Annotated in this window: 45 protein-coding genes (2 of these 45 cut by a window edge); 31 read left to right on the top strand and 14 right to left on the bottom strand. The window is 72.3% G+C overall.

Annotated elements, in window-relative coordinates; translation table 11 throughout:
- The 8 genes from ACFVZH_RS08585 to ACFVZH_RS08550 all read left to right on the top strand — a co-directional run.
- Window positions 1-1,152, top strand: the final stretch of a protein-coding gene (locus tag ACFVZH_RS08585; protein ID WP_384894641.1) for a tetratricopeptide repeat protein. Its footprint begins 1,875 nt before the window's first position; only the last 1,152 of its 3,027 coding nucleotides appear in the window; its start codon lies off the left edge, out of view; the stop codon is at window positions 1,150-1,152.
- A gap of 249 nt (window positions 1,153-1,401) precedes the next feature.
- Complete coding sequence (locus tag ACFVZH_RS08580; protein WP_384894883.1) at window positions 1,402-1,776, top strand: VOC family protein; 375 nt, start codon at window positions 1,402-1,404, stop codon at window positions 1,774-1,776.
- A gap of 93 nt (window positions 1,777-1,869) precedes the next feature.
- The gene (locus ACFVZH_RS08575; RefSeq protein ID WP_384894639.1) at window positions 1,870-2,826 is read left to right on the top strand and encodes a GlxA family transcriptional regulator; all 957 of its coding nucleotides are present in this window, start codon (window positions 1,870-1,872) and stop codon (window positions 2,824-2,826) included.
- Between the two features lie 187 nt (window positions 2,827-3,013).
- Entirely contained in the window at window positions 3,014-4,012 is a 999-nt protein-coding gene (gene gap / locus ACFVZH_RS08570; RefSeq protein WP_384894637.1) for a type I glyceraldehyde-3-phosphate dehydrogenase, read from the top strand.
- Between the two features lie 510 nt (window positions 4,013-4,522).
- Window positions 4,523-5,938: an extracellular solute-binding protein gene (locus tag ACFVZH_RS08565; protein ID WP_384894635.1), complete on the top strand. Its 1,416-nt coding sequence runs from the start codon at window positions 4,523-4,525 to the stop codon at window positions 5,936-5,938.
- An 86-nt stretch (window positions 5,939-6,024) separates the two neighbouring features.
- Window positions 6,025-6,984: a carbohydrate ABC transporter permease gene (locus tag ACFVZH_RS08560; RefSeq protein ID WP_384894633.1), complete on the top strand. Its 960-nt coding sequence runs from the start codon at window positions 6,025-6,027 to the stop codon at window positions 6,982-6,984.
- A gap of 17 nt (window positions 6,985-7,001) precedes the next feature.
- Window positions 7,002-7,877, top strand: a complete 876-nt coding sequence (locus ACFVZH_RS08555; RefSeq protein ID WP_384894631.1) for a carbohydrate ABC transporter permease — start codon at window positions 7,002-7,004, stop codon at window positions 7,875-7,877.
- 165 nt (window positions 7,878-8,042) lie between these two features.
- Complete coding sequence (locus ACFVZH_RS08550) at window positions 8,043-9,647, top strand: alpha-amylase family glycosyl hydrolase (RefSeq protein WP_384894630.1); 1,605 nt, start codon at window positions 8,043-8,045, stop codon at window positions 9,645-9,647.
- A gap of 116 nt (window positions 9,648-9,763) precedes the next feature.
- On the opposite strand, the gene ACFVZH_RS08545 is transcribed toward ACFVZH_RS08550, so the two are convergent.
- Window positions 9,764-10,669, bottom strand: a complete 906-nt coding sequence (locus ACFVZH_RS08545) for a substrate-binding domain-containing protein (RefSeq protein ID WP_384894628.1) — start codon at window positions 10,667-10,669, stop codon at window positions 9,764-9,766.
- Between the two features lie 240 nt (window positions 10,670-10,909).
- On the opposite strand from ACFVZH_RS08545, the gene ACFVZH_RS08540 reads away from it, so the two are divergent.
- From ACFVZH_RS08540 to ACFVZH_RS08510, 7 genes are all read left to right on the top strand, one after another.
- A complete protein-coding gene (locus ACFVZH_RS08540; RefSeq protein WP_384894626.1) occupies window positions 10,910-13,045 on the top strand; it encodes a discoidin domain-containing protein in 2,136 nt (711 codons plus the stop codon).
- A 184-nt stretch (window positions 13,046-13,229) separates the two neighbouring features.
- Window positions 13,230-14,315, top strand: a complete 1,086-nt coding sequence (locus tag ACFVZH_RS08535; RefSeq protein WP_384894624.1) for a DUF1996 domain-containing protein — start codon at window positions 13,230-13,232, stop codon at window positions 14,313-14,315.
- A 93-nt stretch (window positions 14,316-14,408) separates the two neighbouring features.
- Window positions 14,409-16,889: a beta-glucosidase gene (locus ACFVZH_RS08530; RefSeq protein ID WP_384894622.1), complete on the top strand. Its 2,481-nt coding sequence runs from the start codon at window positions 14,409-14,411 to the stop codon at window positions 16,887-16,889.
- Between the two features lie 122 nt (window positions 16,890-17,011).
- The gene (locus tag ACFVZH_RS08525; RefSeq protein WP_384894620.1) at window positions 17,012-17,497 is read left to right on the top strand and encodes a DUF2975 domain-containing protein; all 486 of its coding nucleotides are present in this window, start codon (window positions 17,012-17,014) and stop codon (window positions 17,495-17,497) included.
- Window positions 17,497-17,718, top strand: coding sequence for a helix-turn-helix domain-containing protein (locus tag ACFVZH_RS08520; protein ID WP_384894618.1), 222 nt, complete (start codon window positions 17,497-17,499; stop codon window positions 17,716-17,718). The genes ACFVZH_RS08525 and ACFVZH_RS08520 overlap by 1 nt, the downstream gene beginning before the upstream one ends.
- Window positions 17,719-17,973: 255 nt before the next feature.
- Complete coding sequence (locus ACFVZH_RS08515; RefSeq protein WP_384894616.1) at window positions 17,974-19,011, top strand: LacI family DNA-binding transcriptional regulator; 1,038 nt, start codon at window positions 17,974-17,976, stop codon at window positions 19,009-19,011.
- Window positions 19,012-19,170: 159 nt separating this feature from the next.
- Complete coding sequence (locus tag ACFVZH_RS08510) at window positions 19,171-20,538, top strand: ABC transporter ATP-binding protein (RefSeq protein ID WP_384894614.1); 1,368 nt, start codon at window positions 19,171-19,173, stop codon at window positions 20,536-20,538.
- An 81-nt stretch (window positions 20,539-20,619) separates the two neighbouring features.
- Here the strand turns inward: ACFVZH_RS08510 and ACFVZH_RS08505 are convergent, their stop codons facing one another.
- Window positions 20,620-21,930 carry an ROK family protein gene (locus ACFVZH_RS08505; RefSeq protein WP_384894612.1) on the bottom strand — a complete coding sequence of 437 codons (1,311 nt, stop codon included), beginning with the start codon at window positions 21,928-21,930 and terminating at the stop codon, window positions 20,620-20,622.
- Between the two features lie 183 nt (window positions 21,931-22,113).
- Here ACFVZH_RS08505 and ACFVZH_RS08500 point away from each other — a divergent pair, with 183 nt between their 5' ends.
- The 9 genes from ACFVZH_RS08500 to ACFVZH_RS08460 all read left to right on the top strand — a co-directional run bounded on the left by ACFVZH_RS08500 (window position 22,114) and on the right by ACFVZH_RS08460 (window position 38,049).
- Complete coding sequence (locus ACFVZH_RS08500) at window positions 22,114-23,427, top strand: ABC transporter substrate-binding protein (RefSeq protein ID WP_384894610.1); 1,314 nt, start codon at window positions 22,114-22,116, stop codon at window positions 23,425-23,427.
- Window positions 23,428-23,441: 14 nt separating this feature from the next.
- A complete protein-coding gene (locus ACFVZH_RS08495; protein WP_384894608.1) occupies window positions 23,442-24,437 on the top strand; it encodes a carbohydrate ABC transporter permease in 996 nt (331 codons plus the stop codon).
- 58 nt (window positions 24,438-24,495) lie between these two features.
- A complete protein-coding gene (locus ACFVZH_RS08490) occupies window positions 24,496-25,335 on the top strand; it encodes a carbohydrate ABC transporter permease (protein ID WP_384894881.1) in 840 nt (279 codons plus the stop codon).
- Between the two features lie 38 nt (window positions 25,336-25,373).
- Complete coding sequence (locus ACFVZH_RS08485) at window positions 25,374-26,732, top strand: GH1 family beta-glucosidase (RefSeq protein ID WP_384894606.1); 1,359 nt, start codon at window positions 25,374-25,376, stop codon at window positions 26,730-26,732.
- Window positions 26,733-26,913: 181 nt separating this feature from the next.
- Complete coding sequence (locus tag ACFVZH_RS08480; protein ID WP_384894604.1) at window positions 26,914-27,924, top strand: LacI family DNA-binding transcriptional regulator; 1,011 nt, start codon at window positions 26,914-26,916, stop codon at window positions 27,922-27,924.
- Between the two features lie 295 nt (window positions 27,925-28,219).
- Entirely contained in the window at window positions 28,220-31,594 is a 3,375-nt protein-coding gene (locus ACFVZH_RS08475; protein ID WP_384894602.1) for a CARDB domain-containing protein, read from the top strand.
- A 78-nt stretch (window positions 31,595-31,672) separates the two neighbouring features.
- Window positions 31,673-35,959, top strand: coding sequence for a discoidin domain-containing protein (locus ACFVZH_RS08470; RefSeq protein WP_384894600.1), 4,287 nt, complete (start codon window positions 31,673-31,675; stop codon window positions 35,957-35,959).
- Between the two features lie 258 nt (window positions 35,960-36,217).
- On the top strand, window positions 36,218-36,985 hold the full coding sequence (locus ACFVZH_RS08465; RefSeq protein WP_384894598.1) for an IclR family transcriptional regulator: 768 nt from the start codon (window positions 36,218-36,220) through the stop codon (window positions 36,983-36,985).
- A 44-nt stretch (window positions 36,986-37,029) separates the two neighbouring features.
- Window positions 37,030-38,049: a phosphotransferase family protein gene (locus ACFVZH_RS08460; RefSeq protein WP_384894596.1), complete on the top strand. Its 1,020-nt coding sequence runs from the start codon at window positions 37,030-37,032 to the stop codon at window positions 38,047-38,049.
- An 11-nt stretch (window positions 38,050-38,060) separates the two neighbouring features.
- Here the strand turns inward: ACFVZH_RS08460 and ACFVZH_RS08455 are convergent, their stop codons facing one another.
- Entirely contained in the window at window positions 38,061-38,639 is a 579-nt protein-coding gene (locus ACFVZH_RS08455; protein WP_384894594.1) for a GNAT family N-acetyltransferase, read from the bottom strand.
- A gap of 60 nt (window positions 38,640-38,699) precedes the next feature.
- Here ACFVZH_RS08455 and ACFVZH_RS08450 point away from each other — a divergent pair, with 60 nt between their 5' ends.
- Both ACFVZH_RS08450 and ACFVZH_RS08445 read left to right on the top strand, forming a co-directional pair.
- Window positions 38,700-39,101: a hypothetical protein gene (locus ACFVZH_RS08450; protein WP_384894592.1), complete on the top strand. Its 402-nt coding sequence runs from the start codon at window positions 38,700-38,702 to the stop codon at window positions 39,099-39,101.
- A gap of 156 nt (window positions 39,102-39,257) precedes the next feature.
- Window positions 39,258-41,297 carry a calcium-binding protein gene (locus ACFVZH_RS08445; protein WP_384894590.1) on the top strand — a complete coding sequence of 680 codons (2,040 nt, stop codon included), beginning with the start codon at window positions 39,258-39,260 and terminating at the stop codon, window positions 41,295-41,297.
- 59 nt (window positions 41,298-41,356) lie between these two features.
- Here the strand turns inward: ACFVZH_RS08445 and sigJ are convergent, their stop codons facing one another.
- Window positions 41,357-42,334: an RNA polymerase sigma factor SigJ gene (gene sigJ / locus ACFVZH_RS08440; protein ID WP_384894588.1), complete on the bottom strand. Its 978-nt coding sequence runs from the start codon at window positions 42,332-42,334 to the stop codon at window positions 41,357-41,359.
- 169 nt (window positions 42,335-42,503) lie between these two features.
- On the opposite strand from sigJ, the gene ACFVZH_RS08435 reads away from it, so the two are divergent.
- Window positions 42,504-42,908, top strand: a complete 405-nt coding sequence (locus tag ACFVZH_RS08435; protein WP_384894586.1) for a hypothetical protein — start codon at window positions 42,504-42,506, stop codon at window positions 42,906-42,908.
- Between the two features lie 157 nt (window positions 42,909-43,065).
- The gene (locus tag ACFVZH_RS08430; protein ID WP_384894584.1) at window positions 43,066-43,365 is read left to right on the top strand and encodes a hypothetical protein; all 300 of its coding nucleotides are present in this window, start codon (window positions 43,066-43,068) and stop codon (window positions 43,363-43,365) included.
- Between the two features lie 157 nt (window positions 43,366-43,522).
- Here ACFVZH_RS08430 and ACFVZH_RS08425 read toward each other — a convergent pair whose 3' ends face one another.
- Genes ACFVZH_RS08425 through ACFVZH_RS08405 form a run of 5 tightly spaced genes read right to left on the bottom strand, consistent with a single transcriptional unit; the run spans window position 43,523 to window position 49,605 of the window.
- Complete coding sequence (locus ACFVZH_RS08425) at window positions 43,523-44,953, bottom strand: cellulose binding domain-containing protein (protein ID WP_384894582.1); 1,431 nt, start codon at window positions 44,951-44,953, stop codon at window positions 43,523-43,525.
- Between the two features lie 46 nt (window positions 44,954-44,999).
- Entirely contained in the window at window positions 45,000-46,484 is a 1,485-nt protein-coding gene (locus tag ACFVZH_RS08420; protein WP_384894580.1) for a beta-N-acetylhexosaminidase, read from the bottom strand.
- 9 nt (window positions 46,485-46,493) lie between these two features.
- The gene (locus ACFVZH_RS08415) at window positions 46,494-47,327 is read right to left on the bottom strand and encodes a carbohydrate ABC transporter permease (protein ID WP_384894578.1); all 834 of its coding nucleotides are present in this window, start codon (window positions 47,325-47,327) and stop codon (window positions 46,494-46,496) included.
- Window positions 47,324-48,328 carry a carbohydrate ABC transporter permease gene (locus ACFVZH_RS08410; RefSeq protein ID WP_384894576.1) on the bottom strand — a complete coding sequence of 335 codons (1,005 nt, stop codon included), beginning with the start codon at window positions 48,326-48,328 and terminating at the stop codon, window positions 47,324-47,326. The genes ACFVZH_RS08415 and ACFVZH_RS08410 overlap by 4 nt, the downstream gene beginning before the upstream one ends.
- A gap of 17 nt (window positions 48,329-48,345) precedes the next feature.
- Window positions 48,346-49,605 carry an extracellular solute-binding protein gene (locus tag ACFVZH_RS08405; RefSeq protein WP_384894574.1) on the bottom strand — a complete coding sequence of 420 codons (1,260 nt, stop codon included), beginning with the start codon at window positions 49,603-49,605 and terminating at the stop codon, window positions 48,346-48,348.
- Between the two features lie 174 nt (window positions 49,606-49,779).
- On the opposite strand from ACFVZH_RS08405, the gene ACFVZH_RS08400 reads away from it, so the two are divergent.
- The 3 genes from ACFVZH_RS08400 to ACFVZH_RS08390 all read left to right on the top strand — a co-directional run bounded on the left by ACFVZH_RS08400 (window position 49,780) and on the right by ACFVZH_RS08390 (window position 52,017).
- Window positions 49,780-50,547: a GntR family transcriptional regulator gene (locus ACFVZH_RS08400; protein WP_384894572.1), complete on the top strand. Its 768-nt coding sequence runs from the start codon at window positions 49,780-49,782 to the stop codon at window positions 50,545-50,547.
- Between the two features lie 35 nt (window positions 50,548-50,582).
- A complete protein-coding gene (locus tag ACFVZH_RS08395; protein WP_384894570.1) occupies window positions 50,583-51,347 on the top strand; it encodes a GntR family transcriptional regulator in 765 nt (254 codons plus the stop codon).
- A 97-nt stretch (window positions 51,348-51,444) separates the two neighbouring features.
- Complete coding sequence (locus tag ACFVZH_RS08390) at window positions 51,445-52,017, top strand: hypothetical protein (protein WP_384894568.1); 573 nt, start codon at window positions 51,445-51,447, stop codon at window positions 52,015-52,017.
- Window positions 52,018-52,148: 131 nt separating this feature from the next.
- Here ACFVZH_RS08390 and ACFVZH_RS08385 read toward each other — a convergent pair whose 3' ends face one another.
- The 5 genes in view from ACFVZH_RS08385 to ACFVZH_RS08365 are tightly spaced (at most 13 nt apart) and all read right to left on the bottom strand, a layout consistent with a single transcriptional unit that may run on beyond the window.
- Window positions 52,149-53,573, bottom strand: coding sequence for an NADase-type glycan-binding domain-containing protein (locus ACFVZH_RS08385; RefSeq protein ID WP_384894566.1), 1,425 nt, complete (start codon window positions 53,571-53,573; stop codon window positions 52,149-52,151).
- Between the two features lie 5 nt (window positions 53,574-53,578).
- Window positions 53,579-54,148: a phage tail protein gene (locus ACFVZH_RS08380; protein WP_384894564.1), complete on the bottom strand. Its 570-nt coding sequence runs from the start codon at window positions 54,146-54,148 to the stop codon at window positions 53,579-53,581.
- Window positions 54,145-56,130: a putative baseplate assembly protein gene (locus ACFVZH_RS08375; protein WP_384894562.1), complete on the bottom strand. Its 1,986-nt coding sequence runs from the start codon at window positions 56,128-56,130 to the stop codon at window positions 54,145-54,147. The genes ACFVZH_RS08380 and ACFVZH_RS08375 overlap by 4 nt, the downstream gene beginning before the upstream one ends.
- A gap of 10 nt (window positions 56,131-56,140) precedes the next feature.
- On the bottom strand, window positions 56,141-56,539 hold the full coding sequence (locus ACFVZH_RS08370; RefSeq protein WP_367826899.1) for a GPW/gp25 family protein: 399 nt from the start codon (window positions 56,537-56,539) through the stop codon (window positions 56,141-56,143).
- A gap of 13 nt (window positions 56,540-56,552) precedes the next feature.
- A protein-coding gene (locus ACFVZH_RS08365; protein WP_384894560.1) for a VgrG-related protein crosses the window boundary here: on the bottom strand, window positions 56,553-57,671 show its 3' portion. The gene runs 696 nt beyond the window's last position; the window shows 1,119 of its 1,815 coding nt (coding positions 697-1,815); its start codon lies beyond the right edge, outside the window; it ends in the stop codon at window positions 56,553-56,555.

Below are 57,671 nucleotides of genomic sequence, written 5' to 3'. Positions count from 1 at the left end.
GCGGGGCGCCTGCTCGCCGCCGGGCAGCCCTGGGACGCGGTGGAACCGCTGGCCCTGCGGGCGAGCGTCCTCGCCGCGCGAGGCGACCTCGACGCCGCCGAGTCCGCCGCCCGGACCGCGCTCGGCCACGCCGCCGAACTCACCGACGGCAGCGAGCAGGCGGGCGTACGGCTGACCCTCGCGGACATCCTCCTGCGCCGGGGCGGCGAAGCCGCCCAGGAGGCGGCGCTGCACGCCCTCGACGCGACGCACTGGCTCGACCAGGCCGGACTCGCGGCGACGGCGGGCGCCAGGGCGAGGCTCCTCCTCTCCCGGGCGTACGCGTCGGCCGGGCGGACCGCCGAGGCGGCCGAGGTCCTCCAGTCGGCGCTGCCGGACCTCCTGGAGCACGGCGAGGGGGAGGCCGTGCAGGCCAGGGAACTGCTCGGCGGATTCCTGCGCGAGCTCCACGACCCGCGGGCGGCGGCCGAGCAGTACCTGCTGGCCGCCGAGACCGCCAAGGGCTGGGACGAGCCCGCGTTCGAGGCCGGCCTCGCCCACTCGGCGGGGGAGGCCCTCGCGGCCGGGCGGCTCACCGGCGAGGCCGCAGCCGCCTACGAGCGCGCGCTGGAGCTGTGGCGGAAGGCCGGCGGCAACCCGGCGGCGGAGGCGCGGCTGCTGCGGTCGCTGGCCTGGCTGGCAGCGGAGGACGAGACGGCCGAGGGCGGCAGGGCCCGCGCGCGTGCCCTGATGGAACAGGCCATGTCCGTCGTCGACGGTTCCGACGAGCCCGCCCGCCGGTACGAGCAGGCGCAGACCTGGCAGCAGCTCGCCCGGCTCCTCCAGGACGACCTGGACGAACTGGACGGGGACGGGGACGGGGACGGGGACGGGAGCGAAGGGGAGCCCTCGAGGCGGGCCCGGACCATCCGGGCGGAGATGGTCACCTTCCTGGACCGGGCGGCCGGGCTCTACGCCGGGTTCGGCGGTGACGCGCTCGGCGAACGCTTCCAGTGCCTGGCCTACGCGGCATGGGCGGAGCAGGAACTGGACCGGCCAGCGGACGGCATCGCCCGCATGGCCGCGTTCGTCACCGAGCTCGGCTCCCTCGAAGGACCGGAGGCGGCCGAGATCCGGACGCGCGCGGAGCGTGTGCTCGACGCGCTGAAGTGACGTACGGGGTACGGCTACTGGGGCGGCGGGCGACCCGCCGGCCGCCCTTGCCGTACGCGGATCCGATCAAGTAGCGTCATCCGTATGAACACCGGACCGGCGACTCGCCATACACAGACGGGCTATCCGGTGGAGGGCTGATCGCCCCCGGGGTGCACACCAGGCACCCCCTCGGTTCGGCACGCGGACCCCCCAGTGCTCCGGCACTTCGAGTCCTTTTCCGTGTCGAACCACAGCGAGGCCACCCGTATGACCGTCACGTTCAACCACACCATCATCGCCGCCAAGGACCGCCACGCATCGGCGCGGTTCTTCCGCGACCTCCTGGAACTGCCCGAGGCACCGTCCTGGGGACCGTTCGTCAACGTCCAGCTCACCGACGGCGTCCTGATCCAGTTCGCCGAGCCGCCGGTGGACATCCAGATGCAGCACTACGCGTTCCTGCTCGACGACGAGCTCTTCGACCGGGCGTACCGGCGCCTGTGCGACGACGGCGTCGAGCACTGGGCCGACCCTCAGATGCAGCGGCCCGGCGAGACCAACACCGAGCACGGCGGCCGGGGCGTCTACTTCAAGGACCCGGCCGGCCACGCGATCGAACTGATCACCCGCCCCTACCTGTAGACCGGCCGGTCAGCCGCTCCTGCCGGGGTGCCGTGACCTCCATGGCACCGCGGCAGGGCCGTGCCCCGGGGGCGGGTGCGTAGTCTTCTGTCCGTGGCTGCCTCTCGTCTGCTCCGTGTCGCCGTTCTCGTACTGGAGGGCGCGAAGCCGCTTGACGTGGGGATTCCCGCGCAGGTGTTCACGACGCGCGCGAGCATGCCGTGCGAGGTGCGGGTGTGCGGCGCGGAACCCGGCCTGGTGGCCGGGGGAGACGGCCTGGCGTACCAGGTCGCGCACGGACTGGACGCGCTCGCGTGGGCCGACATCGTCTTCGTCCCGGGATACCGGTTCCCCGACCGGGAGGACCCGCCGGCGGCCGTCGTCGAGGCGCTGATCGCCGCCCACGAGCGCGGGGCGCGGCTCGCCGCCATCTCGACGGGCGCCTTCGCGCTGGCCGCCACGGGTCTGCTCGACGGCAAGCGCGCCACGACCCACTGGCATTACACGCGGGCGCTCGCGGCGCAGCGCCCGCTGGTCCGGGTCGACGAGAACGTCCTCTTCGTCGACGAAGGCAGCGTCCTGACGTCCGCCGGCGCGGCCTCGGGCATCGACCTGTGTCTGCACATCCTGCGCGCGGAGTTCGGCGTGGCCGCGTCGAACCACGCGGCCCGCCGGCTCGTCGCGGCCCCCTACCGCAGCGGTGGACAGGCCCAGTACGTGCCGCGGAGCGTCCCCGAGCCGCTGGGCGAGAGGTTCGCCGCGACCCGGGAATGGGCGCTGCACCGGCTCGGTGAGCCGCTGACGCTGGAGATCCTGGCCCGGCACGCGGCGGTTTCGGCGCGGACGTTCTCCCGCCGGTTCGCCGAGGACACCGGGTACACGCCCATGCAGTGGGTCATGCGGGCCCGTATCGACATGGCTCGTGAGCTGCTGGAGCGTTCCGAGCGGGGCGTCGAGCAGATCGCCGCCGACACGGGGCTCGGCACCGGGGCGAACCTGCGGCTCCACTTCCAGCGGATCCTCGGCACGACGCCGAGCGAGTACCGGCGGACCTTCGCCAGGGGCGAGTAGCGGGGCGGGTAGCGCGGCGAGCAGCGGGGCGCGTGGCGGGGCGAGTACCGGTGGAACGGCGAGGCGGGCGGGATCCTTCGGCACCCCTTGGCGCGATACTTGCGGACCATGGCGATCACGCCGCTGTCCGCGCGGTCCGTACGGGACGAACATGGTGGCGAACGCGAAGGACCGAAGGGACATTGTCATGACTCGCATCGCCATCAACGGATTCGGCCGCATCGGACGCAACGTGCTGCGTGCGCTCCTCGAGCGCGAGAGCGACCTCGAAGTCGTCGCCGTGAACGACCTCACCGAGCCCGCCGCCCTCGCGCGACTCCTCGCCTTCGACACGACCTCGGGTCGCCTCGGTCGTCCGGTGAGCGTCGACGGGGACACCCTGGTCGTCGACGGCCGCCGCATCAAGGTGCTGGCCGAGCGCGAGCCGGCGGACCTTCCCTGGGCCGAGCTCGGCGTCGAGATCGTCCTGGAGGCGACCGGCCGCTTCACCTCCGCCAAGGCCGCCGGCGCGCACATCGAGGCGGGCGCCAAGCGCGTGCTCGTCAGCGCGCCCGCGGACGGTGCCGACGTCACCCTCGCCTACGGTGTCAACACCGACGCGTACGACCCGGCCGTCCACACCATCGTCTCGAACGCGTCGTGCACGACCAACGCGCTCGCGCCGCTGGCCGCGGTCCTCGACGACCTCGCCGGTATCGAGCACGGTTTCATGACGACCGTCCACGCGTACACGCAGGAGCAGAACCTCCTGGACGGTCCGCACCGCGACCCGCGACGCGCCCGCGCCGCCGGCGTCAACATCGTGCCGACCACGACGGGCGCGGCCAAGGCCATCGGCCTCGTGCTCCCGAACCTCGACGGCAAGCTGTCGGGCGACTCGATCCGCGTGCCGGTCCCGGTCGGCTCGATCGTCGAGCTCAACACCACCGTCGCCCGCGACGTGACCCGCGACGAGGTCCTGGAGGCGTACCGCGCCGCCGCCGAGGGCCCCCTCGCCGGTGTCCTGGAGTACTCGGACGACCCGCTCGTCTCCGCCGACATCACCGGCAACCCGGCCTCGTCGATCTTCGACTCCGCGCTCACCCGCGTCGAAGGCCGGCACATCAAGGTGGTCGCCTGGTACGACAACGAGTGGGGCTTTTCCAACCGCGTCATCGACACCCTGCAGCTCCTCGCCTCCCGTTGAGCCCTGACGCCACACCCCCCGAGTGCCGCCGCTGACCCCCGGCGCCGCACTCCACGAGCGCTCCGTTCGGCCCTCCCCCGGCCGAACGGAGCGCTTCCGTGCGTTCGGGGAGGGTGCGGAGCGGGTCGCTCGCCCGGTGGCGTACGTGCAGCTCCGGGAGTGATTCTTGCAAATTACTGATTGATCAACGCAAACAATCGAAAGAGCTGCTGTCGTCGAGGTGGGTGCCCGGAAGGGGTGCCCACCTTTTGCCGTGCGCGCGCACGTCGGGCGGAAGGGTGCCTGCTGGGGCAAGAGAAGCCCGCCGTAGGGGCGTTGGAGGGCGGTTCCGGCGCCCGGGTCGCCCCCTCCGTGGCGGGGTCTCGACTCTCCCGTGCTCTCGACTGTCAGGCAATTACGAAATCAGCGCGATATCTTGCGTTCACTTGTTGAGGGTGGTTGAGTGTGCCGCGCCCCACAACGCACCGGCGGTGGGGCCACCTCCACGTACTTGCCCGAAGGGGACCACCCATGAGAAGTGCCCGGTTCCGCCGTACCCGTCGCGCCAGCGCGGTCGCTCTCGTCTCCGCGCTCACGCTGACCGCGCTCGCCGCCTGCGGCACGAGCAGCAGCGACAACGGCGGCGGCGGTTCCGAGGGAGGCGGCTCCTCCGACCCCGCCGCCCCGCTGGACCCGAAGACCAAGGTGACGCTCACCATCGACTGCATGCCGCCGGCCGCGAAGGCCGCCGAGCTGAAGGAGTGGAAGGAGGACGTCGCCGAGTTCAACAAGACGTACCCGAACGTCACCATCGAGGGCCGCTCCACCCCGGGCCAGTGTCTGGAGCCGCCGCGTTTCACCGCGATGCTCAAGGCCAAGTCGCAGCCCGACGTCTTCTACACGTACTTCACGGACCGGCCCCAGGTGCTCGACAACGACGGGGCCGCGGACATCAGCGCCTACGTCAGCGACAAGACCGTCCCGCTCCTGAAGGACATCGACCCGAACGTCCTCGGCTCGCTCAAGCAGGACGGCAAGCTGTACGGCCTGCCCACCAGCAACTACACCATGGGCCTCCTCGTCAACCGCAAGCTCTTCAAGGACGCCGGTCTCGACCCCGACGCCCCGCCGCGCACCTGGGACGAGGTCCGCGCCGCCGCCAGGAAGATCGCCGGCCTCGGCAACGGCATCGCGGGCTTCGGCGAGTACAGCGCGGGCAACACCGGCGGCTGGCACTTCACCGCCCAGATGTACAGCGTCGGCGGCGAGGTCGTCGACGCGAGCGGGAAGAAGGCGGCGTTCAACAACGACCTCGGCAAGCAGGTGGCGAAGAACCTCCACGCCATGCGCTGGGAGGACGACAGCATGGGCAAGACCCAGCTCCTCCAGTGGGGCGACCTGCAGAAGCAGATAGCCACCGACAAGCTCGGCATGTTCCTCGCCGCCCCCGACGACATCGCGTACATGGTGCAGCAACTCGGCGCGAAGTACGAGAACTTCGGCATGGGCCCGATCCCCGGTGCGAAGAACACCCTTGCCGGCGGCAACAACTACATGGTCAAGAAGGGCATCTCCGGCGACAAGGTGAAGGCCGCGATCGCCTGGCTCAACTTCAAGAACCTCACTGTCGGCAAGGGCCAGTTCGACTGGGCCCGCACCAAGTCCGACAGCCTCCCCGTCGGTGTCCCGCAGCCCAACTTCTGGCTGGGCGACTCCAAGACCAAGGACGACGCCGCCCGCGTGACGAACGCGACCATGCCCGTCGCCAACTTCAAGACCTTCATGGACAACCCGGTCGCCGGCAAGGCCGAGCCGCCGAAGGCGCAGGAGGTCTACAAGGTCCTGGACAACGTGATGTCCGGCATCCTCACCAACAAGGACGCCGACATCGACAAGCTGCTCGCCACCGCCGAGACGCAGGTCAACCAGGTCCTCGCCAACCAGTGACCCCCTCCTGGCGGGGGCGGGGCCGGACAGCCGCCCCGCCCCTGCCGGGGCACCGCATTCCGGCAGACCAGCACCAAGGAGCGACGATGTCGGCGCCCAGCCTGACCCAGAGCACGACGGGAACCCCCCGTCACTCCCCGCCACGCGCGGCGGGACCCGTACCACCCGGTGGCCGGTTCACCAGGAGCCTGAAGCGCAATCTGACGGCCCACGGCTTCCTCATCGGCGCCGTCCTCTGCTTCGCCGTGTTCTCCTGGTACCCGATGGTCCGGGAGTTCCTCCTGGCCTTCCAGAAGACCGAGAGCGGACAGACCACCTGGGTCGGACTGGACAACCTCACCACCGTCCTCAACGACCCGGCCTTCTGGCAGGCGTGGCGCAACACCCTCCTCTTCACCGTCCTCGCCCTGGTCCTCGGATTCGCCGTCCCGTTCGCCGTGGCCGTCGTCATCAACGAGTTCCACCACGCACAGGGATACCTCCGGCTGCTCGTCTACCTGCCCGTGATGCTGCCGCCGGTCGCCTCGGTCCTCCTCTTCAAGTACCTGTACGACCCCGGCTACGGTCTCCTCAACGAGCTGCTGCGCTTCCTCCACCTGCCCGAACAGCAGTGGCTCCAGGACCCCGACCTCTCCATGCTCTCCGTCGTCATCGCCTCGACCTGGATGAACATGGGCGGCGCGACCCTCATCTACCTCGCCGCGCTCCAGGGCATCCCCGGCGAGCTGTACGAGGCGGCCGAGCTCGACGGCGCCGGACTGTTCCGCAAGATCTGGCACGTCACCATCCCGCAGACGCGCCTCATCCTCTCGCTGATGATGCTCATGCAGGTCATCGCGACCATGCAGGTCTTCGTCGAACCCTTCCTGCTCACCGGCGGCGCCGGCCCCGAGGGATCGACCACCACGGTCGTCCACCTCATCTACCAGTACGCCTTCAACTTCAACAACTACGGTGCCGCGGCGGCGCTCGGCCTGCTCCTGCTCGTACTCCTCGCCGGATTCTCGGCCGTGTACGTGAAGCTCAGCCGCGCCGAGGACGAGTAGGACAGGGGAGGACCAGCATGTCCACACGCACACTCATCTCGCCCACGCAGCTCGCCAGGCCCCGCGCCAAGGCCCTCTACCGGACGACCTTCGCCCTCGTCGTCGGCGGCTTCACCCTGATCTTCCTCGGACCCCTCTACTGGATGGTGTCCAGCGGGTTCAAGGACACCCAGGAGGTCGTCCGTACACCGCCGACCCTGGTGCCCGAATCCTTCGCCCCCGAGAACTACACCCGCGCGTGGGAGGTCATGGACCTCTCCACCCTCCTCTTCAACACCCTCTACTACGCCTTCGGCGCCCTCGCCTTCCAGCTGGTCCTGGACGTCGCCGCGGCCTACTCGCTCTCCAGGCTGCGCCCGGTCCTCGGCAAGGCCATCCTCGGCGGGATGCTCGTCACGCTGATGATCCCGGCCACCGTCCTGGTCGTCCCGCAGTACCTGACCGTGCTCGACGTGCCGGTCGTGGAGCGGAACCTGCTGAACACGCCCTGGGCGATCTGGCTGCCCGCGGTCACCAACGCCTTCAACATCTTCCTGCTCAAGCGGTTCTTCGACTCGATTCCGAAGGAACTGCTCGACGCCGCGGCGATGGACGGCGCGAGCCCGCTGCGCGTCCTGCGGTCCATCGTGCTGCCGATCTCCCGGCCCATCCTGGGCGTGGTCTCGATCTTCGCGGTCGTCGGCGTGTGGAAGGACTTCCTCTGGCCGATGCTGACCCTGCCCGACCCCTCCAAGCAGACGCTGAACGTGGGGATCTACTCGCTCTCCAACGGCGTCCCGGTGAACGTGCTCATCGCCGCCCTCACCATCGCCTCCGTGCCGACCCTGCTCATCTTCCTGGTGTTCCAGCGCAACATCATGAGCGGGCTCACCGCGGGCGGCCTCAAGGGCTGAGCCGGCGGGCCCCGGCCCCCGCTCCGTACTCCTCGGGGGGTGCCTTGCCGACCGAGAAGACACCCCCTCGGCCCTCACCACCAAGCCTTCGCCGCCGGCCCGTCCGACGCCCCGCAGCTACCGGGCCGGCGGCGAAGACCCCGACCTGCCCGAAAGGACCGTCACGTGGCAGCTCCTCACTCGCCCCGCACCGACGACTGGTGGCGCGACGCCGTCATCTACCAGGTGTATCCCCGCAGCTTCGCCGACGGCGACGGCGACGGCACCGGGGACCTCGCGGGTGTCCGGGCGAGACTGCGCCACCTCGCCGAACTCGGTGTCGACGCCGTCTGGTTCACCCCCTGGTACCTCTCCCCGCTGGTGGACGGCGGCTACGACGTCGCCGACTACCGCGCCATCGACCCGTCCTTCGGCACCCTCGCCGAGGCCGAGAAGCTGATCGCGGAAGCCGCGGAACTCGGCCTCCGCGTCATCGTCGACATCGTCCCCAACCACGTCTCCGACCAGCACGCCTGGTTCCGCGCCGCCCTCGACGCCGGCCCCGGCAGCCCCGAACGCGCACTGTTCCACTTCCGCCCCGGCCGCGGCGAGAACGGCGAACTCCCGCCCAACACCTGGCCCTCCCAGTTCTCCGGACAGACCTGGACCCGCGTCGCGGACGGCGAGTGGTACCTCCACCTCTTCACCCCCGAGCAGCCGGACCTCAACTGGGCCCACCCCGCGGTACGCAAGGAGCACGAGGACATCCTCCGCTTCTGGTTCGAACGAGGAGTGGCGGGCGTACGGATCGACTCGGCCGCCCTCCTCGCCAAGGACCCCGCGCTCGCCGACTTCGTCGAGGGCGTCGACCCCCACCCGTACATCGACCAGGACGAACTGCACGACATCTACCGCTCCTGGCGCGCGATAGCCGACGAGTACGGCGCCGTCTTCGTCGGCGAGGTCTGGCTGCCGGACTCCGAGCGCTTCGCCCGCTACCTGCGCCCCGACGAACTCCACACCGCCTTCAACTTCAACTTCCTGGCCTGCCCCTGGGACCCGGAACGGCTGCGCCGCACCATCGACGACACCCTCGCCGAGCACGCTCCCGTCGGCGCCCCGGCGACCTGGGTCCTCTGCAACCACGACGTCACCCGCACGGTGACCCGGTACGGGCGCACCGACACCGCCTTCGACTTCGCGACGAAGACCTTCGACACCCCCACCGATCTCGTGCTCGGCACCCGGCGTGCCCGCGCCGCCGCCCTGCTCACCCTCGCCCTGCCCGGCTCCGTCTACCTCTACCAGGGCGAGGAACTGGGGCTCCCCGAGGCCGACATCCCGCGCGACCGCATCCAGGACCCCATGCACTTCCGCTCCGGCGGCACGGACCCGGGCCGCGACGGCTGCCGGGTCCCCCTGCCCTGGACCGCCGACGCCCCCCACGCGGGCTTCGGCGCGGCGGCCGAGCCCTGGCTGCCCCAGCCCGACGGCTGGTCCGACTACGCGGTCGACCGGCAGGGCACCGACCCGGAGTCGATGCTCGCGCTCTACCGGGAAGCCCTCCTGCTGCGCGGCGCCGAGGCCGGCTTCGGCGACGGTCCGCTGACCTGGCTGCCGGCCGAGGAGGGTGTCCTCGCCTTCGCGCGACCGGACGGCCTGGTCTGCGTCGTCAGCCTCGCCGACGGACCCACGGCCCTGCCCCCGTACGAGCGACTGCTCCTCGCGAGCGGCCCGCTCACCGCGGACGGTCTGCTTCCGCCGGACACGGCGGTGTGGCTGCGGGCCTGACCGCGAGGCCGGCTCCGGCCGTTCGGCCCTGTGCCCGCCGCCCCTCCTCCCAGGGCGGCGGGCACAGGGCTTCGTCGTGCCCGGCCGCCCTCGTGGGACGCGAGGGCACGGGCCGGTCAGCGGCGATCCGGCGCAGTCCGGGGCCTTCCGGTCGAGCCGCGCACGATGAGTTCCGGGTCGAGCAGGGTCTCGTCCGCCGAGGCCGCCGGGGTGTCCATCTGGGCGCAGAGCAGATCCACGGCGGCCGCCGCCATCGCCTCGACCGGCTGCCGGATCGTCGTGAGCGGCGGGCTGGTGCACGGCATCAGGGCGGAGTCGTCGTAGCCCACGACCGACACGTCACCGGGCACGTCGAGACCGCGCCGCCGGGCGGCCCTGATGACGCCGAGCGCCAGCGGGTCACTCGCGCACAGCAGTCCGGTGACCCCGGCCCGCAGCAGCGCTCCCGCCACGGCCTGGCCGGCCTCCAGGGAGAAGGACGTACGGACGACGAGGGCGGGGTCCACCCCGAGTTCGCGGGCGCGGGCGGCCTTCCGCTCGGACGGCAGATGGCTGTGCGGGCCGAGGACGAGTCCGATCCGCGTGTGGCCGAGGGACGCGAGGTGCCGCCAGCCCAGATCGGTGGCCGCCGCGTCGTCGCAGACCACGCGCGGGAAGGGGAGATGGGCGACGCCGGCGTTGAAGAGGGTCACCGGCACGCTCAGCCGGGCCAGTTGCCGGTAGTGGTCGTGCGGCGCGTCCGCGAAGGCGTAGTGCCCGCCGGCGAACACGATTCCCGAGAACCGCTGCCGGAGGAGGAACTCGACGAAGGACGGCTCGGAGCCGCCGCCCCGCGACTGGGTGCACAGGACGGGGGTGAAGCCGCGCCGCGTCAGCTCGGAACCGACGGCCTCGGTGATCGCGGGAAAGATGGCGTTCTGCAGATCGGGGGTGACGAGCCCTATCAGGCGGGGGCTCATCGGCCGGGAACGGGTCAGCGCGCTCGCGCGCAGCGGCCGGAGGCGTGGGGAGGGCAGGGGCATGGGTCCTGAGGGTAGTACGGAAGTTGCGTGATGCTGGCGAATATGTGACGTCATTCGATGCGGCAGTTGCGGAATCGGTGAACGGAGTCGGCGGCCGTACGGCCTCGCATCGCGAACTCAAGCTCTTAAGTCAAGCCAAAAGAAAAGTCGGTTGCGGTTATTGACGGCACTCGGAGAGCGCGGGCAAGGTGCGGGAGAGCGCTCTCCCGAACTCCCCCCGCCGCACAAGGAGAATCCCCCATGCCCTCAGTCGGCATACCCGTGGCCACCGTGGTGGCCTCGATGCTGCTGGCCGTCCTGCCGGCCCAACAGGCGCAGGCCGCCCCCACCTTGCTCTCCCAGGGCAAGCCGGTCACCGCCTCCAGCCAGGAGCACTACGGCACCCCCGCCGCCGACGCCGTGGACGGCAACACCGGGACCCGCTGGTCGAGCGTCGCCTCCGACGACCAGTGGCTGCGGGTGGACCTCGGCGCGCCCGTCGCGCTCAGCCAGGTCGTGCTGCGCTGGGAGTCCGCGTACGCCAAGGCGTACCGCATCGAGGTGTCCACCGACGGCACCACCTGGACCACCGCGTACAGCACGGCGAGCGGCGCCGGCGGCACGGAGACCGTCGCCGTCTCCGGCACCGCCCGCTACGTCCGGATGCACGGCGTGACGCGCGCCACCGGATACGGCTACTCGCTCTGGGAGTTCCAGGTGTACGGGGAGCCCGGAGGCACCACCCCGCCGCCCCCGAGCGGCGCCGTCCGCGTCACCGGGACCCAGGGCGACTGGCAGCTGACCGTGGGCGGCCATCCGTACACCGTCAAGGGCCTGACCTGGGGCCCCTCGATCGCGGACGCCCCGAAGTACCTGCCCGACGTCAGGTCCATGGGCGTCAACACCGTCCGCACCTGGGGCACCGACGGCTCCACCAAGCCGTTCCTCGACGCCGCCGCGGCCCAGGGCGTCAAGGTCGTCAACGGCTTCTGGCTCCAGCCCGGCGGCGGGCCCGGCGCCGGCGGCTGCGTCGACTACGTCACCGACACCGCCTACAAGTCCACGATGCTCGACGAGTTCGCCAGGTGGGTGGAGGCGTACAAGAGCCACCCCGCGACCCTCATGTGGAACGTCGGCAACGAATCGGTCCTCGGGCTCCAGAACTGCTACAGCGGAACCGCGCTCGAGAACCAGCGCAACGCCTACACCGGCTTCGTCAACGACGTGGCCCGCAGGATCCACACCATCGACCCCGACCACCCCGTGACCTCGACCGACGCCTGGACCGGAGCCTGGCCCTACTACAAGCGCAACGCGCCCGACCTCGACCTCTACTCCATGAACTCCTACGGCAACCTCTGCAAGGTGCGCCAGGACTGGATCGACGGCGGCTACACCAAGCCCTACCTCATCACCGAGACGGGCCCCGCCGGCGAATGGGAGGTCCCGGACGACGCCAACGGAGTCCCCGACGAGCCGACCGACGAGCAGAAGGCCGCGGGCTACACCGCCGCCTGGAACTGCGTCACCGGCCACCGCGGTGTCGCCCTCGGCGCCACCATGTTCCACTACGGCACCGAACACGACTTCGGCGGCGTCTGGTTCAACCTGCTGCCCGACGGTCTGAAGCGACTCTCGTACTACGCCGTGAAGAAGGCGTACAGCGGCTCCGTGGCGGGCGACAACACCCCGCCGGTGATCAGCGGCATGACCGTCTCACCGGCCACCGCCGCCCCGGCCGGGCGCGAGTTCACCGTCCGCGCCGACATCCGCGACCCCGACGGTGACCCGGTCACGCCCAGGATCTTCCTGAGCGGGAACTACGCCAACGGGGACAAGCGGCTCGTCGAGGCACGGTGGCGCGCCAACGGCGACGGCACCTTCGCGGTCACCGCCCCCGAGAAGCTCGGCGTGTGGAAGGTGTACGTCCAGGCCGAGGACGGCCACGGCAACGCCGGTATCGAGACCAAGTCCGTCCGCGTCGTGGCGCCTCCGGTCGCCGGTACCAACCTCGCCCTCGACCGGCCCGCCACCGCCTCCTCCTACCAGACCGGCTACGGCGACTGCCCCTGCCCGCCGGCCCGCGCCACCGACGGCCGTGTCGACACCCGCTGGGCCAGCGACTGGAGCGACCCCCAGTGGATCCAGGTCGACCTCGGAGCCGTGAAGAGCATCCGCACCGTGCAGCTGGTCTGGGACCCGGCGTACGCCAGGTCCTACGAGGTCCAGGTCTCCGACGACGGGTCCACCTGGCGCACCGTCCACACCACGGCCACCGGTGACGGGGACGTCGACACCATCGCGCTCGCCACCACCGGCCGCCACGTGCGACTCCAGCTGACGGCCCGGGGCACCGGATGGGGCTACTCGCTCCACGAGTTCGGTGTCTACAGCTGACCGCGACCGACCACCACCGACCGCACCACGCGGCACCGCACCCCGCACCACCGGCCGCACCGCACCATGCCCCACCCCACCCCACCGCACCACGCACCGCGCCACGCCCCACCGCATCACGCACCGCACCGCACGACCGCACCTCACCACATCACCGACCCCCCCCCACGGGCAGGAGATCCCCATGAGAGCGAGTCCCAAGAGGCTCCCCGCACTGCTCCTCGGCACCGCGCTCGTCGCCACCCTCCTCGGCGTCGGCACCCTCGCCTCCGCCACGGACCCCGCGGCGGACGCCCCGCCGCCCGCCGCCGCGGCGCACGCCGGGCACCGGATGGCCGCGTCGCTCCAGGCGTCGGGCGACGACGCGGACGGCGACGGCTACATCCCCGCGGTACCGCAGGTCACCGGCGTGACACCGTCGACGGCGACCCCGCCGCCGCGGTACTTCCACGAGTTCCAGGCCAACTGCGCCGTCACGCACACGGCCCCCGACGACCCCATCGTCTATCCCGGCCAGCCGGGCCGGTCGCACGACCACACGTTCATGGGCAACACCTCCACGAACGCGCACAGCGTCACCGACACCCTCTACGGCGGCGCCACCGCCTGCAAGGCGCCCGCCGACGCGTCCGCCTACTGGATGCCCTCGCTGTTCGACGGGGACCGGAAGATCCTTCCCGTCGGCCCCCAGGTCATCTACTACAAGACCGGTGTCACCGACTACACGAGCGTGCGGCCCTTCCCGAAGGGCCTCCGGTTCGTCGTCGGCAACCCGATGCAGTCCGCCCAGCAGTTCCGCGAGCACAAGGGCTTCGTCGAGGGCTGGGAATGCGGTGACAGCTTCTTCAACGTCGACTTCCCGACGAGCTGCCCGAGCCGACCCGACGTACAGCTCAACCTGCGCATGCAGGCGCCCAGCTGCTGGAACGGCCTGTACCTGGACACGCCCGACCACCAGAGCCACATGGCGTATCCGGTCGTCAAGCCCGGCACCAACGACAACATGTGCCCGGCCTCCCACCCGGTCGCCCTGCCGATGATCGAGTTCAAGATGGCCTTCCCGGTCAACGGCGACATGAGCCAGGTCCGCCTGGCCAGCGGCCGCGGCTACTCCTTCCACTACGACTTCTTCAACGCGTGGGAGGAACGCACCCTCAAGGCCATGGTCGACCACTGCATCGTGGGCGGCCTCCAGTGCAACGCCCGGGGCTACGACGAGACCCACCCCGAGCGCGGCGCGGCCCTGAACGCGCAGTACCGCCTGCCCTGACCGACCCGCACCCCGTGACGGCACCGGACGCCCCGCTCACCCCGGGGCGTCCGGTGCCCCCGGTGACCCGACGAGAGAACCGACAAGGGAGAGATGACCGACGAACGGGGCACCCTGCCCGACGACCTGCCCGACGACCCGCTCGACCCGCTGGTCGAGAAGCTCGACCTGGAACGGAAGGTCCGGCTCCTCACCGGCGCCACGACCTGGCGGACGGCCGCCGACGCGGCGATCGGACTGCGGGAGATCGTCTGCTCCGACGGACCCGCGGGGATACGGGGAGAGACCTGGGACGAGCGCCGCACCTCCTCCCTGCTGCCGTCGGCCTCCGCCCTCGGCGCGACCTGGGACGAACCGCTGCTGCGCCGGCTCGGCGGCCTGCTCGCCGCCGAGGCGCTCCGCAAGGGCGTCGACGTCGTCCTGGCACCGACCCTCAACCTGCACCGCACCCCCCTCGGCGGCCGGCACTTCGAGTGCTTCTCCGAGGACCCCGAGCTGACCGCCCGCACCGGAGCGGCGCTGATCCGCGGCATCCAGGAACACGGCGTCGCCGCGACCGCCAAGCACTTCGTCGCCAACGACTCCGAGACCGACCGCCTCCGCGTCGACGTAAGGATCTCCGAACGGACGCTCCGCGAGGTGTATCTGGCCCCCTTCGAAGCCGCCGTCGACGCCGGGGTGTGGGTGGTCATGGCCGGCTACAACAGCGTCGGCGGCACGACGATGACCGCCCATCCGCTCCTCGCCGAACCCCTGAAGGGGGAGTGGGGCTTCGACGGCGTCGCGGTCTCCGACTGGGCCGCCGTGCGCACCGCCGAGGAACCCGCCCGCGCGGCGCTCGACCTCGCGATGCCCGGCCCGGCGAGCCCCTGGGCGACGGACCTGGCCGAGGCGGTGCGCGACGGCCGCGTGCCCGAGAGCGCCGTCGACGAGAAGGTCCGGCGGCTGCTCCGCCTCGCCGCCCGGGTCGGCGCGCTCGGCGACGCCCCTCGCCGCCGCCCGCCGCTCCCGGGCGAGGGGGCCCGACGGCTGCTGCGTGAGGCGGTCGCCGCCGGAGCGGTACTGCTCCGCAACGACGGCGTCCTGCCCCTCGACCCCGCAGGCGTGGGCACGGTCGCCGTCATCGGCGAGCACGCCGCCTCGCCCCGCGTCCAGGGCGGCGGAAGCGCCGGCGTCTTCCCGTCCGCGGTCGTCACGCCGCTCGCCGGCATCCGCGCCTGCCTGCGCGGCCGCGGCCGCGTGACGTACACCGCGGGTCCGTCGACGGACGCCCCGCCGGAGCCGCTCGACACCCGCCGGTCCACCGAGCCGCGTTCCGGCGAGCCGGGGGTCCTGCTCCGCTGCCTGGACGCCGAAGGAAACGAACTGCGCGCCGAGCGGCGCCTGTCGGGGCGCCTCCTCGAACCGGACCTCGCGCCGGGCACGCACACCGTGGAGATCCGGGCCCTGCTCCGGCCCGAGACGACCGGCGCGTGGACCTTCGGGGTCGGCGGATTCGGCCGGATGACGATCGAGGTCGACGGACGGGTGATCCTGGACGGCACCCATCCGTGCGAGACCGACGACCCGGCGATCGTGCACGTGACCCCGCCCCTGCACACCGCACAGGCCCATGTGGAGCGCGGGCGCCACGTCCATCTCGTCGCCCGCCGCGAGCTGGTGCCCGGTGCGGGCAGGGCGACGATCGTCGCCGCCGCGCCCCCTCGGCGCGACCCGGACCAGGCGCTCGCCGAGGCCGTGGCGGCGGCCCGCGCGGCGGACGCGGTGATCGTCGTCGTCGGCACGACCGAGCACGACGAGACGGAGGGATACGACCGTACGGAGCTGTCCCTGGACGACGCGCAGAACGACCTGGTCCGCGCGGTCGCCGCCGCCAACCCCCGTACCGTCGCCGTCGTCAACAGCGGCGGACCGGTCGAGCTGCCCTGGCGCGACGAGGTCGCGGCGGTGCTCCTGGGCTGGTTCCCCGGCCAGGAGGCCGGTGCGGGCCTCGCCGACGTGCTCTTCGGCCGTCGCGAGCCGGGCGGCAGACTCCCCACGACCTGGGCCGCCAGGCTCGCCGAGGCGCCCGTCACCCGCACGCGTCCCGTGGACGGCCGGCTCGACTACGAGGAGGGGCCGCACATCGGCCACCGCGCCTGGCTGCGCGCGGGGACGCGGCCGGCGTACTGGTTCGGCCACGGCCTCGGCTACACGACCTGGGAGTACGGGGAGGCGGCCGCGCCCGCGCGGATCGACGCGGGCTCCGCCTTCACCGTACGCGTGCCGGTACGCAACACCGGGACGCGCCCGGGACGCGAGGTCGTCCAGGTCTACCTCGCGCGGCCCGACTCCGCGGTGGAGCGCCCCGTGCGCTGGTACGCCGGTCACACCGCGGTCCACGCCGAGGCGGGCGGGAGCGCGGTCGCCGAGGTCGTCGTCGGGCCGCGGGCGCTGCGGCACTGGTCGCCCGAGGACGGCGCGTGGCGGGTCGAACCGGGGACGTACCGGCTGCTGGTGGGCCGCTCCGCGGGCGCGGTGGAGCACGAGACGGACGTGACGGTGGGGCCGGTTCCGGAGGGCCGGGATGCGTGAGGACCGTCAGGACCGTGAGGCGCGGGCGGCCAGGGCCGCGGCGCCCGCACTGCGTCTCGGCTCTTGCCTCGTCTATCGAAAATCGATAGATTCCCATCGTCAATCGATGGAAGGATTACGTCATGGGGAAGCTGGCAGTGCGTGCCTTGCGCGCCGTCCTCGCCGTGGTGCTCGTCGGCACCGTGTTCATCCAGGTGTCGATGGTGTGGGCGTTGGCCACCGACCCGGAGGACGGGTCGCTCCCGCTGACCCCGCTGCGCGTGATCACCATGCTCGGCATGGTGTCGGCCCAGGTCGCCCTGGTGTCCGTCTGGCGGCTCGTCACGATGGTGCGACGCGGCACCGTGTTCTCCCACACCGCCTTCCGGTACGTGGACTTCGTGATCGGCTCGATCGTGGCGGCCGCCCTGCTGTGGTTCGCGGTCACGGCCGTCAACGCGCCGGGCCAGCGGGAGGACCCGGGCGTCACCGTCATCATGGGCGGGATCGGCCTGGCCATCCTGGGGGTCGCGCTCATCGTGCTCGTGCTGCGGATGCTGCTCGCCCAGGCCGTCGCGCGCGACGTCGAGGCCACGCAGATGCAGGCCGAGCTGGACGAGGTCATCTGATGCCGATCGCCGTCGACATCGACGTGATGCTGGCCCGGCGGAAGATGTCCGTGGGCGAGCTCGCCGACCGCGTCGGGATCACGCCCGCCAACCTGGCGGTGCTCAAGAACGGCCGGGCCAAGGCGGTGCGCTTCGCGACGCTCGCCGCGCTCTGCGAGGTGCTCCAGTGCCAGCCGGGCGACCTGCTGCGCTGGGAGGCGGAGGACACCGCGGGCGCCTGACCCGGCCCCGCGTCGCGCGACTTCGGCGAATCCCTGATCGGACGACGCGTACCGCATTCCGGTCGACCGGAGGAAATGGCCCGACCGCTTGCCGCCCTCCGTATACCGAATTCACCGCTCCCGTGCCCGGAGAATTCCGTGCGCGGGAACGGAGAAATCCCTTCCGTGAATACCGGGCCGGGGCCCGGGCGGCCCGACGGCAGTTCCCGTGGCCCGCCCACCGGGTCCCGGAAAACGGCACGTTAGAGTACGGGAGTGATCAGGCGGGGACCGACGCTGGAGGACGTGGCGCGGGAGGCGGGCGTCTCCAGGGCGACGGTCTCGCGTGTCGTCAACGGGGTGCGCAACGTCGACCCGGCGATCCAGGACGTGGTGCGGCAGGCCATCGAGCGCACCGGATACACCCCGAACAGCGCCGCCAGGACCCTGGTCACCGGCCGCGGTCCGCAGCCCGACGCGCGCACCGAGACGGTGGCGCTCGTCATCTCCGGCGCGGGGGACGCGTTCGCCGCCAGGGTCTTCGCCGACCCCTTCTTCGGGCGTGTGGTCAGCGGAGCCGTGACGTACCTGCGGGGGCGCGCGGCGCATCCCGTGCTGATGTTCGCGGAGTCCGGGGCGGCCAGGCGGCAGGTGGTGGACCACCTGCGCCGGGGCAGCGCGGACGGGGCCCTCGTCGTGTCCATCCAGGCCGACGACCCGCTGCCCGGACTGCTCTGCGCCGCCGGCATCCCGCTCGTACTGTTCGCACGGCCGCCGGAGGGACCGGCGGTGAGCTACGTGGACATGGACCACCGCGAGGGCGGCCGGCTGGCCGCCGCGCACCTGCTGGCCAGGGGATGCCGTCACCTCGCGACGATCCGCGCCCCCCGGGACCTCCCGGCCGGCGAGGACCGCCTCGCCGGGTTCCGCGACGCCCTGGCGGCCGCCGGCCGGACCCCGCCGCCGGTGGTGGAGGGCGGCTTCACGGTCGACAGCGGCGCGGCGGCGATGCGCCGGATCCTGGCGGAGCACCCGGGGGTGGACGGCGTCTTCGCGGCCAACGACCTGATGGCGCAGGGGGCGTGCGAGGTGCTGAGCGAGCGGGGCCTGAGCGTGCCCGGGGACGTGGCGGTGGTCGGCTTCGACGACTCCAGCGTCGCCGTGACCTGCCGGCCGCCGCTGACCACCGTGCGCCAGCCCGTCGAGAGGATGGCCGCAGCGATGGCGGAGCTGCTCGTGGGGCAGGTCCAGGGATTGCCGGGCCCGACGCGCCTGGTGTTCGACCCCGAACTCGTCGTCCGGGAATCGGCCTGACCGGACCGCGCGACGACCGTCGGGGCGCCGCGCCGACGGAGTTCGCCCGCCGGTGAATTCCTCTTTTTCCATACGTACGAAACTGTTCCGCAGCGCTTCGCAATGGGCTACTTTCGGCCACACACCCCCCTGTGATCCTTCTACTCCGGGCGGATTTCCATGAGTCGCGCCATCGTGCTGCGAGATGTGAGCAAGAAATACGGCGGTTCCCACGTGGTGCGGAGGGTCTCCCTCACCGTCGAACCGGGCGAGTTCCTGGTGCTGCTCGGCCCCTCCGGATGCGGCAAGTCCACGGTCCTGCGGATGATCGCCGGCCTGGAGGACATCACCGACGGCGACCTGTTCCTCGACGGGGAGCACGCGAACGACGTGCCGCCCCGCGAGCGGGACATCGCCATGGTGTTCCAGAACTTCGCCCTCTACCCGTCCATGACCTCGCGGGAGAACATCGGCTTCCCCCTGAAGCTGAGGGAGCCGTCGGCGGACCACGACCCGCAGGTCGAGGCGACCGCGCGGATGCTCGCCATCGAGGACCTGCTCGACCGGCTGCCCGGGCAGCTGTCCGGCGGCGAGCGCCAGCGGGTGGCGATGGGCCGGGCGATCTCCCGCCGCCCGTCGGTCTTCCTCCTCGACGAGCCGCTGTCCAGCCTCGACGCCAAGCTGCGCGGCCATCTGCGGGCCGAGATCGCCCGGCTCACCGAAGAACTGGGCGTCACCACCGTCTATGTGACGCATGATCAGTCCGAGGCGATGTCGCTGGGCGACCGGGTCGCGGTCATGCGCGACGGTGTCCTGCAACAGGTCAGTCCACCCCAGGAGTTGTACGCACGGCCCGCCAACGTCTTCGTCGCCGCGTTCGTCGGCACACCGCGCATCAACCTCCTCGACGCGGTCGTCCACGCCCCGCTGGACGGACCGATGAGTCTGGAGCTCGGACGTCAACGCCTGGTGTTGCCGCTGCCGTTGAGCGTCGACCACCAGCTCCTGCGGATCCAGCAGGGGCGCCCGATCATCGTCGGACTGCGCTCCGAGGCGGTACGGATCGCGCCGCCGAGCCAGGCGCGGCCCGGCGAGGCGTCGCTGGTCGGGATCGTCGAGCACGTCGAGTACCAGGGCCACGAGGTGCTCGTGCACCTCGACACCGGTTCGCGGCCCGCCGTCGTGGCCGAGCTGGAGGCGTCGCGGCCCCGGTCCGCGGGCCGGCGTGCGGGCGGACGGCGCAAGCGGGGCATCGGCCGGCTCCGGGCGCGCGCGGCGGCCTTCGGCAGGGGCCGGCCGGCGATGGCCGGGGGCCCGAGGGCGGCGGTCCCCGGCGCCGACCCGGTCCCGTCCGGCGACCCGTACGCCGCCCACGAACGCCGCACGGCGGCCCGCAGCGACCTCGTCCTGCGGACCGGGCCCCACGTCCGCGTCCGGGCCGGCGCGCAGGTCCCGCTCCTCGTCGACCTCGCGCAGCTCTACGTCTTCGACCACCAGGGCGCCAGGATCTGCCCGGCCCCGGACGCCCTGCCCGGACTCGACCAGTAGGCCGCGGGGAGGGGTGCGCACCGCTCAGCCCCCTTCACGGGCCGGGCCGTCGCGCGCTGCCGCCGAGTCCCGGACATGTCGCTAGTGCGCGGCCCGCTCGCGGAGCGTCTCCTGCCAGGCCGGTGCCGCTTCCTCGGTCTCCGGCGGCGCGAGGCGGCCGCCGCGCGCGAAGAAGTCCGCGAGGGGGAGGATCGCGGCGCCGACGGTGACGGCGTCCGGGCCGAGGGTGCCGAGGGCGATGCGGACGCGGGAGGCGGGGAAGGTCAGGGCGTACTCCTGCGCGTAGCCCTTGACCGTCTCCAGGAAGCGGGCGCCGAGCTGGAGGCCGGCCCAGCCGCCGACGAGGATGCGTTCGGGCTGGAAGAGGTTGATGAGGTCGGCGAAGCCGGCGCCGAGGTACTCGGCGGTCTCCTCCAGGACGGCGAGCGCCGTGGCGTCCGGGTCGCTGTCCGGATCGGCGGGGTAGGCCGCGGCGAGCATGGAGGTCAGGGCCGTCTCCTCGTCCGCGCCGGCCGGGGGCCGCCCGCCGGCCTCGCGCCAGCGTTCGAGGAGTGCCTCGGCGCCCGCGTACGCCTCCAGGCAGCCCCGGGCGCCGCAGCGGCACCGCCGGCCGCGGACCCGTACCGTCAGATGGCCCCACTCCACCGCCCGGCCGGGCCGCAGGTCGTCCGAGACGACCGAGGCGCCGACGCCCGAGCCGAAGAGCACGACCACGGCGTTGCGCACGCCCCGGCCCGCGCCGAACCACATCTCCGCCTGGCCGAGGGTCTTGGCGCCGTTGTCGATGACGTACGGCACGGATTCGGGCAGGGGGACGGCGGCGCGCAGCAGCTGCTCCAGCGGGACGGCGTCCCAGCCGATGGTCTGGCCGTGCACGACGGCGGTGCCCTCGGGGCCGCGCACGACGATGCCGGGGACGCCGACGCCCACGCCGAGCAGGCGCTCGGGGTCGATGCCGGCCTGCCGGACGACCTCCTCGACGCCGTCGCGGACGTGGCCGACGACGACACCGACCTCGTACCGGTCGACGCGGCGGGGCCCCTCGGGGTCCAGCGGCCGCTCCACGCGCGCGAGTTCGGTGAGCGCCATGTCGAAGAGCTCGACGCGGACGCGGGTCTCGCCGACGTCCACCCCGATCATGTAGGCGCTCGCCTGGCGGACACGGAGGAGGGTGCGCGGGCGGCCGCCGGCCGAGTCGACGCTGCCGGCCTCCTCCACCAGGCCGTCCGCGACGAGTTCGGCGACGACGTTGCTGATCGAGCCCGAGCTCAGTCCGGTCGCGGGGCCCAGCGAGAAGCGGCTCATCGGCCCGTCGAAATACAACCGTTGCAGTACCGCGGAGCGGTTCTCCCGCCGCAGGTCACGCACGGTCCGGCCGCTGCGTACGCTCACCGAGCACCCCATTCCCTTGGTTCGGATTCGAAACATACCCCTGGCGGACCTCTTGACGCCACCTTCGCTTGAGGTTTAACTCACATCCTAAATTAAGTCGGGAGAGGGCTTCGGAGGTTGAACGCGGGGCGTTGCGCTCCCTCCTCCCCGACTTCCACGACCCCACGAAAGGCCCCTGGGATCATGCGCAGAATCAGAGCCGCCGCCGTCGGTGCCGTCACCCTCTCCCTCGTCCTCTCGGCGGCCGCCTGCGGAGGCGGCTCCACGGACGGGGCCTCCAACTCCCAGCCCAAGATCCTCACCTACTGGGCCTCCAACCAGGGCGCCAGCCTGGAGGTCGACAAGAAGGTCCTCCAGCCCGAACTCGACAAGTTCGAGAAGGAGACCGGCATCAAGGTGAAGCTGGAGGTCGTCCCCTGGTCGGACCTCCTCAACCGCATCCTCACCGCCACCACCTCCGGTCAGGGCCCCGACGTCCTCAACATCGGCAACACCTGGAGCGCCTCCCTCCAGTCCAGCGGCGCCCTGCTGCCCTGGGACGCGAAGCACTTCGACCAGATCGGCGGAAAGGACCGCTTCGTCGCCTCCGCCCTCGGCTCCACCGGTGTCCAGGGCCAGGACCCGGCGGCCGTGCCGCTGTACTCCATGGCGTACGCGCTCTACTACAACAAGAAGATGTTCAAGGACGCCGGCGTCGAGAAGCCCCCGGCCACCTGGGACGAGCTGATCGCCACCGGCAAGAAGATCACCAAGGACGGCACGTCCGGCATAGGCGTCGAGGGCTCCAACCTCTCGAACAACATCCACCAGGTCTTCGTCCTCGGCAAGCAGCACGGCGCCGACTTCTTCACCCCCGACGGCAAGGCCGACTTCACCTCGGACGGAGCCGTCGCCGCCGTCAAGCAGTACGTCGACCTCATGGCCGCCGCCAAGATCGTCGCCCCCGGCAACGCCGAGTACGCCCAGAACCAGTCGCTCAGCGACTTCGCCAAGAACAAGACCGCCATGGTCCTCTGGCAGACCGCCTCCGCCACGTTCAAGGCCCAGGGCATGAACGACGACGAGTGGGGTGTCGCCCCCGCGCCCGTCCCGTCCGGCGCTCCGGGCCAGGGCAAGGCCACCAACTCCATGGTCGCCGGCATCAACATGGCCGTCTTCAAGAACACCAAGAACATCGACGGCGCCATGAAGTTCGTGAACTTCATGACCGGCGACGAGGAGCAGAAGATCCTCAACACCGCCTACGGCTCCATCCCGCCCGTGAAGAGCGCCCAGCAGGACCCCGCGTTCAACAGCCCCGCCCTCGCCGTCCTGCGCGACACGCTCGCCACCAGCGCCGCCGCCCTCCCACAGGTCCCGGAGGAGTCGCAGTTCGAGACCGTCGTCGGCACCGCGGTCAAGGAGCTGTTCGCCGACGCCGCCGCCGGCCGCGCCGTCACCACGGATTCCGTCCGGGCCAAGCTCGAAAAGGCCCAGCAGCAGATGCCCAAGAAGTGAGTCCGGACGCCACCATGACCACCACCGCCATCGAGAAGACCGGCGGACGGAGCGAACAGCGGAACACCCCCGGGACGGCGCCGCGCAGGCGCCGCCCCGGGCGGCTCCGGGCCCTGAGCCTGCCGTACCTCCTGCTCCTGCCGGCCCTGATCCTCGAACTCCTGGTCCACCTCGTGCCGATGTTCATCGGCATCGTGATCAGCTTCCGGGAACTCACCCAGTTCTTCATCCGGGACTGGACCAGCGCGCCCTGGGCCGGGCTGGACAACTACGCCGTCTCGGTCGACTTCGACGCCCCCGTCGGCGAGGCCCTGCTCGCCTCGTTCCTCACCACCTGCCTCTTCACCCTCTGCTCGGTCGGCCTGTGCTGGCTGCTCGGCACCGCGACCGCGATCTTCATGCAGGAGACCTTCCGGGGCCGGGGCTTCCTGCGCGCGCTCTTCCTCGTCCCGTACGCCCTGCCGGTCTACGCGGCGGTCATCACCTGGGCGTTCATGTTCCAGCGGGACAACGGCCTCGTGAACCACGTCCTGCACGACCAGCTCGGCATCGGCGACAGCCCCGCGTTCTGGCTCATCGGCGACAACGCCTTCGTGACCCTGCTCGTCGTCTCCGTCTGGAAGGGCTGGCCCTTCGCCTTCCTCATCATGATGGCCGGGCTCCAGAACATCCCCAAGGAGATCTACGAGGCCGCGGCCCTCGACGGAGCGGGCATCTGGCAGCAGATCCGCCGCATCACCCTCCCGTCCCTGCGCCCGGTCAACCAGGTCCTGGTCCTCGTCCTCTTCCTCTGGACGTTCAACGACTTCAACACCCCCTTCGTCCTCTTCGGCAAGGCGGCCCCCGAGTCCGCGGACCTGATCTCCCTGCACATCTACCAGTCCTCGTTCCAGACCTGGAACTTCGGCACCGGCTCGGCGATGTCCGTGCTGCTCCTGCTCTTCCTCCTGGTCGTCACCGGCGGCTACCTGCTGCTCACCTCCCGGGGAAGGAAGGCCACCGATGCCTAGCAGCCGCACCGCGCCCCCGCGCACCCCGACGGCCCGCCGCGGCCGGCCCCGCTCGCCGATGGCCGCGCCCCGCTCCTTCCTCTGGAGCCGCCGGATCTTCCTCACCCTGATCACCGGCTTCGTCCTGCTGCCGGTGTACGTGATGGTGTCCAGCTCGCTCAAACCGCTCGAGGACGTCTCGGGCAAGTTCCAGTGGATCCCCTCCGGGCTCACCCTGCGCCCGTACGCCGACATCTGGGAGACCGTCCCGCTCGCCGACTACTTCGTGAACTCGGTGGTCGTGGCCGGAGTCGCGACGGTCTGCTCCGTCACCATCGCGATCTTCGCCGCCTACGCCGTCAGCCGGTACGACTTCCGCGGCAAACGCGTCTTCACGGTCACCGTCCTGTCCACGCAGATGTTCCCCGGCATCCTCTTCCTGCTGCCGCTGTTCCTCATCTACGTCAACATCGGCAACGCCACCGGCATCGCCCTCTTCGGCTCGCGCGGCGGTCTGATCCTCACGTATCTGACCTTCTCGCTGCCGTTCTCCGTCTGGATGCTCATCGGCTACTTCGACGCGGTCCCGCGCGACCTCGACGAAGCCGCCAAGGTCGACGGCTGCGGACCCCTCGGAGCCCTCTTCCGGGTCATCGTCCCCGCCGCGATCCCCGGCATCGTCGCCGTCGCCGTCTACGCCTTCATGACCGCCTGGGGCGAGGTCCTCTTCGCCTCCGTCATGACCAGCGACACCACCCGCACCCTCGCCGTCGGCCTCCAGGGATACGCCACCCAGAACGACGTCTACTGGAACCAGGTGATGGCCGCGTCCCTCGTGGTCAGCGTCCCCGTCGTCGCCGGCTTCCTCCTCCTCCAGCGCTACCTCGTCACCGGCCTCACCGCGGGCGCGGTCAAGTGACGCCCCCCACCGGCGCCACCGCCCCTGAAAGGACTCCCGTGTCTGAACCGCTCGACCTCGCCGCCTTCCCGCCCTCCTTCGTCTGGGGCACGGCCACGTCCGCGTACCAGATCGAGGGCGCCGTCGCCGAGGACGGCCGCGCCCCCTCCATCTGGGACACCTTCTCCCGTACGCCGGGCGCCGTCGACAACGGCGACCACGGCGACACGGCCTGCGACCACTACCACCGCTGGCCCGAGGACGTCGCCCTGATGAAGGAGCTCGGGACCGACGCCTACCGGCTGTCCGTCGCCTGGCCCCGCGTGGTCCCCGGCGGCGACGGCCCCGTCAACGCGGCCGGACTCGACTTCTACGACCGGCTCGTCGACGGACTCCTCGACGCTGGCATCACGCCCTCCGTCACCCTCTACCACTGGGACCTGCCGCAGGCCCTCCAGGACCGCGGCGGCTGGACCGTCCGCGAGACGGCCGAACACCTCGCGGCCTATGCCACCGTCGTCGCCGAACGCCTCGGCGACCGCGTCACCCAGTGGGCCACCCTCAACGAACCCCTCTGCTCCGGCTGGATCGGCCACCTTGAGGGCCGCATGGCCCCGGGTCTCACCGACCTGACGGCCGCGGTCCGCGCCTCGTACCACCTCCTGCTCGCCCACGGCCTCACCACACAGGCCGTCCGCGCCGCCGCCCCCGGCGCGCAGATCGGCCTCGTCACCAACCACTCCACCATCGCGCCCGCCTCCACCCGGCCCGAGGACATCGCCGCCGCGGCCCGCATGGACGGCCACACCAACCGCTGGTGGCTCGACCCGGTATACGGCCGCGGCTTCCCCGCCGACATGCGCGAGCTGTACGGGGTCGAACTCCCCGAGCGCCCGGGGGACCTGGAGACCATCGCCACCCCGCTCGACTGGCACGGCCTCAACTACTACTTCCCCGCCACCGTCGCCGACGACCCCGCCGGCCCCGTCCCGTACGCCACCGAGGTCCGGCTGCCCGACGTGCCGCGCACCGGCATGGACTGGCAGATCGACGCGGGCGGCCTGGAGGCGTTCCTGCTGCGGCTCACCGAGGACTACGGCGTACGGAAGCTGTACGTGACCGAGAACGGCTCGGCCTTCCCCGACACGGTCGGCCCCGACGGCCAGGTCCACGACCCCGAGCGCGCCCGCTACCTGGAACAGCACCTCGCCGCCTGCGCCGCCGCCGTGCGCAAGGGAGCCCCGCTCGCCGGCTACTACGCATGGTCCCTGCTCGACAACTTCGAATGGGCCTACGGCTACGACAAGCGCTTCGGCCTCGTCCACGTCGACTACGCGACGCAGCGGCGCACCGTGAAGACGAGCGGGCGCCGCTACGCGGACATCGTCCGGGCCCACCGGGAGGCGACCTCCGGCTGACCGCGGAGCCGCCCGACCACCTGAGAGCCGCCCCCGAACGCAGTCGGGGGCGGCCTTCGGCATGCCCGCGCGAGGAGGGTGCCGGCACGGCCGGGCGACGGGCGCGAACCGGGCGCTGCCGGGCGCGGTCGATTGCGGGTAGCCGCAACTGGCTTGCGCCACTTGCGCTAGTCTTGCGGTCATGACGCGACGACTTGCTCAAGTGGCGAAGAAGGTGGGGGTCAGCGAGGCGACGGTCAGCCGTGTCCTCAATGGCAAGCCCGGGGTCTCCGAAGCGACACGGCAGTCCGTGCTCACCGCCCTGGACGTCCTCGGCTACGAGCGGCCCACGCAGCTGCGCGGTGAGCGCGCGCGCCTCGTCGGCCTGGTCCTTCCGGAGCTCCAGAACCCGATCTTCCCCGCGTTCGCCGAGGTCATCGGTGGTGCGCTCGCCCAGCAGGGGCTGACGCCCGTGCTCTGCACGCAGACCAAGGGCGGCGTCTCCGAGGCCGACTACGTGGACCTCCTCCTCCAGCAGCAGGTCTCCGGCGTGGTCTTCGCCGGAGGTCTCTTCGCCCAGGCCGCCGCGCCGCACGACCACTACCACCAGCTGGCGGAGCGGAACATCCCGGTCGTCCTCATCAACGCGGCGATCGAGGGGCTGAACTTCCCCTGCGTCTCCTGCGACGACGCCGTCGCCGTCGAGCAGGCATGGCGCCACCTCGCCTCCCTCGGCCACGAGCGGATCGGGCTCGTCCTCGGGCCCGGCGACCACATCCCCTCGCGCCGCAAGCTCGAAGCGGCCCGCGGTGTCGCCGCGGCCGCCGGCAAGGAGCTGGCCGACGAGTTCGTCGAGCGGTCGATCTTCTCCCTCGAAGGCGGACAGGCCGCCGCCACCCGTCTCCTCGACCGCGGGGTCACCGGGATCGTGTGCGCCAGCGACCCGCTCGCCCTCGGTGCCATCCGGGCGGCCCGCCGGCGGGGACTCTCGGTCCCCGCGGACGTGTCGGTCGTCGGCTTCGACGACTCGGCCTTCATGAACTGCACCGAGCCGCCGCTGTCGACCGTCCGCCAGCCCATCGAGGCCATGGGCCGCGCCGTCGTCGAGCTGCTCTGCGCCCAGATCCAGGGCACCCAGACCCACCCCGGCGAGCTGCTCTTCGAGCCCGAGCTCGTCGTCCGGGGGTCGACCGCGCAGCCGCCCACCGGCTGAGCCCCGCCGCTCCACCACCCCTCCCTCCCCGCCGGCACCGGCACCGAGGACGCCCCCGAGGCGCCCCGGTGCCGGTGTCTTTTTGCGTCCGGTAGTTCCCCGACCGTTGACAAAGTCGTGACCCGGTAGAAACCTGTCCCCTCAGCGACGCAAAAGATTGACTGAATCACTCAAAAGTCAGGCCATGCGTCGCACTTCACTGTCGGAGTCATGCCGGGTTCCCGCCGAACGCCCCTGTTGCTCTCCTCTCCGCAGGCAGGGCGCGCGCCGCGGCCCGGATCATGGAAAGGTCACCATGAGAGGCACACACCTGAGCCGGCGGCTCACGGCCGGCGCGCTGACCGCCGGTCTGCTCGCCATCGGGCTGCTACCCGCCCCCGCGCACGCCGCGGCGGCGGAACCCAACCTGGCGCTCGGCCGGGCGGTGACGGCCGGCGGCGCCCATGGCGCCTACCCGGCCCGCAACGTCACCGACGGCAGCCAACAGTCCTACTGGGAAGGCCCGGCGGGCTCGTTCCCCCAGTGGGTGCAGATCGACCTCGGCGCCGCCGTGAGCGTCGACCGGGTGGCGCTGAGACTCCCGACCGGCTGGGAGGTGCGCTCCGAGGCCGTCGGCGTGCTCGGCAGTACCGACGGCACCACCTTCACCACCCTCTCCGCCCCGAAGGCCCGCGCTTTCGACCCCGCCGCGGCCAACGCCGTGGGCATCGACCTCGCCTCGGCCACCGCCCGGTACGTCCGGATCCAGGTCGACTCCAACACAGGCTGGAACGCGGCCCAGTTGTCCGAGGTCGAGGTCTACGGCGAGAGCGACGGAGGCCCCGTCGACCCGCCCGCCGGGGGGACCGACCTGGCCCGCGGCAAGCCGATCGAGGCGACCTCCACCACCCAGAACTACGTCGCCGCCCACGCCAACGACGGCGACGCCACCACCTACTGGGAGTCGGCCGGATTCCCGGCCGACCTGACCGTGCGGCTCGGCGCGGACGCCGACCTCGGCGCGGTGGTCGTGAAGCTCAACCCCGACCAGGCGTGGGGCCCGCGGACCCAGTCCTTCCAGATCCTCGGCCGCCCGCAGGGAGCCACCGCCTTCACCACCCTGAAGGCCCGGGCCGACTACGCCTTCTCCCCGTCCTCCGGCGGGAACTCCGTCGTCGTCCCGGTCACCGGCCGCTACGCGGACCTCCGGCTGGCCTTCTCCTCCAACACGGGCGCCCCCGGCGCCCAGGTCGCCGAAGTCCAGGTCCTCGGCACGGCGGCCCCCAACCCCGACCTCGTGGTCACCGACCTGGCCTGGACCCCGTCCGCACCGTCCGAGGCGGACACCGTGACGGTCAACGCCACGGTCCGCAACTCCGGCAACGCGCCCGCCGCCGCCACGACGGTGAACGTCAGCGTCGAGGGCGCCGTCGCCGGCTCCGCCCCGGTGGCCTCCCTCCCCGCCGGCGCGTCCACGACCGTCGCGGTCCCCGTCGGCCGACGCCCGATGGGCGCCTACACCGTCTCGGCGGTCGTCGACCCGACGGACACCGTCGTCGAACAGGACAACGGCAACAACAGCCGTACCGCCGCAGGCAAACTGACCGTCGGTCAGAGCCCGGGCCCCGACCTGAAGGTCACGGGCATCACCGCCAACCCGTCGGCGCCCGCCGTCGGCGCGGCCGTCTCCTTCACCGTCGCGGTCCAGAACCGCGGCACCACCGCCGTCCCCGCCGGCACGATCACCCGCCTCACCGCCGGTACCACCACCCTCCAGGGCACCACCCCGGCCATCGCCGCCGGAGAGACAGCCGCCGTCGGCGTCGCCGGGACCTGGACGGCCACCAGCGGAGGCGCCACCCTGACCGCCACGGCGGACGCCACCGGCACCGTCACCGAGACCGACGAGTCCAACAACGTCTTCGCGCGCTCCCTCGTCGTCGGACGCGGCGCCGCCGTGCCGTACACGGAGTACGAGGCGGAGGACGCCCGCTACCAGGGCACGCTCCTGACCAGCGACCAGAAGCGCACCTTCGGCCACACCAACGTCGCCACGGAGTCCTCCGGCCGCAAGTCGGTGCGGCTCACGGCCACCGGCCAGTTCGTCGAGTTCACCTCCGCCAACCCCGCGAACTCGATCGTGGTCCGCAACTCGATCCCCGACGCCCCGACGGGCGGCGGTGCCGAGGCGACGATCAGCCTCTACGTCAACGACACCTTCCTGCGGAAGCTGACGCTCTCCTCCAAGCACAGCTGGCTCTACGGCACCACCGACAGCCCCGAGGGCCTCACCAACACCCCGCAGGGCGACGCGCGGCGGCTCTTCGACGAGTCCCACGCCCTTCTCACGCAGACCTATCCGGTGGGGACGAGGTTCCGGCTCCAGCGGGACGCCGGCGACACGGCCGCCTTCTACGTCCTCGACCTGATCGACCTGGAGCAGGTGGCCCCCGCGGCCACCCAGCCGGCCGGATGCACCTCCATCACCGCGTACGGAGCCGTCCCCAACGACGGGATCGACGACACCGACGCCCTCCAGCGCGCCGTCACCGCCGACCAGAAGGGCGAGATCGGCTGCGTGTGGATCCCCGCCGGACAGTGGCGCCAGGAGCAGAAGATCCTCACCGACGACCCGCTGAACCGCGGCGAGTTCAACCAGGTCGGCATCCGTGACGTGACCATCCGCGGCGCCGGCATGTGGCACACCCAGCTGTACACCACCACCCCGCCCCACCAGGCGGGTGGCATCAACCACCCGCACGAGGGCAACTTCGGCTTCGACATCGACCACAACACGCAGATCTCGGACCTCGCCATCTTCGGCTCCGGGACCATCCGCGGCGGCGACGGCAATGCCGAGGGCGGCGTCGGCCTCAACGGGCGCTTCGGCAAGGGCACGAAGATCAGCAACGTGTGGATCGAGCACGCCAACGTCGGCGTCTGGGTCGGCCGCGACTACTCCAACATCCCCGAACTGTGGGGCCCGGGCGACGGCCTGGAGTTCACCGGCATGCGCGTGCGCAACACCTACGCCGACGGCATCAACTTCGCCAACGGCACCCGGAACTCGACCGTGTACAACTCGTCCTTCCGCAACACCGGCGACGACGCCCTGGCCGTCTGGTCGAGCAAGTACGTCAAGGACACGTCGGTCGACATCGGCCACGACAACCACTTCCGCAACAACACCATCCAGCTGCCCTGGCGCGCCAACGGCATAGCCGTGTACGGCGGTTACGGCAACACCATCGAGAACAACATCATCTCCGACACCATGAACTACCCGGGGATCATGCTGGCGACCGACCACGACCCGCTGCCCTTCACCGGGCAGACCCTCATCGCCAACAACGCCCTGTACCGCACCGGCGGAGCGTTCTGGAACGAGGACCAGGAGTTCGGCGCCATCACGCTCTTCGCACAGGGCCAGGACATCCCCGGCGTCACCATCCGCGACACCGACATCCTCGACTCGACCTACGACGGCATCCAGTTCAAGACCGGCGGCGGCGTGATGCCGGACGTCCGGATCACCAACGTCCGCATCGACGGGTCGAAGAACGGCTCCGGCGTCCTCGCCATGAGCGGGGCGAGGGGCAGCGCCACCCTGAAGGACGTCACGATCACCGGCTCCGCCGAGGGCGACGTCCTCGTCGAACCCGGCTCGCAGTTCGTCGTCAACGCGGGCTGACGCGCGCCACCGCACCCCCACCACACCCGACCGAGCCGTGCCCCGTCGCGTCCGCGCACGGGCCGGGAACGAGGACCGATGAGAATCGACAGCAGGCGATCACGGTGCCTGAGCGCCGTGATCGCGACCGGCCTCCTGGCACTGGGAGGCCCGCTCATGGCCGCCCACGCCGCGGGAGGACCCAATATCGCCCTGGGCGACCCCACGTCGTCGAGCACCGCCGTCGCCGAGTACGGCGCTGCGAACATCACCGACGGCAACCAGGGCACGTACTGGCAGAGTGCCGGCACGACCTTCCCCCAGTGGGTGCAGACCGACCTCGGCACCACCGAGCGGGTGGACGAGGTCGTCCTGAAGCTCCCCGCCGGATGGGAGAGCCGCACCCAGACGCTCTCCGTGCAGGGCAGCGCCGACGGGACCGCCTTCACCACCCTGAAGAGCTCCGCCGCCTACACCTTCACCCCCGGCGCCGGGAACACGGTCACGGTCGCCTTCCCCGCGACCCAGACGCGGTTCGTCCGCATCGCCGTGACCGCGAACACCGGCTGGCAGGCGGCGCAGCTCTCCGAACTCGAGGTGCACGCCGCCGACGGCTCCTCGGCGAACCTGGCGGCCGGCCGGACCCTGACCGCCAGCAGCCACACCGAGGTCTACACGGCGGCGCAGGCGAACGACGGCAACCGGGCCACCTACTGGGAGAGCGCCAACAACGCGCTGCCGCAGTGGCTCCAGGCCGACCTCGGCTCCGCCGTACGCGTCGACCGGGTCGTCCTGCGGCTGCCCGAGACCTGGGGCGCCCGCAGCCAGACCCTGAAGCTCCAGGGCAGCACGGACGGCACCACGTTCACCGACCTCACCGCCTCCCGGGCCTACGCCTTCGACGCCTCCAACGGCCGCTCGGCGACCCTCGCCTTCGACGCCACCACCACCCGCTTCGTGCGGGTCCTGGTCACCGCGAACACCGTCCAGCCCGCCGCCCAGATATCCGAGCTGGAGATCTACGGCCCGACGACCGGCGACACCCAGGCCCCCGCCGCACCCACCGGCCTTGCCTACACCGAACCCGCCACCGGTCAGATCAGGCTCACCTGGAACGCGGCCACCGACAACACCGCCGTCACCGGCTACGACGTGTACGCCAACGGCAGCCTCCTCACCAGCGTCGCCGGCGACGTCACCACGTTCACCGACAACCGGCCGGCGAACCAGACCGTGACCTACCGCGTCCGGGCCAAGGACGCGGCGGGCAACCAGTCCGCCGACAGCAACGCCGTCACCCGCACCGCCGACACCGGGGACACCCAGGCCCCGACCGCACCGGCGAACCTCGCCTACACCGAACCGGCCGCCGGACAGATCAGGCTGACCTGGAGCGCGGCCACCGACAACACCGCCGTCACCGGCTACGACATCTACGCCAACGGCATCCTGCGCACCACCGTCGCCGGCGGCGCCACCGCCTACACCGACACCCAGCCCGCATCGGCCACCGTCACCTACCGGGTCCGCGCCAAGGACGCGGCGGGCAACCAGTCCGCCGACAGCAACGCCGTCACCCGCGTCGGCACCGGCGGCACCGGCACCGACCTCGCCGTCGCCAAGCCGATCAGCGCCTCCTCCACGGTCCACACGTTCGTCGCGGAGAACGCCAACGACAACAACCCGGCGACGTACTGGGAAGGTGCCGGCGACAGCTACCCGAACACCCTCACCGTCAAGCTCGGCGCCGACGCCGACCTCGACCGGCTGGTGCTCCGGCTGAACCCGGACACCGCCTGGGCGGCGCGCTCGCAGACCGTCGAGGTCCTCGGTCGCGAACAGAGCGCCACCGGCTTCACCCCGCTGGCGGCGGCGAAGAGCCTCCGCTTCGACCCGGCGAGCGGCAACACCGTCACCGTCCCGGTCTCCGGGCGCGTCGCCGACGTCCAGCTGAGGTTCACCGCGAACACCGGAGCCCCGGCCGGCCAGCTCGCCGACTTCCAGGTCGTCGGCGTCCCGGCGCCCAACCCCGACCTGGAGGTCACCGGGCTGACCGCGTCTCCCGCGGCGCCGGTCGAATCCGACCCGATCACCGTGTCGGCCACCGTCCGCAACAGCGGCCCGGCCGCCGCACCGGCCAGCGCCGTCGCCCTGCGCCTGGGCGGCACCAAGGTCGCCACCGCCCAGGTCGGCGCCCTGGCCGCGGGCGCCCAGACCACGGTCAGCGCCTCCATCGGCGCCCACGAAGCGGGGACGTACCAGCTCAGCGCCGTCGCCGACGAGGCGAACGCCGTCATCGAGCAGAACGAGTCCAACAACATCCACACCAGCCCCACCGCCCTGGTGGTCAAGCCGGTCGGCGGCTCCGACCTCGTCGCCGCCTCGGTGGCCACCACCCCCTCCAGCCCGGCCGCCGGCGACACCGTCTCCTTCAAGGTCACCGTGAGGAACGAGGGGACCGACGCGAGCGCGGCGGGCGGCCACGGCGTCACCCTCGCCCTCCTCGACTCCCGGGGCACCGTGGTCAAGACCCTCACCGGATCCCACACCGGAACCCTCGGCGCGGGCGCCGGCGCCGAGGTGACCCTCGGCCCGTGGACCGCGGCCAACGGCTCGTACACCGTGCGGACCGTCCTCGCCGACGACGCCAACGAGCCGGCCGTCAAGCGGGCGAACAACACCGCCACCCAGCCGCTGTTCGTCGGACGCGGCGCGAACATGCCCTACGACATGTACGAGGCGGAGGACGGCGCGGCCGGCGGCGGGGCCACCGTCGTCGGACCCAACCGGACCGTCGGCGACATCGCGGGCGAGGCATCCGGTCGCAAGGCGGTCCAGCTGGACGCCACGGGGGAGTACGTCGAGTTCACCACCCGCGCCGCGACCAACACCCTGGTGACCCGCTTCTCCATCCCGGACGCCCCGGGCGGCGGCGGCATCGACTCCACGATCGACGTGTACGTCGACGGGGTGTTCAAGAAGGCACTCCCGCTCACCTCGAAGTACGCCTGGCTGTACGGCAACGAGACCGCGCCCGGCAACTCGCCGGGATCCGGGGCCCCGCGCCACATCTATGACGAGGCGCACCTCCTCCTCGGCGAGACGGTCCCGGCGGGCGCGAAGATCCGGCTCCAGAAGGACGCGGCCAACACCTCCGTGTACGCGATCGACTTCGTCGACCTGGAGCAGGTCGCCCCGGTGCCCAACCCCGACCCGGCCACGTACGCCGTGCCGGCCGGGACCACGCACCAGGACGTGCAGAACGCGCTCGACAGGGTCCGCATGGACACCACCGGCACGCTCGTCGGCGTGTACCTGCCGCCCGGCGACTACCAGACGTCCAGCAAGTTCCAGGTGTACGGCAAGGCGGTCAAGGTCGTCGGCGCCGGACCGTGGTTCACCACGTTCCACGCACCGTCGACGCAGGACGACACCGACGTCGGCTTCCGCGCCGAGGCCGCCGCGAAGGGTTCCCTCTTCAAGGGCTTCGCGTACTTCGGCAACTACACCTCGCGGATCGACGGCCCGGGCAAGGTGTTCGACTTCGCCAACGTGTCGGACATCGTCATCGACGACATCTGGAACGAGCACATGGTGTGCCTCTACTGGGGCGCCAACACCGACCGGATCACCATCAAGAACTCCCGGATCCGCAACCTCTTCGCCGACGGCATCAACATGACCAACGGCTCCACGGACAACCTCGTCACCAACAACGACGCCCGGGCCACCGGCGACGACAGCTTCGCCCTGTTCTCGGCGATCGACGCCGGCGGCGCCGACATGAAGAACAACGTCTACGAGAACCTCACCACGACCCTCACCTGGCGGGCCGCCGGCGTCGCCGTCTACGGCGGCTACAACAACACCTTCCGCAACATCCACATCGCCGACACGCTCGTCTACTCCGGCATCACCATCTCGTCGCTGGACTTCGGCTACCCGATGAACGGCTTCGGGACCGAGCCCACCACCTTCGAGAACATCTCGATCGTCCGCGCCGGCGGCCACTTCTGGGGCTCGCAGACCTTCCCCGGCATCTGGGTCTTCTCCGCCTCGAAGGTCTTCCAGGGCATCAGGGTCAACCACGTCGACATCGTCGACCCCACCTACAGCGGCGTGATGTTCCAGACCAACTACGTGGGCGGCCGGCCCCAGTTCCCCATCAAGGACACCGTCTTCAGCGACATCTCCGTCACCGGTGCCCGCAAGAGCGGCGACGCCTACGACGCCAGGTCCGGCTTCGGCCTCTGGGCCAACGAGATGCCGGAGTCGGGCCAGGGCCCCGCCGTCGGCGAGGTGACCTTCAACGGCCTCGAACTGAACGGCAACGCCGTGGACGTGCGCAACACCACATCCACCTTCAAGATCGACATCAACCCGTAGGCCGGGCGGACTCTCCGGCCGCTCCCGACCACGACCAGCGCAGGCCCCGACCCGGGTCTGCGCTGGTCGCGCGACACGCGCGCTGGCCAGGGGGTGCGTCCGCGTGATGGGCTGTGCACCGGGAGGTCGAACAAGTGGCGTACGTGTCCGGGGGATCACACGTCCAGGCCACCCCGCACGACACCGGACCACTGACCACGGACCACACGCTTCTCCGACCCGCCACGACCAGGAGAGGCGTCCCCAGGGGGACCCGCCATGACTCCACCCACCACAGCAGGCCCCACGCTCATCGGATCGGTCCGGCGAGCCATGCGCCTGCTCGAAGCCGTCGCCGAGGACCCCTCGCGCTCCACGGCCAAGCACCTCGCCCGCCGCACCGACATCCCGATCGGCACCACCTACCACCTGCTCCGCACCCTCACCCACGACGGCTATCTGCACCGCGTCGGCGGCCGCTACCTCATCAGCGCCGCCACCGCCCGACTCGGCGGAGCCGTACCCGAACAGACCTCCGCCCGCGACCTCCAGGCATGGCTCGACTCCCTGCGCGACGAGACCGGAGCCGCCATCTACTACGCCTGGTACGAGGAGGGAGAGGTCAGGATGGTCGCCCAGTCCTCCGGGCCCCGCGCGCCGGCGTGCGAGGAATGGGCGGACTTCCGCCGCACGGCCCACGCCCACGCGATCGGCCAGTGCCTCCTCTCCCAGCTCGATCCCGAGGCCCGACGCGACCACCTGGCCCGCCACCCCGTCGAACCGCTCACCCCGTACACCGTCCCCGACGCCGAAGCGCTGCTGCGCAAGCTCGCCAGGCTCCGCAGGGGACAACCGGTCCAGGAACGCGAGGAGTACGCCCCCGGCACCGTCTGCGCCGCCATCCCGATCTCGGTCGGCACCGTCCCGGCCGCCCTGGCCCTCTCCCTGCCCATGCCCCGCGCCGACCTGCTCGACCCGCTCTCCCACCATCTGCGCCGCCAGGCGGAAACCGCCTTCACGAGCAAGGCGTTCACCGTACGCGTCTGACACGGCGGCGCCCGCGATCCCCCCTTCCCCTACAGGAGCGTTCCATGACCGCCCCCGCCGCACCGGGACCCGACCACGCCCACGCACTCGCCGCCGAACGCGTCCGCCACGCCCTCGGCCCCGTCACCGTCGTGCGCAGCACCCCCCTCAGCGGAGGGCTCTACAACTCCGCCCGCCTGCTGGAACTCGCCGACGGACGGCACCTGATCCTCAAGACCGCGCCCACCGTGACCACCCCCGCCCTCACCCACGAACAGGGCCTGCTCGGGACCGAGGCGCTCTTCCACCGTCTGGCCGCCGCCACCGGCGCCCGCGTGCCCACCGTCCTCCACCACCAACCCGCCGGTCCCGACACCCCCGCCGAGTGGCTGCTCCTCTCCTACCTCGACGGCACCACCTGGGACGCGGCCCGCGACCGGCTCACCCCGGCCGACCGCGCCGCCCTGCGCCGCGGACTGGGGGAGAGCCTGGCCCGCGTCGCCACCGTCACCGGCCCGGCCTACGGGTACCCCCAGCCCGCCGCCGCTCTCACCGCTCCGGACTGGCCCTCCGCGTTCACCGCCATGCTCCACGCCGTCCTCGCCGACGCGACCCGCTTCGCCGTCCGTCTGCCCGCCCCGACCGCGCTCCTCGCCGGCCTGCCCGAGCGCCACGGCCACCATCTCGCCCCGGTCCGCCGCCCCGCGCTCGTCCACTTCGACGCCTGGGAGGGCAACGTCGTCCTCACCCGCGCCGCGGACGACACCTGGCACCTGTCCGGCCTCATCGACGGCGAGCGCGCCTTCTTCGGCGACCCCCTCGCCGAACTCGTCGGCCTCGACCCCCTCGGCACGGCCGAACACGACCCCGACCTCATGGCCGGCTACCGCTCCGTCACCCCCACCCTCACCCTCGACACCGCGGCCCGCGCCCGACTGGCCCTCTACCGGATCTACCTCGCCCTGATCATGCGCGTGGAATCCGCCCCACGCGCCTACGAAGGCTCCTTCGCGACCTGGCTCGACACCTGGTCCGCCGAGCGCATCACCGAGCAGCTCGCCGTACTCGACGACCTGGCGGGCTGACCACCCACCCGTCAGCGCTCCCGGCGGAAGTCCAGCATGCAGAAGACCTTGTCGTAGCGGCGCGTGCCGACGGCGACGAAGCCGGGCAGGCGGCCGTACTCCGAGAAACCCGACGAGCGGTAGAGACGCAGCGCGTCGGTGTTGTCGCCGCGGGCGTCCAGGGTGAGTACCTCGATGCCCGCCCGTTCGGCGTCGGAGACCAGGGCGGTGGTGAGGGCGCGGCCGATGCCGCGGCCCTGGGCGGCGGCGTCCACCGCGAGCTTCTCCAGATCGGCGTGCGGGCGGTGGGTCGGGCGCGTGTAGCGCAGCCAGTAACCGAACCCGACCAGCACGCCGTCCAGATAGGCGGCACGCAGGCTCCCGTCCCCGGCGCGCACCGCGGCGGCGACATGGTCGACGAGCGCCGCCACCTCCTCGGCCGCGGGCGGTTCGACCCAGCCGAGCGCGGCGCCCCCGCGGACCAGGTCCGCCAGGATCCGATGGGCCGACTCCGCGAACCCGGGGCCGAGCGCGGGATCGGAGAAGAGGTCCCCGGCGTCGAGGACGAGTGGCGCACGATGGGTCCCGTCGCCGGTCATGGCTGTCTGCATGACGGGCAGCGTATCCGGCACCCCGCCAGGGGGCGTCCCGCACCGAGAGGACCCACGAGGATGACCCACGACGACGGCACGGCCGTGGAGTACGTACGGTTCCAGTCGCCGCACCGCAACAGCCGAGGCCACTTCACCGGTGTGTTCGGACTCGTCAACACACTGGCGCGGCAGGGGCGGCTCACCGGGGAGCAGGAGTCCTTCCGCCGCGCCGGCAACCGCTGGTACGACGACGCCTACGCCGACCCGTCCACCGTCGACCCCACCGTCTACGACGACGCGGTCAACCCCGGCGCCATGGCCTGGTTCAAGCCGACGGCCGCGCACCTCATCGACCGGGTCCCCGGCTACCTCGCCATCCTGGCCGCCCACGGCGTCGACTGTCGCATGATCAGGTCCGCCGACCCCGGCCGGATCGTCTACGAGGACGACGTCCAGATCGTGGTCGTCCCCCACCCGTAGGGCGTGCCTCCCGAGGAGTCGCGCGCGCTCCCTCACGGGAGTGGATCCCGGGGGCCAGTGGGCGCAGTGCGGCGCGGTCCGCGGGGGAGCGGCCGACCCGCCGGTACGAAGCTGTGCGCTGCCCGTACACCTGCGAAGACGGAGGTTCCCCCACCCATGACCCACGTACAGCTCAGGCAGGCGAGGCGGCGCCGGAGGGCCGGCGGGAGAGCCGGGGCGCTCGTCGCGTGCGGCCTGGCGCTCGCGCTCGCGCTGCCCGGCACCGCGCTGGCCGCACCCGGCGACCTCGACCCGACCTTCGGGCCCGGCGGCCGGGTGACCACGCCCTTCCCCGGATACGCGGAAGGGCACGACATCGCACGCCAGGCCGACGGCAAGCTCGTCATGGCCGGCCTGAGCGAGGCCGGCTTCGCGCTCGCCCGCTACCTCCCCAGCGGCGCCCTCGACACCACCTTCAGCGGCGACGGCCTGGTGACCAGCGACTTCGGCGGCGGCTCCCACTCCGCCAACGCCGTGGCGATCCAGCCGTCGGACGGGAAGATCGTCGTCGCGGGCACCACCGAGGTGATCGCGGAGGAGGGCGGCGGCTGCTGCTTCTTCTCCGTGGCCCGCTACAACACCGACGGCAGCCCGGACACCGGCTTCGGCGAGGGCGGCCTCGTGCGCGTCCAGGAGTTCGGCGGCTCCGCGGACGGCGCGGACGTGGCCGTACAGCCCGACGGAAAGATCATCGCCGCCGGCAAGGGCGGAGGCGGCGGCTTCGCCCTGGTGCGCCTCGACACCACCGGCGGCCTCGACCCGAGCCTGGGCGGGGACGGCGCGGTGGTCGCCGGCTTCACGCCCACCTCACCCCAGGACGTCGGCGGCACCGCCCGGGCCATGGCGCTCCAGCCGGACGGCAAGATCGTCCTGACCGGCTACGTCGGCAACACGGCCTTCGACATCGGCGTCGCCCGCTACCTGTCCAACGGCAGCCTCGACACCACCTTCAGCGGCGACGGCATGGTGACGGCGGACTTCGGCGGCACCGAGTTCGGCAACGCCGTGGCGGTGCAGCCGGACGGCAGGATCCTCGCCGCCGGCAGCGGCGGCGCCGGCTTCGCCCTGCTGCGGTACAACGCCGACGGCAGCCCCGACGCCGGCTTCGGCACCGCCGGGCGCACCTCGGTCGCCTTCCCCGGCGACGGCGGAACCGCCTATGCCATGGCGCTCCAGACCAACGGCAAGATCGTCCTCGCGGGCCGGGCGGACGACCCCGCCGGCTCCGAGGCGAACGACTTCGGCGTCGCCCGCCTCCACCCCGACGGCAGCGTCGACACCGGCTTCGGCGGCGACGGCTTCGTCGTCACCGGCTTCGACGACTTCGACGAGGCCCGCGCGGTACTCGTCCAGCCCGACGGCAGGATCGTCGCGGCCGGCCACGGGGCGGGCTTCGCCTTCGCGCTCGCCCGCTACCAGGGCGGCGACGGCACGCCGCCCCCGCCGCCCAACGCCGACCTCGTCGTGACGCAGGCCCCCACGGCCCCCGTCGGCATCGGCGACCGGGCCACCTACACCATCACCGTCGCCAACTCCGCGACCTCCAACGCCACCGCCACCGGCGTCACCCTGTCGGACACGCTCTCCGGCGCCGGCGCGACCCTCACCTCGGCCGCCTCCTCGCAGGGCAGCTGCACGACCACGACGACGACGGCCACCTGCGCCCTCGGCTCCCTGGCCCCGGGCAGCAGCGCCACCGTCACGGTCACGGCGGAGCCCCGCGCCACCGGCACGATCACCGACACGGCCCGCGCCACCGGAAGCCCGCAGGACCTGTCGCCCTCCGACAACACGGCCGTCGCGACCACCGCGGCCAACAACGCCCGGGGCTGCACGATCATCGGCACCAGCGGAGCGGACACCCTGACCGGTGGCTACGCCAACGACGTGATCTGCGCCCTGGGCGGCAACGACACCGTCCGCTCCGGCTACGGCAACGACACCGTCCACGGCGGCTACGGCAACGACACCATCGACGGCGGCTACGGCGACGACACCCTGAACGGCGGCCCGGGCAACGACTCCCTGACCGGCTACTACGGCAACGACCGCCTCACCACGACCGACGGCGTCCTCGGCAACGACACCGCCAACGGCGGCTTCGGCACCGACACCTGCACCACCGACGCGGGCGACGCCCGCATCAGCTGCCCCTGACCCTGCCCCCTCCGCACGAGAGCCGTCGCCGTCCCCACGGCGACGGCTCTCGGCTCGTCCTACGGGGTCTCGCCGGACCCTTCGTCGTCGGCGGCGTCCTCGGTCCACGGACGGAGCTTCTCCGGGTTGCGGACCGCCCAGATACGGCTGACGCGCCCCTCGGCGAGGTCGAACGCCGCCACCGTCACCGTGGTCCCCGCGAGCTGCGCGACCAGCCCGGGCCGCCCGTTCACCGAGCGCTCGAGGAGCGTGAGCCCCGGGGCCTTGTCCGCGATGTGGATCAGGTACTCGGCGATGCGCTCGGCGCCCTCGACCGGACGGAGGACGGTGCCGACGTAGCCCCCGCCGTCGGCGGTCATCGTCGCCTCGGGGTCGAGGAGGCCGACGAGTGCCTTGATGTCCCTCGCCTCCCACGCCTGCTTGAAACTCCGCACCAGACCGGCCTGCCCCGGCGCCGGAGTCGCCGACGCCTGCGCGTCCCGAATCCGCCGACGTGCCGACGACGCCAGCTGCCGGCAGGCCGCCGCCGTCCGGCCGACGATCTCGGCGATCTCGGCGAAGGGGTAGCGGAAGACGTCGTGCAGGATGAACGCCACGCGCTCGGCCGGCGTCATCGACTCCAGGACGACGAGGAAGGCCATGTTCACCGACTCGTCCAGGGTGACCCGGTCGGCGGGGTCGGCCGGCTCCGCCCGGCCGCCTCCCGCCCGCCCGCTGAACCACTCCGTACGATCCGGCAGCGGCTCCGGTATCCAGGCGCCGACGTACCGCTCGCGCCGGGCCCGCGCCGAGCCGAGCATGTCCAGGCAGACACGGCTGGCGACCGTCGTCAGCCAGGCACCCGGCGACTCCACGGCCTCCTGCTGCTGCCGCGTCATCGCGTACCAACGGGTGTACGTCTCCTGCACGGCGTCCTCGGCCTCGGCCAGTGAACCGAGCAACCGGTAGGCGAGATTCGTCAGTTGCCGCCGCTCGCCGACGATCACGCTCAGCTCCGGCTCGCACCGGTCGAGCTCTGCCTCGGATGGGGTGTTCATGGTCGGACCGCTCCCTCGTCGTTCGATTCCGCACCGCTCTCGACACCGCGGAGATCCGTCACCGGAACAAGAGGCCCAGCGCTTCACCTCACATTCCCCGGACCTGCGTCGTCGAATGATCGAGACAGTACCGATCCACTGCCCACCAGGCAGAAGAGGGGACCGCACCATGGCCACCAACACGACGCCGGCACCGAGAAACCAGACGTTCCTGGAGGTCTCGATCGCCCTGCAGACCCTCACCTTGTTCTGTCAGGCGGCCACCGCGGGACTGCTGCTCTCCTCGTCCGTCGGCGAGCTGCTGCACGGCATCGGCGCGCGCGTGACGTACGGAGCGACGATGCTGTACGTGGTGGCCGCGATCCTCGCCTGGCGTCCGGGCGGCGGATCGCCCCGGCCCATCCTGTACTCGTGCGGCTTCCTCGTACTCTCCTCGTTCCAGGTGGTGTTGGGCATCGCCCACATGCCCACGCTCCATGTCCCCCTGGGTGTCACCATGTTCGGCCTCAGCGTCCTGGCGCTCGGCCAGGTGCTGGCGCCGCGCTTCGCGCGCCGCGCCGCCCTCCGCTCGTAGCGGGCACCCCTCGGGGCGGACCCCGGCGCCCCGCTCCCGGGGACCGGGGCGCCGCCGAGTGGTCCCACCGGAGCGGAAGGGGGAGGCTGGAAGGGAGCGCGTCCGGATTCGCGGGCGTACCGAATGGAGCGCCTGCCCGGTCGGGAAAGGCCGCGTCATGCGCATGCTGCTGAAAGTGCAGATGGACACGCCTGCCTCCAACGAGGCCATCAAGGCCGGCACCCTCTTCAAGACGGTCGAGGGCGCGCTGGAGGCGCTCCATCCCGAAGCCGCCTACTTCACCGTCGAGGACGGCTGCCGCACCGGGTACATCTTCTTCGACCTCACCGACACCTCCGAGCTGCCGAAGATCTCCGAGCCCTTCTTCCTCGGACTCGGCGCCAAGATCCACTACTCGCCCGTGATGAACCGCGAAGACCTGGCCAAGGGCCTCGCCGCGATCATGCCCGGCAACTGACCGGACCGACCCGGACGCCGGTCATACGGAGCGGATCACTTCCAGGGCGGGCCCGTACCGACGTGGGCACCGCATCCGGCGACCACGGCCGGCCGGACGGGTTCGGGCCTGCCTCCTCGCCCGAGGGGGGGCAGGCCCGATGCGGCCGGACGATGCGTCAGGACACGGCCGGGACGGTGTCCTCGAAGGTGGTGCCCGAGGAGCGGTAGGCGCTGACCTTGGCGGTGACCTGGGCGGGGGTGAGGACCTGGTCCTTGACGTGCAGGACGTAGTCGACCTTCTGGTCGTAGGCGCGGGGGGTGGTGGAGGGCTGGCCGGCCAGGTCGATCAGCCACTGGTTGAAGTTGATGGACATGGGGCGCTCGGGGAGGTAACGGGCGTCGTGCCGGCCGAACTCCTGGCCGTCGATGGAGTAGACGATGGCGTTGTCGTCGATGGTGAGGACGAGGTCGTGCCAGCCGGCGTGGCCGGCGCGGGACTCGGAGTGCTGGTTGACGGCCTCCCAGGGGTCGGGGCGGTAGGTCTCCCAGGAGGTGGTGTAGAGGATGTTGGCCGGCTCGCCCCAGCCGCCGTTGGGGAGGTACTCGAAGTCGTACTCGGCGTAGTCGTCGGCCATGGGGGCCTTGAGGTCGTTGATGGTGAAGAAGGTCTGGACGACGCGGTCGCCGTCCGGGCCGGAGAGCGGGGCGTCGGAGAAGCGCACGCGCGCCGCGTAGGTGCCGTTCCTGAACTTCGTGGCCCGGGTGAGGATCTCGGTGTGCCGGGTGGACTCGCCGGTCCCGGCGGTGGAGGTCCGCAGGTTCATGACCGAGTTCGCGCCCTCCTTGGCGAAGGTGACGTTCTCGGGGGCCCAGGTGGCGCCGGGCACGCCGGGGCCGCCGGCGTTGGAACGGACGCTCCAGCCGTGGGTGCTGATCGCGGGGTCGGTGTGTCCGGTGTAGTCGAAGTCGTCGAAGAGCGCGGCGCCCGTGGGCGGCGGGGTGGTCGGGCCCGTCGGTGTGGGCGTCGGCGTGGGCTCGTTGCCGGCGGGCGCGGTGCCCCAGACGGGGACTCCGGCCACGGTCGCGGTGACCTTGGACCAGTCGGCGTAGGTGGTCTGGGCCGGGCCGAAGGAGTAGTCGTCGTTCTGGTCGAGGGGCTGCCAGTTGGAGCGGTGGAAGCGCAGTTGCATGTCACCGGTGTCCGCGCCGGGGGCGAGGGAACCGGCGCCGGCGGTGAAGCCGACCTCGAGGTAGCGGTCGGCGGTCGCGGTGGGGTGGGCGAGGGTGCCGAAGGTGCCGGTGAGGTTCGCGCAGCCCTTGACGGCCCAGGAGCAGGCGTAGGTGTACGAGGCGCCCGCGTCGGACTTGAAGTAGTAGCGCACCTTCACCTGGCTCAGCGGGATGCTCGACGTGCCGGTGTTGGCCACCTTCAGCCAGGGCTCGGCCTGGTCGCCACCGGTGGAGCTCTGCCGGTACCGGACGGTGACGGCCTCGCCGGCGGCGGCTGCCGGAAGGGCGGTGAGGGCGGTGGCGCCGAGCCCGGTCACCGCGGCGACGGCGAGCGCGGCACGGATCCGCAGCTTCCTGTTCCTCGACGGGTCGCTCATGGGGATTCCTCTCCTGGGAAGGGGTGGAGCGGGGGTACGGGGGTGGTCACAGGGACACGGGGGACAGGCGGCGCGGCACCCCGAGGGCGTCCAGCCGGGTCCGGTGGTGGCGCAGGCGCTCCTGGAAGCCGGGCCAGTCGTGGCGGCCGGTCCAGACGACCTCCGCGAGCGCGCAGAGCCGGGGGAAGGTGAGGTACTCGGCGTGGGCGGCGGTGGGCACGTACTCGGTCCACAGCTGGACCTGGGAGCCGAGCACCCGGGCGGCCTCCTCGGGGCTCCAGTCGGCAGGTGCCGGGTCGTTGCCGTGGACGGCCCGCAGGTCGACGACCTCGCCGGCCTGGCCGGGCGGTTCGGCGGGGCCGGCCGACTGGGGGTAGTCGAGGTAGGTGGTGCGGTGCGGTGCCATGACGACCTGGTGACCGCGGCGGACGGCGGTGCGTCCGTGATCGGCGTCGCGCCAGGGCATGACGGTGAAGTACGGCGGAAGGTCCGCGCCGTTCTCGGTCCAGCTGAGCGGCCGGCGGCCGGCGTCGAGGAGGTGGCGTCCGACCTGTTCCATGAACCAGCCGTGGAGGGCGTCGGGGCCCGGCAGTCCCTCCTCGGCGGTCCTGCGGAGTGCGGCCGGGGAGGTATGCCACTCGGTGGTGGGGCACTCCTCGCCGCCGATGTGGACGTAGGGGGACGGGAAGACGTCCATCACCTCGTCCAGGACGGTGCGGCAGAAGGCGAGGGCCTCGTCGTGGACGCCGAGGATGGTGTCGCAGACGCCCCACTGCTTCCAGACGTCGTAGCCGCGGCCCGGGTGGTTGCCGAGTTCGGGGTACGCGGCGAGGGCGGCCCGGACGTGACCGGGCATCTCGATCTCGGGCACGACGGTGACGCCGCGCTCCGCCGCGTACGCGACCAGGCCGGTGAGTTCGTCCCGGGTGTACGCGCCGCCGTGCGGCAGCCCGCCGATCTCGGTCAGCCGGGGGAGGGCGGCGACCGGCATCCGCCAGCCCTGGTCGTCGGTCAGGTGGAGGTGGAGGACGTTGAGTTTGTGGAGGGCGAGGAGGTCGACGTACCGCCGGAGGTAGGAGACGGGGCGGAAGCGGCGGGCGACGTCGAGCATGGAGCCGCGCCAGGGGAAGCGCGGGATGTCGGTGATCTGCGCGCAGGGGACCGACCAGGCGACGCCGGGGACCGGCTCCGGGTGGAGGGCTTCGACGGGCAGGAGCTGGCGGAGGGTCTGGACTCCGGCGAGGAGGCCCTGGGGGCGGGCGGCCCTCAGCAGGATGCCCTCGGTGCCGATGGTCAGCCCGTACCCCTCGTCGCCGAGGCCGGTGAGGGCGCGGTCGAGGGCCAGGACGACGGAGCCGTCGGAGCGCGCGGGCAGGGGCAGTCCGGTGGCCGGCCCGAGCAGGGTGCGCAGCAGGCCGGCCGCGGCGCCGGCGCCGGGGGAGACCTTGAGGGCGGTCGTGGAGTCGAACGTGAACCGGCCGGGGAGGACCGAGAGATGGGTGGGCTCGGGGACGAGTCGGGGCAGTGGCATCGCGGTGCGTTATCCCTTCACGGCTCCGCCGGTCATTCCGGCGGCGACCCGGCCCTGCAGGACCAGGAAGAGGACGAGGACGGGCAGGGCGAAGAGGGTGGAGGCGGCCATGGTGGCGCCCCAGTCGGTGCCGAAGACGTTGGAGAAGGACGACAGCCAGACCGGCAGGGTGCGGTCGTCCTGGTTCTTGATGATCAGCATGTTGGCGAAGGCGAACTCGTTCCAGGCGGTGATGAAGCCGAAGAGCGAGGTGGCGAGGAGCCCCGGGGCGAGCAGGGGCAGCGTCACGCGGCGGAAGGCGGCGGCGCGGGTGCAGCCGTCGACCTGCGCGGCCTCTTCGAGTTCCGCCGGGACGCCGGCCAGGAAGGAGCGGAGGGTGACGATGGTGAAGGGCAGGGTGATCATGAAGTACACGAGGCTGAGGGTCACCAGCCGGTCGAGCAGGTCGGCGTCCCGGGCGATGACGTACATCGGGATCAGCAGCGCCTCCCAGGGCGCCATCTGGGCGAGGAAGACCATCAGGAGGAAGCCCCGCCGGCCGCGCCAGCGCAGCCGTGCCACGGCGAAGGCGGCGGCGAGCGCCACGACCAGGGCGAGCAGGACGCATCCCGCGGTCACCAGCAGGCTGTTGCGCCAGAAGATCCAGAAGCCGTCCGCCGCGACCGCGTTCCGGAAGTGCTCCAGGGTGACCGAGCCGGGCAGGAAGCGCGGGGTCTCGGACTGGATGTCGCGGGTCGGCCGGAACGCGGTGAGGACCATCCAGTACACCGGGAAGACGGCGAGGACGAAGACGAGCGCGGCCGCGGCGTTCAGCGGGAGCCGGCGCAGGGCGCGGGGGGTCACCGTTCGGCCTCCTGTCGGAGCAGCTGGCGGAAGTAGGCGACGAGCACGGCCGCGAGGAGGAGGACGGTGAGGGTGGAGACGGCCGCCCCGAGGTCGTAGCGGTGCAGGGACTGGGCGATCCGGTAGGCGTAGACGGGCAGGGTGGTCGTCGCCTCGCCCGGCCCGCCCTTGGTGACGGCCCAGATCTGGGCGAAGCAGCGGAAGACCCAGATGACTTCGAGGCACAGGACGAGACCGAAGACCGGTCTCAGCAGGGGCAGGGTGATCGACCGGAAGGTCCGCCGGCCGTCGGCGCCGTCGAGCCGGGCGGACTCGTACAGCTCGGCCGGGACGGTGAGCAGCGCCGAGTGGAGGGTGATCGCGGCGAACGGCACCGACTGCCAGACGACGAGCAGGACCAGGACGGTGAACGCGGCGGGCCCGTCGGCCAGCCAGGAGTAGCCCTCGAAGGACGTGAACCCCAGCCGGACGAGTACCCAGTTGACCACGCCGAGGCGGGAGGCGAAGAGCCACTGGAAGACGGTCGTGGTGGCGATGACCGGGCTCGCCCAGGCGAGGACGAGCCCGCTCGTCACCAGGATCCGCATCGTCCGGCCGAGCCGCTGCATCATCAGGGCGACCAGCGTGCCGATCACCATGATCAGGGTGACGTTGACCAGGGTCCACCAGAAGGTGCGGCGGACCACCTCCCAGAACTCGGGGTCGGCCAGCACCGTCCGGTAGTTGCGGAACCCCACGAATGCGGCGCCGCCGCGGATGAGTTCCCCCATGCCGTACCGCTGGAAGGAGATCAGCAGATTGCGGACCAGGGGGTAGCCGAGGAGGAGTGCGCCGCCGAGGACGGTGGGAGCCACCAGGAGATAGGGGCGGAGTGCCGGTCCGAACGGCCTTCCCGGGGAACGGGTACCGGGCGCCGGGGGCCGCGGGCCCGATCGCGCGGGCCGGGGGATCCGCCGCGCGGGCCGGAGGGCGGGTCCCGCGGGGCGACGGCTACGGCTCACGAGGCGCGGGGCCTGCCTCACGAGCCGAGGGTCCTGGTGATGCTCGCGGAGGCGGTCGCCGCCGCCCGTGCGGGATCGGTGCCGGTGAGCACGGCGGTCATGTACTGCTTGATCGGGTTGGTGGCCTCGACGGCGGCCCACTGGGGGGAGTTCGGCGTCGCCCGGCCCCGGGCGGCACCGGCGGCCATCGCGGCCGTGCCCTCGTCGTCCTGGATGACGCGTGCGAGGGAGGTGCGGTTGGGGACGTAGCTCATCGTCTTCGCCATGTCCGTCTGCCACTTCTCTCCGGCCAGTGCCCTGACCACCTGGTAGGCGGCGTCGGGATGGGTGGACGCCTCCGGGACGATGAGGTCGGAGCCGCCGGTGAAGACCGCGCCGGGCTGCTCGGCGGTTCTGCCGGGTACGGGGAAGAAGCCGAGCTTGCCCTTGAGGGCGGGGTTGATCTCCTCGACGATCTTCGCGCCGCCGGGTACGGCGACGATCTGGGCGACGTCGCCCTTGGCGAAGACCTCGGCCTGCGGGGGCTTGGCCTCGTCGGAGTCCTTGGGGCCCTTGCCGAGTGCCTGGAGCTGCCGGTAGAAGTCCATGCCGGCGAGGGCCTGAGGGGTGTCGAGCGCACCCTTCCACGCCGTGCCGTCCTGGACGGCGAGGTCGCCGCCGGCCTCCCAGACGAAGCCGGACAGGGTGTACCAGTTCTGGCCGGGGAGGTAGATCCCCTGTGTGGTGCCGTGGTTGAGCCTGGCGGTCACGGCCAGCCACTCGGCCTGCGTCTTCGGGGGAGCGGTGACGCCGGCCCGGGCGAAGAGGTCCTTGTGGTAGATGACGACGCGGTTGGCCGCGTACCAGGGGATGCCGTACTGCCTGCCGTCGACCTTGCCGGGTTCGGCGAGGCCGGGCAGCCAGTCGGCGCCGTTCAGCTCGGCGGTCCTGTCGGTGAGGTCGCGTACGCCGCCGCTCGCCGCGTACTGCGCGACCTGGGTGTTGCCGACCTCGATGACGTCCGGGGCGTCCTTGCTGGCGAGGGCGGCCGTGACCTTCTCGCCGATGCCGTCCCACTCCTGGATCTGGATGTCGAGGTCGATGTCCGAGTGCTCGGCCTCGAAGCCGGTGCGGAAGCGGGTGAGGAAGGCATCGGTGACGCTGTCCTTCATGATCCAGACGGTGACCTTCTCCGGTCCGCCGGAGGCCGCCGGATCGCCCGGGCCGCTACAGGCCGTGGCGGCGAGGGCGACGGCCGCCGCGAGGGCGACGGAGCCGACGAGGGGGCGAGTCTTCACGGGCACCTCGATGGGTAGTTGACCAATTGGTCAAGTGGTCAGGTGTGTGACCAGAAGGTGGCACGGACCAAGGAAGCCGTCAATCCCTTGAAAAACATGTGCTGTTCACTCGACGACAGGTCAACTCCTCCGGCTAATATCACCTTTACCAGTTGACCAGTCAGGGAGAGTGGCATGACGGACGGCTCCGCCGGCGGGGTGCTGAAACGGGAGCGGGTACGGGAACACCTGCTGGGCCTGATCGAGGGCCTCGGCCCGGGCGACGCCATCCCCTCCGAGCGCACGCTCTGCGCCACGCTCGGGGTCTCCCGCCCCACGCTGCGCGCCGCCGTCGACGAACTCGTCGCCACCGGCCTGCTGGTCCGGGAGCACGGCCGGGGCATGTTCGTCGCCCCCGCCAAGATCACCCAGCGACTCGCCCCGGACGACGCGGCCTTCGCCGTCCCCCGGGCCTCCGGCGACTGGTCCAGCACCGTCCTGGAATCCGCCACCGTCCGCGCCGGCGCCCGCATCGGCCGCAGACTCCGCCTCTCACCCGCCGCCGAGCTGCTCTACGTCGCCCGCCTCCGCCTCGTCGACGGCGCGCCCATGGCCATCGAGCACCTGCACATCCCGGCCGACCTGGTCGGCTCGGCGCTCAGCCCGGAGGAACTCGAAGCGGGCGACCTCTACGACCACCTGCGGGAGCATCACCGGGTCCACGTCCAGGAGGCCACCCAGTCGATCGAACCCACCGTCGTCAGCGAGGCCGAGGCCGCGCTCCTCGACGTCCCCGTCCTCTCGCCCGCGCTGCTGATCGAACGCCTCACCCTCGACACCGCCGGCCGGCCCGTCGAATACGTCCACTCGGTCTACCGCGGCGACCGCTACCGCATCGTCTCCCGGCTCGACTTCACCCGCGACGGCCACGTGACCTCCTCGACCGAAGGGGATGCATACTGACCCGCGGGCGGACGGCGCACCGGGGAGGGGACACGATGGAACTCAAGCGGGAACGGGTACGGGAGCACCTGCTGGCCGTGATCGACGGCCGCCGCCCCGGCGACGCCATCCCCTCCGAGCGCACGCTCTGCGTCACGCTCGGGGTCTCCCGCCCCACACTGCGCGCCGCCGTCGACGAGCTCGTCGCCACCGGCCTGCTGGTCCGGGAGCACGGCCGGGGCATGTTCGTCGCCCCCGCCAAGATCACCCAGGAACTGGTCGCCGACGACCCCGCGGCGAGCGTGCCACGGAGCCCGGGCACCTGGACGAGCACGGTGCTCGACCTCCGCACCGTACGGGCCGGCGCCCGCATCGGCCGCAAACTCGCCCTCTCCCCGGCAGCCGAGCTGGTGCACGTGACCCGGCTCCGGCACGTCGACGGCGCACCGATCGCCCTGGAACAGCTGCACGTGCCGGCCGACCTGGTCCCCGGCCTCACCGCCGCCGACATGGAGAGCGGCTTCTACGCCCATCTGCGCGAACGACGCGGCATCCGCACCGCCCACGCCGTCCAGTCCATCGAGCCGACCGTCCTCAGCGAGGAGGAGGCCGCCCTCCTCGACGTGCCCGTCCTCTCGCCCGCCCTGCTCTTCGACCGGATCACCTCCGACACGGCCGGCCGGCCCGTCGAGTACGTCCGCTCCCTCTACCGCGGTGACCGCTACCGCGTCGTCACCCGGCTCGCCCTCGGCGACACCGCCCCCGACCATCCGGCCGCGGACGCCACCGGGGGCGGCACGTGGTGGGGGACGGTGGAGTGACGACGGGGGCCACGCGCCCGCCGTCCGCCCCGGGCACCGTCGCCCCAACAGCGCAGCCCGGCCAGCGTCCCCGCCCGGTCCGTGCGGATGATGAGGCATGGTCGACCCACTCGAACCGCAGGCCGAGGGGCAGCGAGCCGAGAACCGGTCGCGGAGGGGCCGGATCCCCGCCGTCACGGACTGGCTCTCCGTGGTCCTCGCCGTCCTGGCGCTCCTCGTGTCGCTGCTGGGATACCGGCAGTCCCAGAAGGCACAGGAGGCCGCACGGGAGTCGCAGCAGCGCGGCGGCGCCACCAAGGTGGGGTTCTGGCGCCAGGAGTACACCGATCCGCAGGTCCTGAACGTCTTCAACCGGAACGCCTTCGACATCGACGACGTGACCATCACCTTCAGCGACGGCTACTACATCAGGGTCGGCCTCGTTCCCTCGTGCCACGGCTGGACCCTGGCCGGGTTCAGCACGCCCGCCAACGGAGGCGGCACCTACACGCTGCCCTTCCCGGCCCGGCTCGACTTCCGCGACCAGGACGCGCCCCCGGGCAGGTGGACCATCGACGCCACCCCGCCCCACCGGCAGGAGGCCCCGCCCACGCTCCCCGCCGACAAGGACGCGACGCAGTCGTTCCGGGCGCGCTTCTACGGCCCTTACTTCGTCGGCTGCGCCTCCTGACGGCCGCGGCGGCCGCGCCCCGGCCGCCAGGGGCCAGCGGCGTCGGATCGTCGGACCGCCGGGGGCCGGCGGCGTCGGATCGCCGGGGCCCAGGGGTATCGATCGCCGGGCCGCCGGCCGTCCAGGGTGCCTCAGGAGACGGACCTGCCGAAGAACTCCAGCTCCGCGATGGCGACCTGCTTGCGCGGATCGGCCCGCCACGCCGTGCCGAGGACCAGCCGCACCGACAGCGCGTCACGGACCCGGAAGTCGACGCGCTGGGTGCCGCCGTCGTTGATGCGGTGGTGCGAGACGTGGGTGGCGCCCGAGGAGTCCCGCACCACGAGGTCGAACGTCCGGGGGGTCGCCTGGCCGTCCGCCTGGGTGGTGTTCTTGGAACTGCCGGGGGTGATGAGGAGGCTCAGCAGATCGGTCGGCTCGGCGAAGGTGGCTTCCAGGTACTGGCCGGCCGAGTCCCCCGAGTAGCCGGTGCCCCACCAGGTGTTGGAGTACCCGTCGCCCGCGAGCTTCGGGTCCTGCCGCGGTGCGGAGTGGGAGGCGGCCCAGGCGACGGGGTGCGCCGGGACACGGGTGGCGAAGTGGTCCTGGACCGCGCGGGCGGCCGGCGGACCGCCGACGATGCCGCCGACCACCACGGCCACCACCGCCGTGGCGACCACGGCGCGGAGGATCCAGCGGCTCCGGTCGCGGGCGAGCCCCGGCCGCCGGCCCGCGTAGGGGCCTTCGGCGTCGGAGAGCCGCTCCGGCACCATCGGGGTCGCGCAGAAGCGGCAGAAGTGGCGGCCCGGGGTGTTGGCGAGCGCACAGGCCGGGCAGGGCGTGCCGCCCTGGACGGGCACGGGCGCCTCGGCCGCCCGGACGGCGGGCCGCGCGGCTTCCGGGCGGGCGGGCAGCACCGGTGCGGCGACCGCCGGCTCCGGGGTCCGGTTCCCGGGGACGGGCACGAGGAGCGACCGTACGAGCGTGTCGGAGGGGCCGTCGGACGCCGGCCGCGCCTCCGGTACGGGAGCAGGCGCCGGTACGGGCGGCGCGGCCGGTGCCTCCTGGGACGCGGTCACGGCCGGCAGCGGCGCGGTGACCTCCTCGGGGCCGACGGCGGACCGGTCGTCCGGCACACGGGAGAACGCTCCGGAGCGCGGGGCGGCGGCCGGGTCCGTGGCGCCCGGCTCGGGGGCCGCCGGGACGGGACGGGCCCCGGCGACGTCCGGCGTCTCGCCGCTCCGCGCGGCGGCCCGCTCCTCACGCCGTCCGCCGTCCGGCGGCGTCGCCCCGGCCGCGGCGCCGTTCGCCGGACCGTCCGCCGACGACCGGTCGTCGGCGCGAGCCGGGTCCGCCGCCGTGGCCCCCTCCGCGCCGGGAGACGAGCCCGCCGAGGGGGAGAGGTCCGCCGCGGGCGCCGGGGCGCTCGGGACGGCGGGCCGGTCCGCGGACGGCGCGGCGCCGGCCGGGGTGTCCCAGCGCAGGAACGCTCCGCAACTGTCGCAGAACGACTGGTCCACCGTCCGCACCGGGCTCGCGCAGTCCGGGCACGGGCGGGTCTGGGGCGCGTCACTCATGGGGGTCAAGCTCCTTCGGAGGTACGGGAAGTGGTCACCGAGACCGCGAACGGCAGGTGGGCGGGGCGGGCCGCGGCCACGACCGCGCGCAGCCGGTGCGGATCCACGGAGGCGGGGTCGGCGACCCGCAGGACGACGTGCAGACCGGCCTCGGGCGTCCCCGGGAACGGGCCGAGCGGTGCGGCGGACCAGCGCGCGCCACCACTCTCGGTGATCTCCGGCGGAACGCCGAACGCCAGCCGGACCGCCGCCGCCAGACCCTGCCGGGTGCCGCGGACCCGGTGCAGCGCGACGGCCGTGGCCACCGCGTGGCGGCGCAGCGGCAGCGGCTCGGTGCCCTCCACCTCCGCGCCGACCCAGGTCGCGAGGTAGTCCACGAAGTCGGCGGGGGCCAGCGCCGGCGAGAAGTACGCCTCCAGCGAGTCCAGGACGTTGAAGAGCGGCGCGAGGACGACGTCGAGACCGCTCACGAACCGCTGCCCGAAGTCGTCCTCCGCGTAGACGGCGGGCAGCGCCGCCCCCAGCGGGTGCGGGGTCGCGAGCCCGGGAACCGTTCCCCGGGCGGACCCGCTCACCGCGCCTCGATCACGCGGACGCGATGGTCGAACGGGAAGAGCAGCGCGGACGGGGCCAGCTCGATCCGGTCGGTCGTGTCACCCCGGCGGCCGGTCAGCGGGTCCGCAGGATGCAGCAGCACCTCGTCCACCAGTTCCACGCCCGGCACCCGCTGGAGCGCCGCGAAGACCTCGCCGGCGCGCAGCGGTCGCCCGAACGGCCACCCCTCGCCGTGCGCCCCGCCCGTCAGCGGGTCCAGGTACGCGTACAGCGCGTCCAGCGCCTCCGCGCGCACCCGCTCCGCCTCCGCCGCCCGGAACGAGTGCAGCGTCGCGACCACCGTCACGCCCTGGTAGAACGGCGGCCCCACGGCCAGCCGCGTGCCCAGCGGACGCCGCTCGTCGAGGAAGCCCGTCACACGCGACAGCAGCTCCTCGCCCGGCACGAGCTGCTCGAAGCGGAGCCGCCCGCCCCGGTCCGGCACGGCCTGCGGCACCACCAGGACCCGTACCGCGTTCTCGCCCGCCTCGGCCGCGTCCGCCGCCAGGCAGGAGATCCGCGCGGCCTCGGGCGCGGCCCGCCGCGCCAGCTCCTCGTAGTCGCGGGCCGTGACGGCCCGTTCCTGCGCGCGCAGCGTGATGGGCGCGCGGGTCTTGGCCTCCTCGACGGTCTCCCCGTCGACCCCGCCCCGCGCCGCCTCCCGGTTTTCGACCCGCGCGATGTACGGGATGGAGCTGCGCAGCACGGTGATCGTGGCCCGGGCCACGTTGCCCGCCCGGCCGCCGCCGGTGCCGTAACGGAGCGCGCGGATCGCCGCCCCCTTCGGCGGAACCGCCCCGAACTGCCGTATCGTGCCGTCCGGTTGACGCACGGACGGCCCGAAGGCGATCTCGCCGGTCGTCGCGTCCAGGGTGAAGTGCCGGTCGCCGGGCCGCGAGGACGCGAAGTCGCGGACGACCGTCCACTCCTGCCAGCCGGCCTCCGGATCGTCCTCGTCCGCGCCGTCCGCCCGCTCGGCGACCTGGAGCAGCAACGGCGGCCGGTCCACGACCGGCGCGTGCGCGAGCCGCACCCGCTGCCCCGGAACACCCTCCGACTCGCCCAGCTGCTCGTTGCGCACCGCCTCGGCATGGGCCGCCCGGACCGTACCGCCGATGGTGAACGCGCCGGCCGCCCGCACGGTCGGCGACTCGCTGTACGAGGGCAGACCCTCGGCGGCCGCGACCACCCGGCAGCGCACCCAGCCGGCCTCGTGTCCGCCGAGCCGCGAGGCCACGTGCCCGGACGGCATGTGCAGGACCACCTCACCCGGCCGGTTGAGCCCGCCCGTCGTGTCCTCGTCGACCTCGCACCCGGTCCAGCCCTCGGCCGCCGTCCACGCCTCCCACACCAGCGGCGGCCGGCGCGGGTCCACGCCGACGCCGTCCACCCGGCTGTCCAGGTCCAGGACCAGCACACAGTCCGGCACCGCCGCCGACAGGCCGAGGAGCAGCACGTCGCCGACGCGCGGCAGCGCGGAGAAGGCCGCGACGTCCTCACCGCCCAGCACGTCCTGTGAGCGGTCCTCGGGCGCGCCCCCGGACTCCTGGCGCAGCACATGCGTCAGCGCGCAGGGCACCACGGTCAGATCGGCCGTGGTCGCGAAGACGACGGCCTCCTCCGTCTCCGTGCGCCCCGTGGAGACCTCGGTGCCCGTCGGCAGCAGTACCGGCTCGGGCTGCGGCGCGGAGAGCCGGAACGTGATGTCCGCACGGGCGGCGGCCGGCGGGAAGAGCGTCACGCCCAGCAGGTCGAGGAAGGCCAGGTGGTTCTTCTCCGGAACCCGGTTGAGGCGGTAGACGAGCTGGTCCGCCATGTGCGCGACGGCCTCGACCAGGGTGACGCCCGGGTCCGAGACGTTGTGGTCGGTCCACTCGGGGCACGCCTGCTGGATGTAGCGCTTGGCGTCGTCGACGAACTGCTGGAATCGCCGGTCGTCGAGATGGGGTGCGGGCAGGGCCATGGTGGCTCTTTCAGTCCTCGGAGGGGATGACGTAGAAGGGGAAGACGAGGTTGCGCGGGTTGTTGGCGCCGCGCACCCGGTAGCGGACGTCGATGTACAGCGTGGTCGGCTCCAGCGGCGCCGGGGCGACCGTGACGTCCTCCACCTCGATGCGCGGCTCCCAGCGGTCGAGCGACGACATCACCTCGTGCCGCACCCGTCCCATCGTCGAGTCGTTGACCGGAGCGAACACCAACTCGTGCACGGCGCAGCCGAACTCGGGACGCATCGGCCGCTCGCCCGGCGCCGTCGCGAGGACGAGCCGCATCGACTCCTCGATCTCGCGGTCGCGCCGGACCAGGGCGATCGCCCCGCTCGGCCCGGTCCGCAGGGGAAACGCCCAGCCCGCGCCGACGAAGTGCTCACTCAACGGAAACTCCTCCTCAGAACGGCAGGTTCGCCACGACGGGGTTGGGCATCGGGATGGTCGCGGTGATGAACGACGGCGCGTTGACGACGGCCTGGGTCACCGCCGACACCTTGAACTTCGCCCCGGCCTTGATGTCCACGCCGAGCCCCGCGTTCATCCTGATCTTCCCCGCGGCGGACAGCGTCAGATCGGTCCCCGACTCCACCGTCACCCCCCGCGCGCCCGTGATGGTGACCGTGCCGTCGCTCTCGACCGTCAGCGTCGTCCGGGCCTCGTTCAGCTCGATGCTCAGGGCGCCCTTGGCGGTGCGCAGCCGGATGCCGTGCGAGGCCCGCGTCCGGCCGCCCTCCTCGCGCAGCTCCACCGTGTGACCGGTACGCGACGTCAGGGCACGCCACTGCACCCGCCCGCTCGTCGGATCGACGGGCGGCACCCGGTCGGTGGCCGGGGTGTGCCGGTCGACGCCGTTGTACAGCCCCGCGAGGACGTACGGGTGCTCCAGGGAGCCCCGGTCGAACGCGCAGAGCACCTCGTCGTCCACCTCGGGCAGGACGAGACCTCCGCCGCCGCGGCCGCCGAGCTGCGCGACCCGGCACCAGCCGCTCTCGTACGTCGCCGACAGCCACGGGAAACGCAGCCGGACCCGGCCGAGCGACAGCGGATCCTTGGTGTTGGTGACGAGCGCGACCGCCACTCCCGGCATCGGCGGCGCCGGTTCGCCGCCGCCGGACGCCGTCCCGTACAGCGAGCGGAACTGCCGCCCCGAGACCGTCAGCCAGCTGGTGAACTGCCGCCCCGAGGCGAAGACATGCCGCACCCCGGTCGCCGTGTAACGCCCCTCGAAGGGGAAGCCGGCGCCCTTCACGGCGACCGGCTGCCCCGGCTTCAGCGCCGGGTTCCCGGTGACCGCGACCTCCACCTCCGCGAAGGACCCGGTGACGTCGTCGGCGAGCGACGCGGCCGCCCGCGTCACCTCCGACTGGGTGGTGAACGGGTTCCCGGTCGCCGCCAGTTCGGCCGGACCGAACGGCGCGGACAGCTGTGCCGGAGTGATGTCGGAGACGATGTCCCGGCTCACCGCCGTCGGCGTCGGCGCGGTCAACGCCTGCTTCGTACGGGGATCCCAGCCCCG

Origin of the sequence: Streptomyces sp. NPDC059534, from assembly GCF_042743475.1 — a bacterium.
Lineage (GTDB): Bacteria > Actinomycetota > Actinomycetes > Streptomycetales > Streptomycetaceae > Streptomyces.
The sequence above is the reverse complement of the archived record's forward strand: the minus strand, read 5'-3'. Positions and strand labels throughout refer to the sequence as shown.

Bases quoted from the DNA above. Each gene is read 5' to 3' on its own strand.
- ACFVZH_RS08580 (WP_384894883.1), top strand. From the start codon at position 1,402: ATGACCGTCACGTTCAACCACACCATCATCGCCGCCAAGGACCGCCAC.
- gap (WP_384894637.1), top strand. From the start codon at position 3,014: ATGACTCGCATCGCCATCAACGGATTCGGCCGCATCGGACGCAACGTG.
- ACFVZH_RS08565 (WP_384894635.1), top strand. From the start codon at position 4,523: ATGAGAAGTGCCCGGTTCCGCCGTACCCGTCGCGCCAGCGCGGTCGCT.
- ACFVZH_RS08560 (WP_384894633.1), top strand. From the start codon at position 6,025: ATGTCGGCGCCCAGCCTGACCCAGAGCACGACGGGAACCCCCCGTCAC.
- ACFVZH_RS08555 (WP_384894631.1), top strand. From the start codon at position 7,002: ATGTCCACACGCACACTCATCTCGCCCACGCAGCTCGCCAGGCCCCGC.
- ACFVZH_RS08545 (WP_384894628.1), bottom strand. From the start codon at position 10,669: ATGCCCCTGCCCTCCCCACGCCTCCGGCCGCTGCGCGCGAGCGCGCTG.
- ACFVZH_RS08540 (WP_384894626.1), top strand. From the start codon at position 10,910: ATGCCCTCAGTCGGCATACCCGTGGCCACCGTGGTGGCCTCGATGCTG.
- ACFVZH_RS08535 (WP_384894624.1), top strand. From the start codon at position 13,230: ATGAGAGCGAGTCCCAAGAGGCTCCCCGCACTGCTCCTCGGCACCGCG.
- ACFVZH_RS08530 (WP_384894622.1), top strand. From the start codon at position 14,409: ATGACCGACGAACGGGGCACCCTGCCCGACGACCTGCCCGACGACCCG.
- ACFVZH_RS08525 (WP_384894620.1), top strand. From the start codon at position 17,012: ATGGGGAAGCTGGCAGTGCGTGCCTTGCGCGCCGTCCTCGCCGTGGTG.
- ACFVZH_RS08520 (WP_384894618.1), top strand. From the start codon at position 17,497: ATGCCGATCGCCGTCGACATCGACGTGATGCTGGCCCGGCGGAAGATG.
- ACFVZH_RS08510 (WP_384894614.1), top strand. From the start codon at position 19,171: ATGAGTCGCGCCATCGTGCTGCGAGATGTGAGCAAGAAATACGGCGGT.
- ACFVZH_RS08500 (WP_384894610.1), top strand. From the start codon at position 22,114: ATGCGCAGAATCAGAGCCGCCGCCGTCGGTGCCGTCACCCTCTCCCTC.
- ACFVZH_RS08495 (WP_384894608.1), top strand. From the start codon at position 23,442: ATGACCACCACCGCCATCGAGAAGACCGGCGGACGGAGCGAACAGCGG.
- ACFVZH_RS08490 (WP_384894881.1), top strand. From the start codon at position 24,496: ATGGCCGCGCCCCGCTCCTTCCTCTGGAGCCGCCGGATCTTCCTCACC.
- ACFVZH_RS08480 (WP_384894604.1), top strand. From the start codon at position 26,914: ATGACGCGACGACTTGCTCAAGTGGCGAAGAAGGTGGGGGTCAGCGAG.
- ACFVZH_RS08475 (WP_384894602.1), top strand. From the start codon at position 28,220: ATGAGAGGCACACACCTGAGCCGGCGGCTCACGGCCGGCGCGCTGACC.
- ACFVZH_RS08470 (WP_384894600.1), top strand. From the start codon at position 31,673: ATGAGAATCGACAGCAGGCGATCACGGTGCCTGAGCGCCGTGATCGCG.
- ACFVZH_RS08465 (WP_384894598.1), top strand. From the start codon at position 36,218: ATGACTCCACCCACCACAGCAGGCCCCACGCTCATCGGATCGGTCCGG.
- ACFVZH_RS08460 (WP_384894596.1), top strand. From the start codon at position 37,030: ATGACCGCCCCCGCCGCACCGGGACCCGACCACGCCCACGCACTCGCC.
- ACFVZH_RS08455 (WP_384894594.1), bottom strand. From the start codon at position 38,639: ATGCAGACAGCCATGACCGGCGACGGGACCCATCGTGCGCCACTCGTC.
- ACFVZH_RS08450 (WP_384894592.1), top strand. From the start codon at position 38,700: ATGACCCACGACGACGGCACGGCCGTGGAGTACGTACGGTTCCAGTCG.
- ACFVZH_RS08445 (WP_384894590.1), top strand. From the start codon at position 39,258: ATGACCCACGTACAGCTCAGGCAGGCGAGGCGGCGCCGGAGGGCCGGC.
- sigJ (WP_384894588.1), bottom strand. From the start codon at position 42,334: ATGAACACCCCATCCGAGGCAGAGCTCGACCGGTGCGAGCCGGAGCTG.
- ACFVZH_RS08435 (WP_384894586.1), top strand. From the start codon at position 42,504: ATGGCCACCAACACGACGCCGGCACCGAGAAACCAGACGTTCCTGGAG.
- ACFVZH_RS08430 (WP_384894584.1), top strand. From the start codon at position 43,066: ATGCGCATGCTGCTGAAAGTGCAGATGGACACGCCTGCCTCCAACGAG.
- ACFVZH_RS08425 (WP_384894582.1), bottom strand. From the start codon at position 44,953: ATGAGCGACCCGTCGAGGAACAGGAAGCTGCGGATCCGTGCCGCGCTC.
- ACFVZH_RS08420 (WP_384894580.1), bottom strand. From the start codon at position 46,484: ATGCCACTGCCCCGACTCGTCCCCGAGCCCACCCATCTCTCGGTCCTC.
- ACFVZH_RS08400 (WP_384894572.1), top strand. From the start codon at position 49,780: ATGACGGACGGCTCCGCCGGCGGGGTGCTGAAACGGGAGCGGGTACGG.
- ACFVZH_RS08395 (WP_384894570.1), top strand. From the start codon at position 50,583: ATGGAACTCAAGCGGGAACGGGTACGGGAGCACCTGCTGGCCGTGATC.
- ACFVZH_RS08390 (WP_384894568.1), top strand. From the start codon at position 51,445: ATGGTCGACCCACTCGAACCGCAGGCCGAGGGGCAGCGAGCCGAGAAC.
- ACFVZH_RS08385 (WP_384894566.1), bottom strand. From the start codon at position 53,573: ATGAGTGACGCGCCCCAGACCCGCCCGTGCCCGGACTGCGCGAGCCCG.
- ACFVZH_RS08375 (WP_384894562.1), bottom strand. From the start codon at position 56,130: ATGGCCCTGCCCGCACCCCATCTCGACGACCGGCGATTCCAGCAGTTC.